Origin of the sequence: Synechococcus sp. CS-1333, assembly GCF_025128015.1 — a bacterium.
Taxonomy (GTDB): Bacteria; Cyanobacteriota; Cyanobacteriia; order PCC-6307; family Cyanobiaceae; genus MW101C3.
Genome location: NZ_JAHLYO010000014.1, coordinates 391,383 through 447,495 on the forward strand (window position 1 = coordinate 391,383; position 56,113 = coordinate 447,495).

Annotated in this window: 54 protein-coding genes and 5 pseudogenes; 29 read left to right on the forward strand and 30 right to left on the reverse strand. The window is 58.4% G+C overall.

Going from position 1 to position 56,113, the window contains the following annotated elements; all coding sequences use genetic code 11:
• Positions 1 to 58: 58 nt before the first annotated feature.
• Positions 59 to 442: pseudogene (locus tag KQ303_RS06395) on the forward strand (DUF6194 family protein); the annotation flags it as partial.
• A gap of 215 nt (positions 443 to 657) precedes the next feature.
• Here the strand turns inward: KQ303_RS06395 and KQ303_RS06400 are convergent.
• From KQ303_RS06400 to KQ303_RS06420, 7 genes are all read right to left on the reverse strand, one after another.
• Positions 658 to 1,491 (reverse strand): alpha/beta fold hydrolase, encoded by an 834-nt coding sequence (locus KQ303_RS06400; protein ID WP_259729627.1) that lies wholly within the window; start codon positions 1,489 to 1,491, stop codon positions 658 to 660.
• A gap of 644 nt (positions 1,492 to 2,135) precedes the next feature.
• Positions 2,136 to 2,876 carry a DevA family ABC transporter ATP-binding protein gene (locus tag KQ303_RS06405; protein ID WP_259729628.1) on the reverse strand — a complete coding sequence of 247 codons (741 nt, stop codon included), beginning with the start codon at positions 2,874 to 2,876 and terminating at the stop codon, positions 2,136 to 2,138.
• A 46-nt stretch (positions 2,877 to 2,922) separates the two neighbouring features.
• Complete coding sequence (locus KQ303_RS14755) at positions 2,923 to 3,573, reverse strand: GAP family protein (protein WP_399233066.1); 651 nt, start codon at positions 3,571 to 3,573, stop codon at positions 2,923 to 2,925.
• Positions 3,574 to 3,593: 20 nt separating this feature from the next.
• Positions 3,594 to 4,760, reverse strand: coding sequence for an ABC transporter permease DevC (devC, locus tag KQ303_RS06410; protein ID WP_399233114.1), 1,167 nt, complete (start codon positions 4,758 to 4,760; stop codon positions 3,594 to 3,596).
• Between the two features lie 55 nt (positions 4,761 to 4,815).
• On the reverse strand, positions 4,816 to 4,893 hold the full coding sequence (locus KQ303_RS14760) for a hypothetical protein (protein ID WP_399233117.1): 78 nt from the start codon (positions 4,891 to 4,893) through the stop codon (positions 4,816 to 4,818).
• A 42-nt stretch (positions 4,894 to 4,935) separates the two neighbouring features.
• On the reverse strand, positions 4,936 to 6,093 hold the full coding sequence (locus KQ303_RS06415) for an ABC exporter membrane fusion protein (protein WP_259729630.1): 1,158 nt from the start codon (positions 6,091 to 6,093) through the stop codon (positions 4,936 to 4,938).
• Between the two features lie 214 nt (positions 6,094 to 6,307).
• Entirely contained in the window at positions 6,308 to 6,493 is a 186-nt protein-coding gene (locus KQ303_RS06420) for a hypothetical protein (RefSeq protein ID WP_259729631.1), read from the reverse strand.
• 185 nt (positions 6,494 to 6,678) lie between these two features.
• Between KQ303_RS06420 and KQ303_RS06425 the strand changes: the two genes are divergently transcribed.
• Both KQ303_RS06425 and KQ303_RS06430 read left to right on the forward strand, forming a co-directional pair.
• Positions 6,679 to 7,848: a sensor histidine kinase gene (locus KQ303_RS06425; RefSeq protein ID WP_259729632.1), complete on the forward strand. Its 1,170-nt coding sequence runs from the start codon at positions 6,679 to 6,681 to the stop codon at positions 7,846 to 7,848.
• Positions 7,826 to 8,455 (forward strand): response regulator transcription factor, encoded by a 630-nt coding sequence (locus KQ303_RS06430; protein WP_259729633.1) that lies wholly within the window; start codon positions 7,826 to 7,828, stop codon positions 8,453 to 8,455. The genes KQ303_RS06425 and KQ303_RS06430 overlap by 23 nt, the downstream gene beginning before the upstream one ends.
• Before the next feature lie 78 nt (positions 8,456 to 8,533).
• Here the strand turns inward: KQ303_RS06430 and KQ303_RS06435 are convergent, their stop codons facing one another.
• Positions 8,534 to 8,764, reverse strand: a complete 231-nt coding sequence (locus tag KQ303_RS06435) for a hypothetical protein (RefSeq protein ID WP_259729634.1) — start codon at positions 8,762 to 8,764, stop codon at positions 8,534 to 8,536.
• A 130-nt stretch (positions 8,765 to 8,894) separates the two neighbouring features.
• On the opposite strand from KQ303_RS06435, the gene KQ303_RS06440 reads away from it, so the two are divergent.
• The 3 genes from KQ303_RS06440 (at position 8,895) to KQ303_RS06450 (ending at position 10,387) form a co-directional block, all read left to right on the forward strand.
• Positions 8,895 to 9,047, forward strand: a complete 153-nt coding sequence (locus KQ303_RS06440; RefSeq protein WP_259729635.1) for a hypothetical protein — start codon at positions 8,895 to 8,897, stop codon at positions 9,045 to 9,047.
• An 85-nt stretch (positions 9,048 to 9,132) separates the two neighbouring features.
• Entirely contained in the window at positions 9,133 to 9,435 is a 303-nt protein-coding gene (locus KQ303_RS06445) for a hypothetical protein (RefSeq protein WP_259729636.1), read from the forward strand.
• A 316-nt stretch (positions 9,436 to 9,751) separates the two neighbouring features.
• Entirely contained in the window at positions 9,752 to 10,387 is a 636-nt protein-coding gene (locus KQ303_RS06450; protein WP_259729697.1) for a cation:proton antiporter, read from the forward strand.
• Between the two features lie 172 nt (positions 10,388 to 10,559).
• Here the strand turns inward: KQ303_RS06450 and KQ303_RS06460 are convergent, their stop codons facing one another.
• From KQ303_RS06460 to KQ303_RS06495, 8 genes are all read right to left on the reverse strand, one after another.
• The gene (locus tag KQ303_RS06460) at positions 10,560 to 11,072 is read right to left on the reverse strand and encodes a hypothetical protein (protein WP_259729637.1); all 513 of its coding nucleotides are present in this window, start codon (positions 11,070 to 11,072) and stop codon (positions 10,560 to 10,562) included.
• The gene (locus KQ303_RS06465; protein ID WP_259729638.1) at positions 11,069 to 11,368 is read right to left on the reverse strand and encodes a galactose oxidase; all 300 of its coding nucleotides are present in this window, start codon (positions 11,366 to 11,368) and stop codon (positions 11,069 to 11,071) included. Before KQ303_RS06465 ends, KQ303_RS06460 begins: the two co-directional genes overlap by 4 nt.
• A gap of 716 nt (positions 11,369 to 12,084) precedes the next feature.
• Positions 12,085 to 12,933 (reverse strand): hypothetical protein, encoded by an 849-nt coding sequence (locus tag KQ303_RS06470; RefSeq protein ID WP_259729639.1) that lies wholly within the window; start codon positions 12,931 to 12,933, stop codon positions 12,085 to 12,087.
• Between the two features lie 90 nt (positions 12,934 to 13,023).
• Complete coding sequence (locus KQ303_RS06475; RefSeq protein ID WP_259729640.1) at positions 13,024 to 13,371, reverse strand: hypothetical protein; 348 nt, start codon at positions 13,369 to 13,371, stop codon at positions 13,024 to 13,026.
• Positions 13,372 to 13,482: 111 nt separating this feature from the next.
• Positions 13,483 to 13,833: a hypothetical protein gene (locus KQ303_RS06480; RefSeq protein ID WP_259729641.1), complete on the reverse strand. Its 351-nt coding sequence runs from the start codon at positions 13,831 to 13,833 to the stop codon at positions 13,483 to 13,485.
• Positions 13,834 to 13,886: 53 nt separating this feature from the next.
• A complete protein-coding gene (locus tag KQ303_RS06485; RefSeq protein ID WP_259729642.1) occupies positions 13,887 to 17,711 on the reverse strand; it encodes a tetratricopeptide repeat protein in 3,825 nt (1,274 codons plus the stop codon).
• Positions 17,704 to 18,717, reverse strand: coding sequence for a hypothetical protein (locus KQ303_RS06490; protein ID WP_259729643.1), 1,014 nt, complete (start codon positions 18,715 to 18,717; stop codon positions 17,704 to 17,706). Before KQ303_RS06490 ends, KQ303_RS06485 begins: the two co-directional genes overlap by 8 nt.
• A gap of 143 nt (positions 18,718 to 18,860) precedes the next feature.
• The gene (locus KQ303_RS06495) at positions 18,861 to 19,826 is read right to left on the reverse strand and encodes a hypothetical protein (protein WP_259729644.1); all 966 of its coding nucleotides are present in this window, start codon (positions 19,824 to 19,826) and stop codon (positions 18,861 to 18,863) included.
• Positions 19,827 to 20,336: 510 nt separating this feature from the next.
• On the opposite strand from KQ303_RS06495, the gene KQ303_RS06500 reads away from it, so the two are divergent.
• Both KQ303_RS06500 and KQ303_RS06505 read left to right on the forward strand, forming a co-directional pair.
• On the forward strand, positions 20,337 to 21,119 hold the full coding sequence (locus KQ303_RS06500; protein WP_259729645.1) for a hypothetical protein: 783 nt from the start codon (positions 20,337 to 20,339) through the stop codon (positions 21,117 to 21,119).
• Complete coding sequence (locus KQ303_RS06505; RefSeq protein WP_259729646.1) at positions 21,116 to 21,433, forward strand: hypothetical protein; 318 nt, start codon at positions 21,116 to 21,118, stop codon at positions 21,431 to 21,433. The genes KQ303_RS06500 and KQ303_RS06505 overlap by 4 nt, the downstream gene beginning before the upstream one ends.
• Positions 21,434 to 21,645: 212 nt before the next feature.
• Here KQ303_RS06505 and KQ303_RS06510 read toward each other — a convergent pair whose 3' ends face one another.
• Together KQ303_RS06510 and KQ303_RS06515 are read right to left on the reverse strand one after the other, a co-directional pair.
• Positions 21,646 to 22,470 carry a hypothetical protein gene (locus tag KQ303_RS06510; RefSeq protein ID WP_259729647.1) on the reverse strand — a complete coding sequence of 275 codons (825 nt, stop codon included), beginning with the start codon at positions 22,468 to 22,470 and terminating at the stop codon, positions 21,646 to 21,648.
• Between the two features lie 1,195 nt (positions 22,471 to 23,665).
• Positions 23,666 to 23,905, reverse strand: a pseudogene (locus tag KQ303_RS06515) (IS5/IS1182 family transposase); the annotation flags it as partial.
• 213 nt (positions 23,906 to 24,118) lie between these two features.
• Between KQ303_RS06515 and KQ303_RS06520 the strand changes: the two are divergent.
• Positions 24,119 to 25,828 (forward strand): mechanosensitive ion channel family protein, encoded by a 1,710-nt coding sequence (locus KQ303_RS06520; protein ID WP_259729648.1) that lies wholly within the window; start codon positions 24,119 to 24,121, stop codon positions 25,826 to 25,828.
• 4 nt (positions 25,829 to 25,832) lie between these two features.
• On the opposite strand, the gene KQ303_RS06525 is transcribed toward KQ303_RS06520, so the two are convergent.
• Positions 25,833 to 26,069: a hypothetical protein gene (locus KQ303_RS06525; protein WP_259729649.1), complete on the reverse strand. Its 237-nt coding sequence runs from the start codon at positions 26,067 to 26,069 to the stop codon at positions 25,833 to 25,835.
• Between the two features lie 237 nt (positions 26,070 to 26,306).
• On the opposite strand from KQ303_RS06525, the gene KQ303_RS06530 reads away from it, so the two are divergent.
• The 3 genes and pseudogenes from KQ303_RS06530 to KQ303_RS06540 all read left to right on the forward strand — a co-directional run.
• Positions 26,307 to 26,633: an AbrB family transcriptional regulator gene (locus KQ303_RS06530; RefSeq protein WP_259729650.1), complete on the forward strand. Its 327-nt coding sequence runs from the start codon at positions 26,307 to 26,309 to the stop codon at positions 26,631 to 26,633.
• Between the two features lie 450 nt (positions 26,634 to 27,083).
• Positions 27,084 to 29,375 (forward strand): diguanylate cyclase, encoded by a 2,292-nt coding sequence (locus KQ303_RS06535; protein ID WP_259729651.1) that lies wholly within the window; start codon positions 27,084 to 27,086, stop codon positions 29,373 to 29,375.
• 60 nt (positions 29,376 to 29,435) lie between these two features.
• A pseudogene (locus tag KQ303_RS06540) lies at positions 29,436 to 29,624 on the forward strand (AbrB-like transcriptional regulator); the annotation flags it as partial.
• Positions 29,625 to 29,806: 182 nt separating this feature from the next.
• Here the strand turns inward: KQ303_RS06540 and KQ303_RS06545 are convergent.
• Positions 29,807 to 30,190, reverse strand: a complete 384-nt coding sequence (locus tag KQ303_RS06545; protein WP_311134128.1) for a DUF4079 domain-containing protein — start codon at positions 30,188 to 30,190, stop codon at positions 29,807 to 29,809.
• A gap of 888 nt (positions 30,191 to 31,078) precedes the next feature.
• Here KQ303_RS06545 and KQ303_RS06550 point away from each other — a divergent pair.
• Entirely contained in the window at positions 31,079 to 31,276 is a 198-nt protein-coding gene (locus KQ303_RS06550; RefSeq protein WP_259729652.1) for a hypothetical protein, read from the forward strand.
• Between the two features lie 170 nt (positions 31,277 to 31,446).
• On the opposite strand, the gene KQ303_RS06555 is transcribed toward KQ303_RS06550, so the two are convergent.
• The gene (locus KQ303_RS06555; protein WP_259729653.1) at positions 31,447 to 32,763 is read right to left on the reverse strand and encodes a hypothetical protein; all 1,317 of its coding nucleotides are present in this window, start codon (positions 32,761 to 32,763) and stop codon (positions 31,447 to 31,449) included.
• A gap of 395 nt (positions 32,764 to 33,158) precedes the next feature.
• Between KQ303_RS06555 and KQ303_RS06560 the strand changes: the two genes are divergently transcribed.
• Positions 33,159 to 33,929 carry a sulfite exporter TauE/SafE family protein gene (locus KQ303_RS06560; protein WP_094510939.1) on the forward strand — a complete coding sequence of 257 codons (771 nt, stop codon included), beginning with the start codon at positions 33,159 to 33,161 and terminating at the stop codon, positions 33,927 to 33,929.
• Between the two features lie 267 nt (positions 33,930 to 34,196).
• Here KQ303_RS06560 and KQ303_RS06565 read toward each other — a convergent pair whose 3' ends face one another.
• The gene (locus KQ303_RS06565; RefSeq protein ID WP_259729654.1) at positions 34,197 to 34,850 is read right to left on the reverse strand and encodes a pyridoxamine 5'-phosphate oxidase family protein; all 654 of its coding nucleotides are present in this window, start codon (positions 34,848 to 34,850) and stop codon (positions 34,197 to 34,199) included.
• Positions 34,851 to 34,852: 2 nt separating this feature from the next.
• Positions 34,853 to 35,470: a glutathione S-transferase family protein gene (locus KQ303_RS06570; RefSeq protein ID WP_259729655.1), complete on the reverse strand. Its 618-nt coding sequence runs from the start codon at positions 35,468 to 35,470 to the stop codon at positions 34,853 to 34,855.
• Positions 35,471 to 35,637: 167 nt separating this feature from the next.
• Between KQ303_RS06570 and KQ303_RS06575 the strand changes: the two genes are divergently transcribed.
• Both KQ303_RS06575 and KQ303_RS06580 read left to right on the forward strand, forming a co-directional pair.
• Positions 35,638 to 36,249 carry a TetR/AcrR family transcriptional regulator gene (locus KQ303_RS06575; protein WP_259729656.1) on the forward strand — a complete coding sequence of 204 codons (612 nt, stop codon included), beginning with the start codon at positions 35,638 to 35,640 and terminating at the stop codon, positions 36,247 to 36,249.
• Positions 36,250 to 36,440: 191 nt separating this feature from the next.
• A complete protein-coding gene (locus KQ303_RS06580; protein WP_259729657.1) occupies positions 36,441 to 37,559 on the forward strand; it encodes an HAD family phosphatase in 1,119 nt (372 codons plus the stop codon).
• On the opposite strand, the pseudogene KQ303_RS14655 reads toward KQ303_RS06580, so the two are convergent.
• Positions 37,527 to 38,471: pseudogene (locus KQ303_RS14655) on the reverse strand (helix-turn-helix domain-containing protein); the annotation flags it as partial. The gene KQ303_RS06580 and the pseudogene KQ303_RS14655 overlap by 33 nt on opposite strands.
• Positions 38,472 to 38,537: 66 nt before the next feature.
• Between KQ303_RS14655 and KQ303_RS06590 the strand changes: the two are divergent.
• From KQ303_RS06590 to KQ303_RS06630, 9 genes are all read left to right on the forward strand, one after another.
• Positions 38,538 to 40,043 (forward strand): arylsulfatase, encoded by a 1,506-nt coding sequence (locus KQ303_RS06590; RefSeq protein WP_259729658.1) that lies wholly within the window; start codon positions 38,538 to 38,540, stop codon positions 40,041 to 40,043.
• Between the two features lie 86 nt (positions 40,044 to 40,129).
• Positions 40,130 to 41,053, forward strand: a complete 924-nt coding sequence (locus KQ303_RS06595; protein ID WP_259729659.1) for a formylglycine-generating enzyme family protein — start codon at positions 40,130 to 40,132, stop codon at positions 41,051 to 41,053.
• A gap of 77 nt (positions 41,054 to 41,130) precedes the next feature.
• A complete protein-coding gene (locus KQ303_RS06600; RefSeq protein WP_259729660.1) occupies positions 41,131 to 41,835 on the forward strand; it encodes a pentapeptide repeat-containing protein in 705 nt (234 codons plus the stop codon).
• 99 nt (positions 41,836 to 41,934) lie between these two features.
• Entirely contained in the window at positions 41,935 to 42,813 is an 879-nt protein-coding gene (locus KQ303_RS06605) for a bile acid:sodium symporter family protein (RefSeq protein WP_259729661.1), read from the forward strand.
• Positions 42,814 to 43,200: a DUF1622 domain-containing protein gene (locus KQ303_RS06610; RefSeq protein ID WP_259729662.1), complete on the forward strand. Its 387-nt coding sequence runs from the start codon at positions 42,814 to 42,816 to the stop codon at positions 43,198 to 43,200.
• A gap of 28 nt (positions 43,201 to 43,228) precedes the next feature.
• Positions 43,229 to 43,615 (forward strand): YidH family protein, encoded by a 387-nt coding sequence (locus tag KQ303_RS06615; RefSeq protein ID WP_259729663.1) that lies wholly within the window; start codon positions 43,229 to 43,231, stop codon positions 43,613 to 43,615.
• 452 nt (positions 43,616 to 44,067) lie between these two features.
• On the forward strand, positions 44,068 to 44,889 hold the full coding sequence (locus KQ303_RS06620) for a hypothetical protein (protein WP_259729664.1): 822 nt from the start codon (positions 44,068 to 44,070) through the stop codon (positions 44,887 to 44,889).
• Positions 44,890 to 45,244: 355 nt separating this feature from the next.
• Positions 45,245 to 45,481 (forward strand): hypothetical protein, encoded by a 237-nt coding sequence (locus KQ303_RS06625; protein WP_259729665.1) that lies wholly within the window; start codon positions 45,245 to 45,247, stop codon positions 45,479 to 45,481.
• A 440-nt stretch (positions 45,482 to 45,921) separates the two neighbouring features.
• A complete protein-coding gene (locus tag KQ303_RS06630; RefSeq protein ID WP_259729666.1) occupies positions 45,922 to 46,530 on the forward strand; it encodes a dihydrofolate reductase family protein in 609 nt (202 codons plus the stop codon).
• Between the two features lie 95 nt (positions 46,531 to 46,625).
• Here KQ303_RS06630 and KQ303_RS06635 read toward each other — a convergent pair.
• Together KQ303_RS06635 and KQ303_RS06640 are read right to left on the reverse strand one after the other, a co-directional pair.
• A pseudogene (locus tag KQ303_RS06635) lies at positions 46,626 to 46,859 on the reverse strand (DUF4079 family protein); the annotation flags it as partial.
• A 49-nt stretch (positions 46,860 to 46,908) separates the two neighbouring features.
• Positions 46,909 to 47,262 carry a DM13 domain-containing protein gene (locus tag KQ303_RS06640; RefSeq protein ID WP_259729667.1) on the reverse strand — a complete coding sequence of 118 codons (354 nt, stop codon included), beginning with the start codon at positions 47,260 to 47,262 and terminating at the stop codon, positions 46,909 to 46,911.
• Positions 47,263 to 47,339: 77 nt separating this feature from the next.
• Here KQ303_RS06640 and KQ303_RS06645 point away from each other — a divergent pair, with 77 nt between their 5' ends.
• The gene (locus tag KQ303_RS06645; RefSeq protein ID WP_259729668.1) at positions 47,340 to 47,519 is read left to right on the forward strand and encodes a hypothetical protein; all 180 of its coding nucleotides are present in this window, start codon (positions 47,340 to 47,342) and stop codon (positions 47,517 to 47,519) included.
• A gap of 17 nt (positions 47,520 to 47,536) precedes the next feature.
• Positions 47,537 to 47,740 carry a hypothetical protein gene (locus KQ303_RS06650; RefSeq protein WP_259729669.1) on the forward strand — a complete coding sequence of 68 codons (204 nt, stop codon included), beginning with the start codon at positions 47,537 to 47,539 and terminating at the stop codon, positions 47,738 to 47,740.
• Positions 47,741 to 48,024: 284 nt separating this feature from the next.
• On the opposite strand, the gene KQ303_RS06655 is transcribed toward KQ303_RS06650, so the two are convergent.
• From KQ303_RS06655 to KQ303_RS14765, 4 genes are all read right to left on the reverse strand, one after another.
• The gene (locus KQ303_RS06655) at positions 48,025 to 49,383 is read right to left on the reverse strand and encodes a DUF1254 domain-containing protein (protein WP_259729670.1); all 1,359 of its coding nucleotides are present in this window, start codon (positions 49,381 to 49,383) and stop codon (positions 48,025 to 48,027) included.
• A gap of 854 nt (positions 49,384 to 50,237) precedes the next feature.
• On the reverse strand, positions 50,238 to 50,546 hold the full coding sequence (locus KQ303_RS06660; protein ID WP_311134129.1) for an addiction module antidote protein: 309 nt from the start codon (positions 50,544 to 50,546) through the stop codon (positions 50,238 to 50,240).
• A gap of 148 nt (positions 50,547 to 50,694) precedes the next feature.
• Positions 50,695 to 51,801 carry an IS3 family transposase gene (locus KQ303_RS06665; RefSeq protein WP_311134131.1) on the reverse strand — a complete coding sequence of 369 codons (1,107 nt, stop codon included), beginning with the start codon at positions 51,799 to 51,801 and terminating at the stop codon, positions 50,695 to 50,697.
• 684 nt (positions 51,802 to 52,485) lie between these two features.
• The gene (locus KQ303_RS14765; protein ID WP_399233088.1) at positions 52,486 to 52,896 is read right to left on the reverse strand and encodes a GFA family protein; all 411 of its coding nucleotides are present in this window, start codon (positions 52,894 to 52,896) and stop codon (positions 52,486 to 52,488) included.
• Between the two features lie 385 nt (positions 52,897 to 53,281).
• Between KQ303_RS14765 and KQ303_RS06670 the strand changes: the two genes are divergently transcribed.
• Positions 53,282 to 54,688: a WD40 repeat domain-containing protein gene (locus tag KQ303_RS06670; RefSeq protein ID WP_259729671.1), complete on the forward strand. Its 1,407-nt coding sequence runs from the start codon at positions 53,282 to 53,284 to the stop codon at positions 54,686 to 54,688.
• 213 nt (positions 54,689 to 54,901) lie between these two features.
• Positions 54,902 to 55,513: a hypothetical protein gene (locus KQ303_RS06675; protein ID WP_259729672.1), complete on the forward strand. Its 612-nt coding sequence runs from the start codon at positions 54,902 to 54,904 to the stop codon at positions 55,511 to 55,513.
• Positions 55,514 to 56,113 lie beyond the last annotated feature (600 nt).

Consider the following 56,113-nt stretch of genomic DNA (forward strand, 5'->3'; position numbering starts at 1 on the left):
CAGTGGTCTCTCAGGAGTAGTCCCAAAAGCCAGTTGGGGCTAAACGTCCCTCTTTTACAATCCTGGCTACATGTTGCCCAATGGTGTTTACTTCTGCACAATCAAGCAGCACAATGGTGACAACGATAAATCTACTAGTCTCGATCGAGAAGATGTGTTTAGACTTGCTATTGGACTTAACCCAGAAAACTATGCTCGCATGTTTGGTGGAAAGCCAACACGCCCCGTAAAAGGTGGTGTTGTGGCAACGGAGTACGATTATACAGAATTGAATGAGCTTATGCCGCATCCAATTTACGCCTGGATTTCCTGGGTGCAAATCCTTTCACCTGGCCGAGATAAGTTTCGGGAGATTTTCCCTTTAATTCAGGAAGCTCATCAGGAGGCAGTGAAAAGGTTTAGGAGCAAAACAGCCTCAATTCATTTCGCTGCGGAACAATGAACTTGGTGGGTTGAGTGCTGTGCCGGTGGCTATAAAGCGGAAGTACCCGCGTAACCAACTCCCCTCATAGACTTTCGGCTTTGCCATAGCGACCACCTGAAAACCGCTCTTGTGATGCCTAACGACCCCAAGCTCAGCGACGCGAAGAGGATAGCGCTGGGGCCGTACGAAAGAACAGCCTGTGACAGCTTCGGAGCGTTCGTTGCAGCGCATGGTTAGGAGAAGGCTATTTCGATGAGATTATCAACTGCAAGTGCAACTTGCCCCGGTGCTTCGCGCGGAAGGAAATGCCCCACGCCCGTTAGCACTTGGCGCTCATAAGGCCCGGTAAAATATGCCTCCCGCCCTCTGGAAGCCGAGGGAAGTGTGCAGAAATCTTCCGCACCATGCAGGATTGTCGTAGGACAGAACACCGAGGAAGCCAAAGCAGCCCTCCTCTCAATTTCGTCGTCAGGTGCATGGCCTTTTACCTCCCCGGAGGAATGTCGATAAAAGTGCATGACCACCTCAATGAAGTCGGGATTGTCAAATGAGTTGGCAGTCAGGTCAAATTCCTCATCGGTGAAGCCCCAACCCGGTGACCAGGAGTGCCACAACCACCGACAGAATGCTCGTCGATCAGCAGCAAGCGTGGCGCGGCCTGCGGCAGTGCAAAAATACCACTGATACCAATAGGCTTGAGCTTGCTGGAGTTGTCGAGGAGGCAACCCGGGTGCGTCATAGAGGTCTGGGCTAAGGAGAACAAGCGCGCGGACACGGTCAGACAATAACGGGGTTGCAACTAATGCGGCTGATGCTCCGATGTCGTGACCGACGAGGACAAATTGCGTCAGACCAAGTGCGTCAACAAGATCGATAAGATCCGACGCCAATGAGCCGGTCTGTCCGCTGCGTGAATGGTGGGAATCCAGAAAGTGCGTTTCGCCGAAGCCGCGTAGATAGGGAGCAATCGTTCGATAACCCATTGACACTAGCTGCTTGGAGACAACATCCCAAGTTCGAAGGTCATCTGGAAATCCATGAAGCAGCACCACCGGAGTCGATTCCAAGGTTCCAGAATCCTCAAAACCAATATCAAGCCGGGAGGTCCGAATGCATCGCCGAATTCTTGAACGCTGATGACGCATCTGAGTCTGAGTTGCCTAACGCTATTTGGGCGAACCTGATGACCAAATCGAGTCTACTGCTCCGCTCAGCATAAAACCTCGCGCAAGGCACAGTAATCAACTTTGATCGACTGCGAAAACTGGGGCCTACTAGTTACAACCTAGAGAGCTGGGGTCTTATGCGGACCCATCTAGCACAGTTCTCTTCGTTATTCCAGGCTCGTCCCCGCCTCAGGCTCCACAAGCTCCACCGCCATCCTCGCCTTCCCAAGCGCATGAAACAACTTCCCCTGCGGCATCCGCAGCACTTGTGTACCGCTTGCCGGGACTAGACACCACGACCGACTTCGGCTTCGTTTACAGCAAGGCTGGTGCTGTGGCGGTGGAGAATCGGGGCGCGATTACTAACTAGTCCGAGATATAACGTAGGAAATGAAAGATACTGAGCTGAGTCGTATTGTTCTTGTCAAAAGCAATTGAACGATAGGCACGAGACCGAGACCATGAGTTCATTGAAGATTGCCTGAAGGGATTAAACTGTCCGAATTGGCTACATCAACTAATACAAGCTTTGGCCGGTTAGACACTTACTCCGAGATCACATTCTCCGGATTGGATGCCAAACGGCCATCTTCCATATAGACAATGCGATCGGCGATGTCCAATATGCGGTTGTCGTGTGTGACCATTAAGATGGTGCAGCCCTGTTCTTTAGCTAGTTTTTGCATAATCTCTACAGCATCGCGTCCTGACTTTTTATCAAGTGCTGCTGTCGGTTCATCGGCTAAAACGATCTTGGGTTGACTAACCAAGGCACGGGCGATCGCGACGCGCTGTTTTTGCCCGCCCGACAAGCTATCGGCAAAATAGTCTACCCGCTGCTTTAGCCCTACTGCTTCTAGCATGGCAACACTCGTGCCATCAACGTCGCGATCAAACATTTCCTCATGTAATTCCAGGGACATTCGCACATTTTGTTTTGCAGTAAGAAAGGTCAATAGATTATGTGCCTGAAAGATATAGCCAATATTGCGACGAAGTTGTGTCAAGTGATGCTTGCTTGCATCGTGTAGTTCTTGACCGAGAATCCTGAGGCTGCCTTCTTGTGCCGATCGCAATCCACCCATGAGCGTTAGAAGGGTAGTTTTACCTGAGCCAGAGGGCCCAGTCATGATAATAATCTCGCCTGCGTAAACATCTAGGTTTATGTCAAACAAAGCTTGTTTGCGGAGCTCACCACTTCCAAAATAGTGATTAAGCTTCCGGACAGAAATAACTGCTTCTGCTTCAGTTGAGTGAAATTGATCTGAATTCCGAGTTTGAGTCATTGTACTTGTCTGTGAATGTGGATAAGCGATCGACTCATTGGACGACCTAAGGTAAAAGTATGCAGTCTGCGACCAAGAGAATGCCTAATCCAACTAGCAGAAGTCGCAATATCCTGGGTCCCCACTTCTGAATCGAACGGTTAAGTCTATACATTAGATCGGTGCTACGTTCGCCTAGGTAAATGTAGAGTCCTAATAGTGCGATCAACGGTAGAACGAAGATAGTGTTGTAGATTGCCAGAATACTGACTGTGGACCAAAGGTCTAACTGTGATCGCTCTATTCCCTCGATAGCTGCCAGATAAGGCAATGCTGTCGGGAAGTCCCAAAGCGTTGCAGCGCTACCAAATAGAAAGGTTTTAGCGGTCGTTAACTGAGCAGGGCGTCTAACTTCTTGGGAATCACCAGTAAACTTGTTAAGGTTCAAACCCACTACAAGTAGAACGATGCCAATGATCATCTGCAACGTGTACAACAGTGAAGGTGGCAGACTTAGTGCATTGATTGTGATTCGACTTGCTCCAAATGCCACTGCCACTCCTGCTGTCCAATAAGTGATAAACACTCCCGCTATAAATGATGTTGAGCGAGGAATTGGCTTAGGAGTACTGAGCAGATAAATTTGAACTGCTGTAGTAGTGGGGTTTAGGCTGTCTAGTGCCGCGATCGCAACAAGATAAGCAGGCAAGGATGACATCTGATTACACCAGTTAAGAATTAGAAAATATCAGCAGGATCAGCAGACTGTAGCTTACGCATGGCTATTCCTCCTGAAGCGGTACACATCACAATCGTCAAGGACAACACAAGCGTCGCTCGGCTGACTGTCATACCAATCGGAAGATAAGTTGCAGTGGCGACAATGGAGTACAGCCCAGTCGATATGACAATTCCTGGAATGAATCCCAAGATGGCCATAATCAGCGCTTCCTGGATGAGTACTCCAACCAAGTAACCGTCGCTGTAACCCATTGCCTTCAGCGTGGCATATTCTGGCAAATGGTCTGATACGTCAGAATAGAGGATTTGATAGACGATAATGGTGCCGACGACAAACCCAATGATTGCGCCAAATCCGAACAAGATCCCGATAGGACTGTTGGTTTCCCAGTATTTCTTCTCATGTTGAATAAACTCATCACGAGTCAGGACTAACACGTTCTTAAACTCTGATTGCATCGCAGCTTGAACTTGCTTAACATCAGTGTCTGGTTTCAACTGAATGGTCCCAATATCAATTTCATCGGGCTTACGATCTGGGAAGAGACGTAGGAAAGTTGAATGACTGGTAATGGCATTGCCATTGGCAGAGAATGATGCTCCCATGACAAACGTTCCAACTACCTTGACTTGGAAGTTGTTAAATTGAATCGGCACTGAGCTGAACTGCTGAAGTTCTTTTACTACATTGCCATAAAACCCTTTTGCACCAGCGCGATCGTAGAGAATCCGATTCAGCAGTTTAAGTTCATTTTGGTGTGCTTGGACATCTGGCAGAGTGATCGCCGAGTTATGAGGATTAATTGCAAAGACCATGGTGGGCTGATTCGTTCGGGTTTGAGCATTCCGCCACTCGCCCTGCCCCACATATAGGTAGTTAATCGATTCAACCTCTTTAGCTCCTGCTGCCTGATAGAGCTGCTGTCTAGGAAAGCTTCTGACCACATTCAGACTTTCAAACAACGGGTTAATCAGAAATAGATCCCCTTGCAGCGAGGTGTAGGGTATTACGACAGACTCAAATAGCGCATCGAGCAATCCCAGTTGAAAAAACATCAAAATATCAGCGAATGCAATTCCCGCTAAAGCCACCGCAAGACGAGTTTTCTCCCGTTTTAGCTGAAACCATGCTAGGGGTGTTTTTCGAAATAGGTGACGAAACATAGGTGACTTCTTTCCACGCTTTAGGCCAAACCATGATGGCGAGCACAACAACCGCTTAAACGCAATAATCAAACCTGAGTTTGTTAAAGATGCTTTTGACATGTATTTTGATGGTAATTTGACTGAGATACAATCCGTTAGCAACTTCAGAATTGTCATAAAGAATATGAACGAACTATAGTCGAATGGCAACCTGTACTTGCAAGTTCGTTAAGCCTGCAACGCGATCGCTGTCTGCTGCATTCAACCGAATTGTGACTTTAACCGCCCGTTGATCTAGGTTTTCTCCCGGTTGATTATTGAAGGTCTCCTGCTGGCTCACTTGTAGTCCGATTTCATTGACTGTGCCTTGCAGTTCTCCAGAGAAAGGTTCACCTGTAATCACTACCTGTTGACCCATCCGAATCTTGCCGATGTCAGTTTGATACACTTCGGCAATCACTTGCATCTGGCGGGTTTGCCCCAGATCTGCAATGCCTTTATCACCCACAACTTCTCCCGGCTTGGCATAGATTTCTAGAATCTGTCCTGCTTGGGGCGATCGCACTTCTGCCTGTCTCAAATCCGCTTTCGATCGTTGAGCCACAGCGATGGCCTGATCCACTTTTGCTTGTGCTATGTGCAGATCCACTGGACGTACTTCAACAATTTGATCCAGGTTTGCCCTGGCGGACTCAATTTGTGCCCGTAGCGTTCTACCCGTCCGGCTTTGGTTTGCTTTGCCCTCACTTAACTGTGCTTGTGCTTTTTGGAAAGCCAATCTTTTCTGGTCAAACTGAGATGCAGAGAGGGCTCCTTCTTGATAGAGCGATTGAAAGCGTTTGTACTCGGAGCGGGCATAATTTACCTCAGCCTCTAAACTTGCTAAGGTTGCTTGTTGCCGCCAAGTTTCTCCGGCTAATTCTGCTTGCAAACGTGTGATCTCTGCTTGCTGGGCGTTGATTTCGCCTGACTTTGCTCCCGCTCTGACTTGAGCAAGTTCCGCCAAGGCAACGGTGACGTGTTGCTCCGCTTCAAAGAGCGCACCTTGCAACCGATCCCGGCTGTCTAGTATCGCAATCACTTGGTTAACCTGAACGCGATCGCCTCGTTTGACTAGGAGTTGGGCAACGCGATCGTTGCTGAGGGTGGCTGGAACTGACATCTTTATAACTTCATTTTCAGGTTCCAGCCGACCCAGTGCCACCACAGACTCAATGATGTGGGTAGTCTGATTATTCTCTGGTGACTGTTCAGCCGTAAGATATGAAATGCCTTTGTAAGAAATACCCGCTGTAATGACAGTTGAACCAATGATCATGAAAAGCACCCAACGATTGGGCAGTTTCGACAATGACTTTACACTCATGGTAGTTTGCATAAACGGAAGCGGGTGGTCCGAGATGACTAAGTTTTGGATGGCGAATCAATCATCAAGTTTGAGGTGATTGATCAATCACTAGAGTTGAAGCTGATACTGCTATATCTCAGAAGGTTGCACAAGAGCCTTAGTCACGAATGGGAAGAAGGATCTGATTATCAACCAGAGAAAATCTGTCAAACCTAGGCTAGCCAGTGCGATTGGAACAGACCGGAGTCAGAAACTTGTTGACTTCCAAACCTGACAGTGTTTGAACGATTTCTGGCAGTTGAAATCCCATGAAGGTGATTGCCAATGCCATGGCAAGTACACAATCGCTGGGCTTTCCTAGATGGTGAACTTCAGTTTGAGGATCTTGTTGCTCTTGCTGCATGGGTGGTTCAACGGCTGATCTACAAACCATCTAAACTCACCCACAGCTCTTTAGATACCCACAGCTATCATTGAAATGGATGACACTTGTCATGTCTAAGCCTGACAGGTGTCATAGCACGATTAACGGATGATCACACAGGCTATAATGGAGCAACATTCTTACTCTATTTGATGATTCTAGACGTGAGCTCCTCTCAATCACTTCGCTGGACGTTGCGCGTCGGCGAGTGGCTCCTATTACTAATGACTGTCTTGATCTATGCGCTTATCGAAGTCTCCACGCTTGAGCTAATTGTCAAATGTATAGCGTTTTGTATTCTCTTTTTCTGTCTCAGTTTCGTCTTGCCGCTCGATCGCCCGCTTTGGCAACGTCGTGCTTACATTGCCCTTGAGATGGGATTAGCGGGCATTGCGATTGCGTCTGGAGTTGAACTCAGCTTTATTCTATATCTGCTGCTTATCAAGGCTTGTTTCTTATTGCCTCGCCGCGAAGTCGTTTTAACCAATCTAGTTGCTGCAACCGTCTGGCTGGCTAGTATTGGTTCGCTATATCCTTATCTGCGGCAACAGCGAATCCCAGAGTTTGACGGTGTAACTGTGCAGTCCAGTCTTTCTATGACCCTCCTGCACGCTTTGCTGATCTATGCCAGTGCAAGCATTTTTGTCGTGCTCCTAGGCTTTGTGATTGTTGCAGAACGCGAAAGTCGCCAACAGGCAGAAGAATTGTCGCAAGAAGTGGAAGTGTTGAGTGCCAAACTAGAACGGCTGCGAATTGCACGTGATATTCATGATTCCCTGGGACACTCCCTCACATCCTTGGGAGTGCAACTGGAAGTCGCTCAGAAACTGCGCGATCGCGATTTAGCCAAGTCCTTTCTCTCGGTAGACAATGCCGCCTTGTTGGCAAGTCAGTGCTTGCAAGATGTGCGGCATATTGTTCAAACCATGCGACAGCAGTCCTACTTTAATCCTAGCGACGCGCTGCAGGAACGAGTTGCACAGATGCGCCAACAGGGGATTTCCATTCAAGTCAGTTTAAAATGGCCCGCCCTCTCGCTGCAGTCGAGCTATCATCTTTACTGCATTTTGAAAGAAGGCTTGATTAATGTGCAGAAGCACGCGAAGGCGACTCAGGTGACGCTGCAAGGAATGGTTGTCTCAGACACGATCGTTGTTACGCTGCAAGACGATGGTCAAGGATTTGACTTGGAGCAGCCGTTATCAGGTTGCGGCTTACCAGGAATGCAGGAACGGGTAGAACTCCTGGGTGGAACCCTTAAGATCAGTACAGGTTCCGAACCAGGAACGCAGATCAAAATCGTTATTCCCTATGATTCGAGTGCTCGTCGTTGATGATCAATCCTTCTTTCGAGAAGGTTTATCCGCGTTGTTGTCGCTAGAGTCAGACATCGATGTAGTCGGACAGGCAGCGGATGGGAGAGTGGCTATCGACCTAACCGGTACGATTCAGCCGGATGTGATTCTGATGGATATTCGCATGCCCAACTGTGACGGAGTCACGGCAACGCGAGAAATTCTCCGCAGCTACCCGTGGATACGTATCCTGGTGCTGACAACCTTTGACCAGGATGATTATGTTTGGGAATCGTTAAAAGCAGGAGCAACTGGATACCTAATCAAGAATACTCCCTCTGGGCAGGTGGCTGACGCTATCAGAACAATACATAAAGGACACAGCCAGCTTGGGCCAACGATTGCACCCAAAGTCTTTGCCCAGATTCAACAACCTGTTCGTGCTACCCCAGCCAACTTAGCCTTCAGCGAGCGAGAGTTACTGGTTCTCAAGCTACTCGGGCAGGGAAAGACAAACCGTGAAATAGCTACAACCTTGCATATCACCGAAGGAACTGTCAGAAATTACGTCAGTCGGATTCTAAGCGAGTTAGGCCTAAACGATCGTACTCAAGCTGCACTCTGGGCACATGGAAACTTAGATTAGCGATTGCCAACTCAAACCCAAGACGCTGAAACGCTTTCAAGACCCGCTGCCGGGGCGCACCCACCGGAAACTTCGGCATTAACCAGCCAGAACGGTTTCGGCCAGAAACACCTCCTCAGCAGGATCCTCCTGGGTGATGGAATCAAGCCCGAACGTCTCGCCATGAAACGCAAGGGCAGAACGCACATCTGCAAGTGCAGCTTCATAGCTATCGCCTTGTCCAACAGCCACACCTGTGATCCCGAGGGGATAAGCCACATAACCATCCGCATGGCGCTCTACCACTACTTTCAGCCGCCGGGATGCCATCGGAGGCCGTCTCTGCTCAGTTGCCTCCACATTAAGACTGATGGCCCAGCTGAGGGGCCTCGGCCTCTAGCACGTTCCCCAGCCCGAGACCCTCGTCCGGCTCTTTGCTGCCTCAGCCCTCCGCGCCGAGGTGTCCGCAGCCCACTGCTACGCAGAAGCCTTTGGCTTCGATGAAGCCACCCGCTACAAGGATGACGCGATCTCCCCGCTGGAGTTCCACTGGGAGAGCCAGCGCCTCACCGAGGCATCCTCCGCCACCGGGCAGCGCTACATTGTCCGGTGACGATTAGATTGGCGGGACTGCGCAATTACATAGGCGGGTCTTAAGACGCGACAACAGGGCTCCGATTCCAGTCTTGAGCGTTGTCATGCCCGCCCCTTTGTCGTTGCGGATCAAGGAGCGGTACATGGCCAAACGGGCCCAGGGCCTCAGCCAGCAGATCGACGCTCATGGAGCCGGTATCTCGGTGCGTAGCGCCCAGCGCATCGATCGAGGAGACCATCAGCCCCAGAACCAGCCGCAGCGCGGCCGGAGTTGGCGCACCCGAGCTGATCCACTCGCCGCCGTATGGGAGAGCGTGTTGGTGCCGATACTTGAGCAGCTGCCGCAGCTTGAACCTCAGACCCTGCTGCTCCATCTCGAGCAAAGCTTCCCTGGCCAGGAGTGGTAACGCCGCAAACGCACCCTTCAGCGGCGGGTGGAGCAATGGCGGGCGCTGCAGGGTGCGGCCCAGGAGGTGCTGTTCCTGCAGGACCACCGCGCCGGGGTGCTGGGCATCTCACATTTCACCCTGCTCAAGGGCGAACCCATCACCGTGGCCGGCGAGGCGGTGGAGTACCGGCTCTTTCATTTCTGCGTGCCTTTCTCGGGCTGGTGCCATGTGGAGGTGATCCACGGCGGGGAGAGCTTTGTCGCCCTCTCAGAAGCGCTGCAGAACGCGCTGGCGGCCTGCGGCGGGACCGGCGGGATCGGGCGGCGGTTTGTTGGTGGGGGTTCTGATGGCTGCAGCAAGCTTTCCCCTCGCCGGTTGGTGGGTTCGCCGCCATGGCGCCCTGGAGCCCGGCCGCCTGGAGGTGATGCTGCTGCTGATCGGTTGCAGCTGGCTGGGGGAATTCTTTGGGCTCACCAGTCTTCTGGGGACCCTCCTCGGCGGCACCCTGTTCACCCGCCTGGCACCGATGGAGGAGGGCAGCCTCAAGGGACAGGAGCTGCTCAGGGTGCTGGGGCTGCTCTCCGAAGTGTTCCTGCCGCTTTATTCCCTCAGTGTCGGCATGCGGATTGATGCCGGCACCCTGCTGCAGTCCACCGCCTGGAGCATGGCCTCCCTGCTAATCGTCCTGGGGATCGCCTGCAATTTGATCTGTGCCCTGGGTATCGGCCGGGGGGACCGGGCCGCAGGGGTGGATCGCTGGGTGGTGGTGTTCGGCCTGATTCCCCGGGGGCTACCGGGGTTGGTGTTCGCCTCCACCGCCCTGGGGGCGGGGGTGATCAGGAAGGCCCAGTTCTCCTCCCTGGTGCTGACGGTTGCCGTGACCACTGTGCTTGGGCTGCTGTTGCTGGCCCGGCGCCTGCGTTGGTTGGAGATGCAAGCGGATGCAACGCGTATGGCCACCGTCCGGTAGCACCTGCGTGATTTCAGCAACGGGATCTCCTGATCGGGAAGCAACTCGCCGCTGGTGATCTCCAGCCGCTGCACCTGGCGCTCCCAGCGGGTCGGGCGAAAGCGCAGCACCTGACGGCCGTCGCTCAGCCAGCCCTCCTTTGGCGTCAGGGGGACACGAGGTGATGGCCGACTCATGCCCCTGTAAGTCTGGCCTCGATCAACCGGCAGCACTCCTGCACATCGCTCGCGCTCTCTACCCCCTTGCCGAGCGAGCAGAAGAACTCACGCCACAGCGGCGGCACCGCCAGCAGGATCAACGGCCTGCCCGCATTGAGCGCATGGGCGGCTTCTGAGGCTGTGCCGGGGCCTCCGCCCCCGCAGATCACCACCACATCGGCGCTGAGCACGTTGATCACGTTGCGGGCCTTGCCCATGCCGGTGAACAGGGCCAGATCCAGCTCCGCCGTGCATTGCCGGTCGTCACCCTTCCCTTCATCGGGCAACACCCCCACCACCAAGTGCCCCTCCACCCGCACTGCGCCGCGGCTGGCCGCCGCCATCACCCCCGCCGGGCGGCCACCGGTGAGCAGCACCCATCCCCTGGTGCTGATGCACTCCCCCAGCTCCTCGGCCAGGACCACCGCCTCAGCGGAAGCGCCCTCTCCAGCACCCATCACACCCACCACCGCACGCCGGCTGCTCATGCCACCTCCTGGCACCAGCCCCGCTGGCGCGTCATGTCCTCGGTCCAACCCTGGCACCGGCAGGTGAGGTGCTCCCCTTGGGTCAGCAGGCCCTGGTGCAGCTGGCAGGTGAGCAGGGGGATGCAGCTCACCCCCGCGTAATGCCGGAAGAAGTGGCAGGTGAGGCAAACCGTGTGGCTGCGGCTGGCCACCAGCACCTCCTCATCGAGGTAAGGCCAATGCTCGTAGCCGCCATCGTCTGCCGCTGAGCTGGGCGCCCTCCGGGTGCCGCGGGAGCGGGGTGGGGAAGCAGCCACGGCGACTTCATCGCAGAGAACACCTGTACTATCAGAGGTCATCTGGTTCTGGCCAGCTAGGGCGCGACCTCAGCTGGATCCCCAGGTGACAACGACGCGCTGTAAGCGGGCTGATCGATCCGGCGCCCACACCAGGACCCAATTCCTTGAGGACCCCCGGCCAGGACTACACGTGATCTTGGCCAAGCAAGCACCCCACCTCAGACACCGACCGCAGGTGGACGGTCACCGTCGCAACGGATCGACGACAGCCGTGGACGAACGCGGATGAGTCACTGCCGCTGGGGCCAGCTAGCGCTGCGATTGGCTTAATGGCGAGGGACCCCTCGCTGGTGGACAGACGTAGAGGCGGTGGCAGGGGCAGCGCTGCCGCCAAGAGGCATGCCGCCTGCGCAACGCTTGCCACTGCGAGCAGGTGGCCACGGGGGGGGGTCGCCAACCCCATCAGTTCACCGGCTTGACTTTGCACAATCCCCAGCCAGGTAAAGCACTGGGAGAACACCGAAGACGTCATTCCATAGCCTTTGTTAGTCCCTTGGCGTTCGCTCCAAAATGCAGTGAGACTACCCACTGGGAGCTGAGAAGCCCGCCCAGGCCACCTTGCTGGTAGGTCTTGCTGATGAATTGTGTGCACCTCCTACGCTCTTGCATGGCTGTTGGTATCTGCTGCAATCGGCGGATGCCGCCTTAGTTGAGAATCGACGAATACCCGGGCTTCAGATCATTATCCGTGGCCTACCTTGTGCCGTGCCAACCAGCGGTTGAGCGATAGCGGCCACCGTCCGAAGCGAGGGAGGCATGAAGATCCTGTAGTCGGCATGGGCGCCACGCTTCCAGGGTTGGTGCTTGGCGGAGTCCACAAGGGTCTCGATGGCGTGAGCGTTGTGAAGCGTTTGCATTGCTAAGCGCTGCAGATCCTCACGACGTCGGGTAACGGCACCGATGCGATGGCGCATCTGCACTTCCTGTGGCGTTTCCGCCTCGTCGTTTCGAACGCTCAGCAGCACGGCACAGCCCGGGAGCATGGAGAGTGAACCCCCGAACGTGAAGGGAGCCAGCAGGATGCCGAGCCCGCCGAGGGCAACACCGGAGACGTTCATCAGGTTGATCTGCTGCTGGCGCACCTGGCGGGTGTGCACTAGGGCCCGATCCAGTTCGTGGCACTGACTGCTTTCCAGTTGCAGCGCTTCCATACCCGCAAGGAGCCTCCGGGCACTGACGTCGATGGTCAGCATGTGATTATGCAAGGCTTGAGCCGAGCTGGCGTCAAACTCCAGCAGATCCCAGATCTTCCAGCACCTGTAGTTGGGATGGGGGTAGAAATAGACCTGGCAGAGGATGATGTCATTCTCCTCGTAGCCATCCAGCTGACGTACCAGGGCGTTGTCGGGCCAATAGGCGGTGTCGTAGATCTCACCATTAGCAATTCTGATCAGCAGACGGGTGTGGGAGGGGTACTGGCGTCGCCTGATGATGGTCCCGCAGATCATCTGCACGCTCTGGCGGGCGCGCTCAAGGGCTTCGCTGGGGCAGGTTTTTGTGAGTGAGGTGGAGGAAAGGGTCATGGGAGCGGAGGGTGGGGACGAGTTCTCTTTGTTGCGGGATGACTGGTCTGATGCAGCATCCCTACAGCAAAGGAGAGGTGGTGGATCGACTCAGCTCCTCTGCATCTCGGCCAGTCGTGTCAGAACGACCCGGCCGGGATAGGGACCATCCGCGCCAAAGAACCCGATCACGTAACGGAGGAGTTCATCGGGATCCGTGAGCAACGCGCGCAGGGCCTGCCGCTCCCGTTCAGCAGCATTGATCCATGTCTGAGCCTCTTTGATCCAGAGGGAGTTCTCCCGCAGTTTCGCTGCCTGTCGCATCTGATGCTCAAGGGATTCAAGCAACATGTCCTCGATTGCACAGGCATAGGTGTTGAGCTTGCGGGGAGCCTCAGGCCCTAAGCGTGACAACACTTCAAGAGATTGCGGGGAGAGGCAGGGGAGATCGTTGGTCATGGTGATGGCTAGGTCTGAGGGCATCAGCTGGGGGGTGTCGGGTGCCAGGAAGGGGAGAGAAGCCCGCTTGCCTGTCCTGTCTCCCTCTTGTTTGGCAGACTGTGGGCTGATTCAGCTCCTGCGGAGCGACCAGTTCCACTTGCAGGTCGTGAGCAAGACGGAACCATCCTCAGCTGCTGTACTTCCCACCAGCTGAAGACCATTGAGCTCTCGCTCGTAGCGGGCATAGGGGGAACGACGTAACTGCCGGCTCATGAGCGTCCATCGCTGCATGCCGTAGTGATGGTCCTGGTCGCCGTAAGCCACGGCGATGCGTATGCTGGAGGCCGAAATGGCGCGTTGCTGGCAACGGCGCTGGGCATGGCCTACGTCGCGATTGGTACCGATCAAATGGATCGCTGGTAGAGCAATCAGGTTGGGATCGACAGCGGCAATGGCATCAAGTTGGCGGTGGTGGCCCATGACCGAAGGGGGAATCGAACACCAGCCAGTAGTTCCCGGTAAGGACCAACGATTCAGACCGCCTGGGTCGGAAGCGCTTGGAGCCCTTTGATCGGCCGCCAGTCGCCCACAAGCTGCCATGCCGCCCAGTAATAGGGGTGGCGCCATACGAAGTTGATGTGGTTGCGAAATTCCCTCTGCACCTGACGGAGCGCGTCTGAGCGGCCAAGACTTTGTTTCAGCAGGGAGTAAAAACGCACCATGAACTCGCCTGTAGCGTCATCAGGCACATGCCAAAGGCTCAGCAGCGTAGAGCGTGCTCCGGCCACGATCAGGGCCCGCTGCAGGCCGTACACACCTTCGCCGGTGTAGATGTCCCCGCGGCCAGTATCACAGGCTGAGAGGGTGACCAGTTCGGTTCCTTGCAGGTTGAGAAGCGTTGCTTCCAGGGCGGTGAGATACCCATCGTCGTCTGGATCGGCGTCGGGATGGTTGGCACCGGCGAGCACGAGGCCGCTGCGCACCATCGGATCCTCTCCGCGGAAGTTGGTCAGCAGATGGCCACCTAGTGAGGTAGCGCTTAGCTGCCCAGGAGGTTCCTCCAGCTTCTCATCGGGAAGAAAGTACCCGTGGGTCGCCACATGCAGAACGAGCGGATGGGAAGCACGCTGAAGAGTCTTGGTGCTGGCATCAGCCTCAGTGAAGAGATCGGCATCCAGCAGGCAGGCCACCTGGCGTCCCTCCTGATCGGACCCCAGCAGGGGTTGCCATCTCCGGGACGTTCCGAGCTCACTGGAACGCCTTCTCACCGACGCACCACCATCCTCCCGATGATCCTTATTGCTCCCCGGCTCAAGGTCATACCGAGGATTAGCCATCACAAGGGAACGCTGCAGGGTGGTGGCCGCATGCTCAGGTGTTAGCAGATCGCGGCCCGTGGACAGGATGCTGATATCAATCCAATCGCTAAACAGATGATCAGGCTGCCCTGGCATCGGCAGCGCATGGAAGGGAAGGCGATGAAGCTCACCATCCATTGAAAGGAAGCAGCGGGTCGCGGTGCCAAGTGCACTCAGGAGTGGTGGCAGGAGGGCCTTGCTGAGCTCCATCCAGCACTCCGCGGCATCGGCGAGGCCTTCAGTGGTGGCCTCCAGCGCCTGAGTAATCAGCGCTTCCAGCAGGCGAGCTCGCCCCAGGTCCACCTGCGCCACGGTGCCGGTACTAGCCAGAACTAGTGCCAGATAACGTGGTTCGCCCCATGATGCTTCACCCCTGGGCCAGAATCGCTGAAACTCGACCAGAAGAGTCTCGGCCGGCAATGCGTCGGCGACCTCCGCAATCTCAACCGACTTAAGATTCGCTATCGGAGCTACCCGGAAGAGTTGACGTTCCAGATCAGCACTCACAAGCTGCAGTTTTCGGCGTTGGTCTGGAGGAACCGTGGTTGAGCTCATCCTCTGCACTAGGGAAGTGAGACGTGCTGCAATTTCTTGATGGGGACCAGGCAACAGGTGAAGACGCATCTGTCGTTGCTCAATCTCCTGAATCAGGCCCTGGAAGTTCAACCGGGTCCATAGAGCCAACTCTGTGGATGGTGGATGGAGTACACCAAGGGCAAAGGCCAGCCATTTATTGGAATCCTGCAGCTCCAGCAGTGCGATCCGTTGGGCAGATGGAAGTACCAGTAGCTCTCGTCTCAGCCAGGTTGTCTGGATGCGCAACCCCCTCCTGAGGTAGCCTTCAGCCGCTAAGAACTTCTCCTCCAAAACGTAGAGTATTGCCTGATCTATTAGGCTCGAGGCAGTCTTTGGGTGTTCAGCGCCCAAGGCCTGCTCAGTGATAGCGAGTGCTCTTCGATATAATGGTTCCGCCGCGTCGTACTGCCCTAGATGTTGATACAGACCGGCGAGCATATTGAGGCTCAAGGCAGTCTTTGGGTGCTCAGCGCCCAAGGCCTGCTCAGTGATAGCGAGTGCTCTTCGAAATAATGGTTCCGCCGCGCTGTACTGCCCTAGATCTTGGTACAGCCAGGCAAGACTGCTGAGGCTCGAGGCAGTCTCTGGGTGCTCAGCGCCCAAGGCCTGCTCAGTGATAGCGAGTGCTCTTCGATAGAATGGTTCAGCCGCGTCGTACCGCCCTCGACATTGGTACAGCCGGGCAAGACTGTTGAGGTAGATGGCAATCTGTGGGTGCTCAGAGCCTAAGGCCTGCTCTGAGATAGCAAGTGCTTTCTGATATAATCGTTCCGCCGCGTCGTACTGCCCTAGATCTTGGTACAGCCAGGCAAGACTGCTGAGGCTCGAGGCAGTCTCTGGGTGCTCAGCGCCCAAGGCCTGCTCAGTGATAGCGAGTGCTCTTCGATGTAATGTTTCCGCCGCGCTGTACTGCCCTAGATCTTGGTACAGCCAGGCAAGACTGCTGAGGCTCGAGGCAGTCTCTGGGTGCTCAGCGCCCAAGGCCTGCTCAGTGATCGCGAGTGCTCTTCGAAATAATGGTTCCGCCGCGCTGTACTGCCCTAGATCTTGGTACAGCCGGGCAAGACTGCTGAGGCTCGAGGCAGTCTCTGGGTGCTCAGCGCCCAAGGCCTGCTCAGTGATAGCGAGCGCTCGTTGATACAGCGGCTCAGACGTGCTGTACTGTCCTTGAGCCCGGTAGATGTCGGCAAGATAATTTAGGCTCCTAGCAGTAGAGGGGTGCTCAGAGCCTAAGGCCTGCTCTGAGATAGCGAGCGCTTTTCGATATAATTGTTCCGCCGCGTCGTACTGCCGTTGATATTGGTACACCCCTGCAAGTTGAATGAGCTTGATGATAGTGCTCGGGTGCTCAGGGCCCAAAGCCTGCTCAGTGATCGCGAGTGCTCTTCGATGTAATGATTCCGCCGCGCTGTACTGCCCTAGATCTTGGTACAGACCGGCGAGCATATTGAGGCTCGCGGCAGTCTCTGGGTGCTCAGCGCCCAAGGTCTGCTCAGTGATCGCGAGTGCTCTTCGATATAATGGTTCCGCTGCGTCATATTGCCCTTGACGTCGGTACAGGCCGGCAAGAATGTGTAGGCTCGAGACATTCTCTGGGTGCTCATGGCCTAAGGCCTGCTCAGTGATCGCTAGTGCTCTTCGGCATAATGTTTCCGCCGCGCCGTACTGCCCTTGATCTTGCTTCAGCAGGGTAAGAAGGTTTAGACTGAGAGCAGTCTCTGGATGTTCAGGGCCCAAGGCCTGCTCATTGATTGCGAGTACTCTTCGATACAATGTTTCCGCCGTGCCGTACTGCCCTAGATCTTGGTACAGCCGGGCAAGATTGTTGAGGCAGATGGCAATCTGTGGATGCTCAGGGCCTAAGGCCTCTTCCTTGATCGCCAGTGCTCTGTGATACAGCGGTTCAGCTAGGACGAATTGCCCTAGATCTTGGTAAAGCCGGGCAAGATTGTTGAGGCAGGTGGCAATCTGTGGGTGCTTAGGGCCTAAGGCCTCTTCCTTGATCGCCAGCGCTCTGTGATAGAGCGGCTTAGCTACGCTGAATCGCCCTTGAGCCGTGTAGAGCCCAGCCAGATTATTGAGACTCGAGGCAGTCTCTGGATGCTCAGGTCCCAAGGCCTGCTCAGTGATCGCCAAAACTCGGTAGTGCTCCCTTTCAGCTTCCTCGTAACGACCATTCTCGCAATAGAATTCAGCAAGATGGTGTATGGCTATAGCTGTATGCGGATGAAAGTCTCCATTCACGCGCTCACTCAAGGCGACCAGCCTGATCATTTCCTCAAGAGAAGGGCTCTCATTGAGATTCTTGATCGAATACAGCTTAGACCAGAGTTCTTCAAGCTCCTGAGAATTCTCAGCTACATCCTGTTCGCTAGAGTTGTCAAGTGCTCCTCCATCTGATTGTGCTGCTGGATTGTCAACCATGCTTTAGCCGTAGGCGAGCCGCAATCTCCTCAGCAAGGCGAATAGTGGCATCGCGTCCTATCCCAATGTCTTCTGTAGTGAACAACTCTTGCACACTATCCCCACGACAGAGCCATGCTTCGCATTGATCAATAACTTCTGATTCAGTCACCACGAGACTTACTTTTGCGTAGGCTCCTCCCGAGGTTCCGTAGGGCCGCAGCTTTAAGGTGCAGCTTTCGCCAGCGTTCAAGGGCTCCAGCGACCAGCCAATCGCGCCTTCAATCGGCTTCTTGCTTGTAGCCAGTTGCTGCCACACCGGCACCCCATCCCGTTCGATCAGGATCTCCGCCAGGGGGCGATCGGCCCAGATCGTAGGGGTGCGGCTCACTACTAGGGATACATGGTTGCCTTCCTCATCCAGATCCACCCGTGGATTGACCAGGAACACCTCCGCCTGATCCGCGGCCCGTGCACCAGCGACTAGCAGAGGGATCAGGGCGGGAGCCTCCTGCAGTTGGTGCTTCAGCCATTCTTGAATCTGAGCCTGCAGTTCCTGCAGTGCTGGTCCGATCGCTAGGGGGGAAGCTTCACTCGCTGCCGGGACTGCCACCCGTGGCAATGCACTGGTGGGAAGCATCGTTGTCCAGCGCAGGAATTGCTCGAACCCTCCCCTAAAGGCCGCGATTGGAATCTCAACCGTGGCTGCGCTCAGGGCCTGGCCCCCACTCGAGATGTGCGCCACGAGCGCCGGGCCGTCCATTACACCCGCTACCCGAACAACGCCGTTGTCTTCCTCTATCTGCACCACCAGCAGGATCTGAGGTGCGGTGGCTTCCTGCCGCCAGGGGCTGAGATCCACCGCGATCGTTTCGGCCATTTCTGTGCTGCAGAGCAGCTGTGTGGCCAGTCCGTTCACAGCCAGCAGCCTTCCCGGTGTCTCCGGCTCCAGCTCCGGGCCGATGGTGATTGCAATCTTGCGGCGCAGGATTTCTCCCTTGAGGCCCTCCAAGGCCAGGGCCCGCAAGTATCGATCCCAAGCGGCCGCGTCGCTGTCGGCAGGATCCACACAGTTGGCGGCACGGGTGATCTGCGCTTCGCTGAGCACCACCTCATCGACCAACAGCGGTCTGCCGCTCCAGTGCATCTCAGTCGGATTCAACCTGATGGTCATGGCATCCCTCCCGATTCCTCTCGAGCAGTGCTGGTGGTGCCGGTATGGATGTTGTGCATGGCGATGCGGAGCCAGCGGCGCAGGGGGGGATCCTCTCCTTGTTGTTCCGAAATCAGCAGGTGATTCACCAGCCGATCAGCCGCGGCATCAAGCTTCTCGGGACTGCCGAAGGCCATCGTGAAGGCTGGTAGCGGTGCGAGGCGTTGCAGAGCTCTGGTGGCGATCTCCCTGGCCCGAATCTGCACACTGAGTCGGCGGCTCACCCGCGCTTGGGCGGCTCCGCAGCAGGCAGCGATCTCCCTCGTACTTTGTCCTTCCAGCCAGCCTCGCCAGAAACACCACTGTTCAGCCTCCACGGCAAGGCCCGCCAGCATCAGCTGCACATAGGCCAATCCCTCGGCTTCCAATGCCTCCGCAGCTAGGACCCCAATAGCGGAGTCATGTTCCTGATCCACCAGACGCTCCAGATGGGTGGCTCCTGGGTCGGCCAGCTGCTCCTCAGCGCGATCGCTGCCCTGCATGGAAAGAAGATTTCGCTCATGGCTCTGCCAGCGGCCTGTTTGGAGCCTGCGCACCGCCTGCTCCATCGTGTGCAAATCATCTTCCGTGTCTGCCCAGTGCCGCTGAGGGTCCACCTCCTGAAAGAAAGCCGCATCCGGCTCCCAGCCCCGCTGTCGTCCCGTTCGCTGCCGGTAGGTCAGCTTCGCTTTCCTGTAAGCCAGTAGGTAGCGACGATGCAGCGCCTCCGCTGTCTCAGGTGTGAGGGAGGTGGTCTGACCAGGCAACACCATGGCTTCATGCACCTGCCTATGGCTGCAGTCGCCCAGCAGGGCCCACTTCCCGATCAGCAGCACCCCCATCTCCAGGAGATAGGCCTTGTAGTCGTTACGGCCAATCAGGCGTTGCCTGGCCCAGTGGGGCAAGCCGGCCCGCTCAGGATCAAAGCTGCGGATGACCTCCACTGTGAACGGAACTCTGAACTCGGCAGGTGGCGGGACGTGACAGAAAGGGACGCTCCCACCCCGGTCATCCAGGGCGAAGGCAGCCAGCGCCGCAAGCTCCACGCCATAGGTGTGGTGAAAATCACGATAATGAGTACGGACGCACTGCTCCAGCGACCTGCTGACCCGACAACGCAGGCAGAGCAACGCTCCTGGAGTTTCCTTGCGTGCCTCCGCCAGCAGTTGGCGATCGCCGGAAGCCGTGGCTTCCTCGAGATCCTCAAGCCCGCATCGCCTTAAGGCCAGCTCGGATGCTTCCTGCTTTAGGGAGATGATCTCGCCGCTACCGGCCAAGCTGCGCAGAACTGTGTAGTGCTCAGCAGGCAAGTGAAGTCTTGGATGCTTTGGCCAGCATTCTGACAGCTCTCCCGAGAAACGGGCTTATGGACTGAATCAGGCTGGCGGCTCTGGAACCAGAAGAGGGAGCAGGGGGCCTTCCACTCCCCTACCACCTGATTTAGTCACCCAACCATGGCCCGCATTCTCACGAACTCACCATTCGCGACCACCGGTATCCCCATCTCCATCACCGGCCAGTGCAAGCAGCAGCCCAACGGCAGTTACGACATCCAGAAGAACTCAGCCATTCAGCTCTCGAGCGGTCTTTGCCTGATTACTGAGACCAACTGGACGGGTATCCGCCTGAACCTGCCCTGCCTCTTCCTGGCTGAAAAACTCAACTCCGGTGCCCACAGGCTCGGTGAGTCTGTGATAGGTACCCATTACGCCAAGCTTTCCAAAACCATCATCCTCAACAACAATGAGGGAACCAGCTATGACATTGATACGACGCTCAATAACTACATGAACAGCTGGAAGCTACTCAACGATGCAGAAAAGGCCGCCTTTCTCAGCGGTGCCCAGGCTGCTGTCAGTGGTGCTGTGTGTGGATGGCAATCCACCGCCTTTTTCCTCGATTGCATCACGCCCGGTGGGCCATTGCTCCCCGTGTTCTCAGGTCTGCTGGCACTGACGTCCGGTGCAGTGTGCGTGAACGGATTGCAGAACATGAGCGAAGCCGCCAAGATCGCAGCCAAGGAGGCCGTAAGGATGCAGCGCTATTCAGACGATCTCAATCGGCTGGTTTTTCAGATTGGTGGCGACAGCAACACCATTCTCTTTACTCCTCAGATCCACACCTATTGCACATGGATGGCAGGAACCTGTGCCGGCATCGAACACATTGCCCGGCAAACGGTAGGCAACATTGGGATTCTGTTTAACAACACCCCAGGTCTCCAGCTGGCGTCATGAACTCTCCCTGGCAGGACACCTTTTCCTACCTCTCAGACAGGGGTGCCGACTATGGCATCACGGCGGATGAGCTGATCGCCAGCACACCCACGTTCATCCAACACGATCCCCACGCTGTGATGTCCTTCTGGCAGCAGAAGGACATCAGCCACATCCTGCCCACCAGCAGACATCCAGAACTGGCGGGTGACTTCAACAACTGGATTCCAGAGGACCCAGGGCCAAATCACGCCCGGCAGGATCAGATCATGAGCTGGTACGACCATGCTCAAGCCCAGCTGGACAACTTCCTGGATGCCTACTGGCTATCCTGAAGATCCACGCTGGTCGTTGGCCATGGAACCGCCACGGGTGAAAAGCTCGATGCGGGTCACCCTGTGTCTGGCTCATCCCCGTGAACCAGCCGCTTGGCAGGGTGTGGAAGTAGGTGCCAGCTGGGTTTTTCCCCAGCGCCTGCAGGAAGCGAAAGGGCTTGGTGGGTGCTGGCTCATTCGGGCATCCCTATCAACGTAAAAAAGCCGGGGAACTAGGCTTCATTAGCCCTTTTTCGTTGCTGAAACTTCCAGCCACACCGTCTGCCACCATCACTGTTGCCGCGCCTTACCACGTACCAACCCTCGAGTCCCTTCAGTGGTTGTGGTCCAGCTCCTTCCTTCCAGCTCTCAATAGCTTTACGACGGATCGTTGCTTCGTCATAACAACCCAGGTGATCTTTCAACTCCCTTGAGGTGTATATTTTCGGCTCGAGATCATGCGGTTTCACCTGATGCTGGTTGTTCGGCGAGGGGATGATTCGAGCGCTGCTGATTTTCTGGAGAATGTCTCCCGTTGTCGGCAGTCCGAGCTGAGCCCGCAGAAAGGCATGCTCCATCAGATTGGCTTGAATTTCATCCGGCCTGAGCCGGGACTCGTAGAACTTCAAACAAGCTTGAATTCCGTTCAACTTATCACGCGCATCGGCACTGACTTGAGAGACACTCCTCAGTATCTCTTTGCTGACTTCTACAACACGCTGCTGTGCACTGGTGTGTACCCGCATGGTTTCCATCAACCACTGGGTTGGAATGACAAGCTCGCCAAGACGTGCCAATGCCTTCTGCTCAGTTTCTGCAAAGGATTGCAGCGGAAGCGATCCACTGAACTGTGCTCCTAGCTCCTTGATACGCACGCACTCAGCAGAGATAGTCCTCCAGATCTCGGCTTCTGTGGCGATGGTCTCACCGATCCCTGCATGGCACTGTGAAGCCGGTGAGCGCTCAATGTGAATCCTAGCCTTACCGCCGAAAGCAACTTCCGATTGGGAATTCCTGTCAGCCTGCGGGCTGGCTTGACTGGAACTCCTGGCTTTCACGGGCTGGCCTGGAGGAACCACGACGGTTCTGGGATCGACGGGCTCTGGGGGCAGTCCCTTTGTCACGTGCTTCATTGCCGGCTTGAACTCGCTGTGCCGTAGCGAGGCTCATTTGAGACGGATGATAGCAAGATTCTGCCCGTCTGGGCCCTGGTATGTCCACCAGGGGTAGTAGTACTGATCAAATCCGACCTCTTCCATCCGCTACTGGTGGAGTGCGAGGGGGATAGACGGGTTCGTGCTCTCCGGATCTTGGTGTACAAATGGGCCCGCGAGCCACCGCCAGTAGGCACTTTGTAGGCATGACATCGCCAAAACCCACTGCCCGGCAACGCCCTCCAGCGGACTTAAAATCCGCAGGCCGCAAGGCTGTGGGGGTTCAAGTCCCCCTGCCCCCATTGGTGAGAGAGGCCCGAAGGGAGGGCTTCCGGTGGGACACCGGCCTCTGAGATTTTGGCAAGGGCTGTCATGGGTGTCACTTCGCTAGGCATTGAGATGTGCTGAAACGGCTTCAATCAGCGTTGAGCAAACTCCCAGCGGCTCTGACAACTGGAGCAAGTGGCTCACTACAACTTATTAGCCGGTTGTTTTAAGGGATGGAATGCGATAGGCGCTAGAACCACTTGATTGGGATCTCGACGCGCGTGCAACTGCTGAGTTCGCCCTGAAGCAGCAAAATCAGATGACAAGGTTGCGGCATGCAATGGAACGCCCCGCGACAAGCAAGCTTTTGCGAAGTCTTACCACCAGAGACAATCGTGAGTAGAGAACCGACATCAAGACATAATCCGATTGAGAACGATAAATCAACCGAAGACTTTGGGGCTGAACCGGGAAACACACACGCAGTATGACATAATCACAGAAACCCACTGCTTTATATACATACAGCCATGGGAAATCCGATCCGCTCAGAAGTAGTCGCCGGTGGATTTGCTCTTGCTGGGGCTCTTCTCGGAGGATTAATCAGCTATGCAACAACCAGGGCTGAGCAGCGATAGGCACGCGCAGAGCGCAACATCGCCAAGCTCTGCGACCAAGTCTCAGCCTATTACCAGTTTGAGCAACTTTACAAGGAAGAATTGGCTCGTCCCGATCCAGAGGGGCGAAGCGCAAAAACGATTATGGAGGACATGCGCACTAGAGTTACTCAATCTGGTGATTTCGAGCGACCAAACATCACTTCACTCGCCGCTAGAACGATTCGACGCGAGTGGACATAGATGGCCTGCAGCAACAAGGCCAGCAGGAGTTGCTCCGGCGGACTTGAGGGGGGTCCTGCCTCGGGATAGAGCTTGCTGAAGGTGGGAGTGAGGCGATCCAGCGCCTGATCCCCCAGTCGCCGCACCTGCCGCAGATGATGGGCGTTGGGGATCCGCTCCTCCGTGGAGACATAGGAGAACAGAGGGCCGGTCCTCTCCTGGTGGCCGCGCATCCGCTCAATGTCGTTGGGCCATTCTCCCGCGGCTGGATGGGATTTTCAGCAGCCTCCTCGTGCGGCAGCGGGGATCGGCCTGCGGGGAGAGAGCCTGCTACGCAGGTGCGAAACCAGGACAACGGCGCAGACTTGCCAGGGCGGGGCTTCAAGCGATGGGAATTCAATCAGGAAGGGGTTGATAAGGTCCGTTGACGTTCTGGACGAAGCATCGTGGGACAGTCCGAGCCCTGGGTCCTTCGCTCCCGCTGGTTCCGTTTTCTTCTGCCCCTGCTGGCCGCTCTGCTCGCGATGCAGCTGCTGGTGGCGGCCCCCCTGGCCCGCGCGGTTGACGCCCCGACTCCTGTCTCCGTTTCCGCCCAGAAGAGCACTCCCCCGCCGGCCTACATCGAACTGGATGGCCGCCGGGTGCTGGAGATCCGGGCCGGTGTCGGCGCCCAGAGCCCTGCGCAGATGGCGCGGCGTGGCAGCCAACGGCTGGCCGAGCTGGCCGCCAACTACTCGATCGAGCCCACCCAGATCGTCGTACAGGAGGACCCGCCTTACACCACCATCGGTCTGATGAAGGGCGGCGTGTTTGAGCCCAGGATCTCGGTGGATGACCGCAACGCGGCCCGCTTTCAGCTCAGTCGTCAGCAGCTGGCCCAGCGCTACCTGGAGCAGATTCGCGCGGCGATCGTGCGCTACCGCCAGACCCACCGGCGTTCGGACTGGCTGCGGGGCACCGCCCTGGCTCTGCTGGCCCTGGGCATGTACATCCTCTGGCTGAGGGGCCAGATGGCCTTGAACCGCCGCCTGGGGCGCTGGATCAATGACCCCGCCAACCACCGGATCCGGGGACTGCAGGTGGGCGGCAACCAGTGGCTCACCGCGGATCAGGAGCGCAGCCTCCTCGATCCCTTGCGCCGGATCGTGCACGGGGCCGTTCTGCTGCTGGTCAGTTATCTCTCCATCCCCCTGTTTCTCGGGCTGTTCCCCCCTACCCAGGCCCTCTCCGAAACCCTGCGGGGCCAGATCACCGGGCTGGTGGTGGGCGGTGCACAGGCCGTGACCAAGGCCATCCCCGACCTGGTCTCCGTGGTGGTGATCCTCGGCCTCTCGGTATTGCTGATGCGGGCCAGCAATGCCTGGTTCCGGGCGGTGGAGCTGGGCAAGCTGCGTCTGCGCTGGTTCTATCCCGAATGGGCCCGGCCCACAGCCCGGCTGGTGGGGATTGGCATCCTGTTGCTCGGTGTGGTGCTGGCCTACCCCTACATCCCAGGAGCCAACAGCAAGGCCTTCCAGGGGGCTGGCCTGTTCGTGGGGGTGCTGGCGGCCCTGGGCTCGAGTGCCGTGGCCGCCAACCTGATCGGCGGGCTGATGCTCACCTACACCCGGGCCTACCAGGAAGGCGACCGGGTCAACATCAACGGCACCGTCGGCATCGTTCACGACTCCGCCCTGTTGGTGACGCGCCTGCGCACCCCCCACAATGAGGTGGTGAGCATCCCCAACGCCACCGTGCTGGGGGCCTCGATCGTCAATTACAGCCTGGCCCGCCGGGAAATCGCTGAGCCGGTGGTGATCGCCACCACCGTCACCATTGGCTACGACGTGCCCTGGCGGCAGGTTCACCGGCTGATGCTGGAGGCGGCCAGCGCCACCGCAGGCATCAGCCGGGAGATGCCCCCATTCGTGCTCCAGACCTCACTGAACGACTTCCACATCAGCTATGAACTCAACGCCTACGTAGAAGATGTGGACACCTACCGCAGGACCCTTTCGGATCTGCTGGGGGCCATCCAGGATCAGTTCGCCGAGGCCGGGGTCGAGATCCTTTCGCCGGGCTACCACGCCATGCGCGATGGCAACGCCCTCACTGTGCCCCCCTGGCCGCCTGGGAGCTTCGGCACACCGACCCGCACTCCGCCTGCCGCCGGTTGACGGCTCAAACCTGCTGCAGCTGGCCTCTGCGCCAGCGCAGGAAGAGAATCAAAAGCAGCACGGTGACCAGCAGGTAGGCCAGAACGGCGAGCTTCAGGCCGGCCATCCCGGCGCCGTAGGTGGAGGCGGACAGCTGGGCCAGGCCTTTGTGTATCGCGAGTACCTCGAAGGCTGTGATGCTGCGGCCTATCTGGATCGAGAGAAGCCAGCAGACCTTCCCGCCTTGGAGACTGGAAACCATCTGGTGGAATTCAGCGGCCATGGGATTGGCGAGCTGCTCTGAGGGGAGGCACCAAAAGCACCGGAGCACCACAGCGACGACCCGCGGGCCTGACGATCATTAACCTGACCCGGGGTCAGGAGCTCCCTCATGGTCAGGACGTCGTTGGAGGTATGCGGAGGTTGGTTCGTGGAAGCGCGCCAAGCAACTTCTGCGGGACGGCCACACCTACCTCGACGGTGATGGGGATGGCGAGGCTTGCGAACCTCGAAGTCGGATCTGGTGCGAGCCGCCGGCTATGTGAGCACCAAGAAGGACGGCAATGAACGGCTGAACTTCACGGCCGTTTATGAGGCGCTGCCGGAGGCAAAGGGGGTCAGTCTCGGGGAGGGGACTGGCACCAGCAAAGGCAAGGCCGGCCGCTCCTTGAGCTATGTGGCCACTGTGCAGGGCAACGGCAACCTGCTGATCGGCAAGGCCTACACCGCCATGCTCGATCTGCAGCCCGGCGACGAATTCGAGATCAAGTTGGGTCGTAAGCAGATCCGCCTCGTGCCTGTGGGTGGGGCTGACGAAGAGGAGTGAGCGCGGCCTTGCGGAGTGTTGTCTGGCCGACCTGCAGACCCCACCCTGATCCTGCAGGAGGAGTGGGTCAATTTCGGTTTTAGCGCCTCAGAGAAATGGGGAACGGCAGCGGCCTGGAGCGACCAGTTCCTCCGGGAAGGGATGACTGAGCCGGGGCCTCAGCCAATGACCGGCTGCAGCGTTGCGCAACCATCAGATGAGGTAGGGACGAAACAGCCCGGAACGGAGCTCAATGCATCTGCGCTGCCGCGTAACAAATTCCATCCACCTCACAGTGCAGGGGATCGGGGATCCCCTGTCACTGTGCGTTGATTGGTCCAAGTTGAGTCCAGTCTCTTGATGAGCGTGGGGCAGGGAAGGAATCAACCATCCCCAGCGTCTCCGGGGAACCGTCGCAGGATCCTCCTCCTGCATCTGGCAATGGTCGGGTTGTTCCTTCTCGATCTCACCTTGCCGCGTAACGTTCCGCTGCTGCCCTACTACTTCCTTGTGGTGGTGCTCTCAGCGAGCTTGGCGACGCCACGCCAGATGGTCCCTTTGGTCGTTCAGGCCTATGGGCTGGCGATCATCTCCGGCCTCTACTGGGGCTTCCTCCCCTCGATCGACTACGCCACCCGGCTGCTGGCGCTCACCGGCGTGGCGACTGTGGCCCTGCAGCTCTCGGCCCAGCGCTGCCGGGAAACGGCCCTGCGGCGCCAGAGCGAGCAGACCCTCAATCTCACGTTTGACAACTCCGCCGCCGGCGTGGCTCTGGCGGATGCAAGCGGCCGGTTGCTGCGCGTTAATCCCGCCCTCTGCGACATGCTCGGCCGTGACACCCAGACCCTGCTGACGCTTTCCTGGCCTGATATCACTCATCCCGACGACATTGCCCTGGAGCAGCCGCTGGTGGAGGCGATGCTGGCGAACCGGCGCGATGGCTACCGGCTCAAGAAGCAGTTTCTGCGCGGCGATGGCAGCAGCATCTGGGTGGACCTGAGCCGCTCGTGTGTGCGTGGGCCCGGCGGGCACTTGGAGTTCTTCATCGGCCAGGGAGTCGACATCTCCGCCGAGATGGCGGCCCAGGATGCCCTTGCCAGATCCGAGGAGACGCTGCGCCACACCCTGGATCAATGCAGCATGGGCCTGGCGATTTGCGCGCCGGGCACGGGGGCCATCCTGCAGGCCAATTCGAAACTCTGCTCCGAACTCAACCTGACCCCAGCGGTCCTGAAGGGCAGCAGCCTGTTTGAGGTTTTCGGTGCCCTGGAGCAGGTGTCGGCGGAGGACGCACAATCGCTCACACCGGTGGATCAGGCCCCGCTGGAGTCCCTGCTGCGTGGCGAGATTGATTGTTATGGGGTGCGTGTGAGGCTGCAGTGGGCAGGCTTCCTGAGGGGCTGGGGTGAGCTGCAGCTCAGCAACATCCGCGATGCCAGCGGTGCTGTGAGACATGTGCTGCTGGAGCTCGATGACATCACCGAGATCGTGGCCCAGACGGAGTACCTTCAAGTCGCTGCCGCCTCGGGGGTGGTGGGGATCTGGGACTGGGACCCGGTGCACGACGAGTTGACCTGGGATTCGGTCATGTACCAGCTCTACGGCGTGCAGCCTGAGCGTTTTTCCGGTGCGGTGGAAGCCTGGGCGCAGACGGTGCATCCCGAAGACCGCCACTTCGCGGAGAGGGAACTGCAGGCGGCCGTGCGCGGTGAGCGGGATTACGCCATCCGTTTCCGGGTGGTGTGGCCTGATGGATCGGTGCGATTCATCCAGGCCGCGTCGCGCCGGTTCTTCGATGGGGAAGGCCGGGTTGTGCGGATCCTCGGGGTGAATTACGACGTGACGGAGTTGGTGCAGACCCAGGAGCGACTGCAGACCGAACAGCACCGGCTAGGCGCCACCCTCGATGCCCTGCTTGATCCGCACTTGATGCTTGGGCCGGTCCACGATGACGCGGGTTCCATCGTGGATCTGCGCATCCTGCGGGCCAACCCCGCCGCCGCCGCCTACAACCACATGGCGCTGGAAGATTTTGTGGGGGCCAGGGTGCGGCAGTTCTGGCCCGAACATGTGGTGGATGGACTGTACGATCGCTACCTGGCGGTTCTCAGCAACGGCAAGCCGCTGGTGCTCGACAACTTCCCCCTGCACCATTCCCAGCAGGGCGGGCTCCGCCACTTTGACATCCGCGCCGTCAAGGTGTCCGAGGAGGTGAGCGTCGTCTGGCGCGATGTGAGTGAGCGGATCGCTATGGAAGAGGCCCTTGAGCGCCGGGCCACCATCGACAGCCTGACCACCCTGATGAACCGCGAGGAGGTCTTCACGCAGATGAATCGGATCCTGGCCGACGACCAGCGCCGGGGTGGGGAACTGGGCGTGCTTTTCTGCGACCTCGATCATTTCAAGGATGTGAACGACAGATACGGCCACCATGCCGGCGATGCGGTGCTCCAGGCCATGGCCCAACGGATCCGCTCCTGCCTGAGGGAATCGGATCTGGCCGCGCGCATCGGTGGGGATGAGCTGTTGGTGGTGCTGCCTGGTTTGCACGGTCTCCCGGATGCGCTGACCATCGCAGAGAAGTTGCGCCGTCTGGCCAGCGAAGCGGTACCGCTCCCTCAGGGGCTGGTGCAGATCAGCATCAGCGTCGGCGTGGCCCTGGCCAGTGCCGGTGAATCGCCAGACGAGCTGATCGCCCGGGCCGACACGGCGATGTACACCGCCAAGCAACAGGGCCGTGATCAGGTTGTGGCGATCAACTGAAGCGGCTTCTCGATGTCGGTGTACTGCCCTCTCAGTTGCCAGGGCCTCAGCGCGTAGGGCGGCAGTGGCAGAAGCAAGAGCGGCCGCAAGATCAGCCACTCCGCCTAGGTGCAGTTCAACGGCAACCTGCTGGTGGGCAAGGCCTTCACCACCATGCTTGAACTCCAGCCCGGCAATGAATTCGAGATCAAGCTGGGTCGCAAGCAGATCAGCCTGGTGCCTGTCGGTGGGTCTGACGACGAGGAGTGAACGCGTTGAACCCGTTGGTTGCAGCACGCTCGCCGCTCGGGCAGCACCTGTTGTTGCATGGATGCAGGGTCCATCCCCTGGCCGTGACTCTCAGCTCGATCGCTCTGCTTACCCCTTGCGCTCATGCTTCTCCTGGTTTCCCTTCCTGAGGATGCCGGCCACAAGGAATCTGCAACGATCCCTCAGGGAGGTGACACCCCCGAAGGAGGTGGCGAACAGGTTCTCGCCTGGTAGTCGCAGGCGTAGATCGTCGGCTTTTGCCAGCTGAGCGGGATCTCCAACAGATCCCGGGGTCCACTGATCCCTTGGGCCAGAAAGATCAGCGTGGCCAGCACGTTGGCACTGACATGCAACCGACGCCGACGCAGGTGCTTGTGGATCTCAGGACGGCAGGACACAGAGACCAGCATCAGACCCGTGAGCCCGATGCCGCCCCAGAAGTGCGACTGCCAGAAGACCAGGCCGAACGGATTGTCGCTGAGACCGCGTTTGCCACTGCCCAACCCCACTGCCTGCTGGGGGAGCGCGAAGATCTGATCCGGGTGCTCAGTGAGGACCTTGACCACTTCAGCGTGGCTGGGGGCTGCTGATGACGACCAGCGTTACGAGTGAAACGTCTTGGCCTGAAGCGCGCTTCCTATCCAGTTCCAGCAGCTTCCACAGTGGCCAATGAAATCCTTTCTTGATAGTGGACTCTTGCATTCCATTCCAGTCGTGAATAGTGTGGCTTTCGCAAAAGCGAAGCATGTTGGCCAAGAGACTTCTTTGGACTTTGGCGACGCCTTCAGAGCTGCTTCGGTGCATGCATGACTGATGAGAACGCGCTGATTGCAAGGGCATTGCAAATCTGGGCATCAATATACCGCCACTCTTGGACGTGTTCGCACGATCGGAGACTGCGAACTGTATTAGGATTGCAAAGACTTAAGACCAGCGCAATGAGCCTAGCCAAGATGTCAGCGAAAACGCCAATGAACCGCTTACACTTTGACGAAAAGCTTAGACATTGGCTAACAGAGAAAGAGGATCGAATCGGTGACACCAGATACGGAGGTACGGCTTGGCTCTGGGTTGTATCCCGGTCAGGCGAACTCTGTCACTTGAATGCTGGAACGAAGCAATCTGGAGTCAAGCAGTACATCGGTTTGCTTGATGTGATGGGTGAGACATTGGAGTGGATGCCTGTACTAAGCGCAAAAGGTTCCCTCAAGAAGTTGGCCTTTGGCCCCGACTTGGAAGTTATTCCCGGGTTCTACCTTTACCTCAAGAAACCTCGGGTAGCCGATGCTGTTATGCCCTAAGGGCGCGTTTATCTGGCTCCTACACGACCACCGAACCCCACCCCGATGGTCCACCGGCACCCCATCGACCCATCGCTGCAGTCAGGGGATGGGTGCAGCAACCGGCAAGGGCTGACGCGAGGGTCTGCGCCCCTTTGACGAACCCGGCCCCGGGTGGCGGAAGCGGTGTTCTTTGGCGCCTCAGCCATGAAAAACCATTCGTTCAAGATCACCTGCTGGGGGTGGCTCTATCGCCACACGCGTCACCTGCACTGGTTGGTGGCATTGACCTGGCCCGTGCAGTCCTTTCCTCACAAACTCGCAATCGAACTGGAACTGCGCCGCTGCGAACGCATCTGGAAGCTGCCCTAGCGACCTCTGGCGGAACCCCTTGATGAGGGGGTCTGCTGGAGACCCGCGCCTGGGGGTCCACTTGCGCCAATCTTCGCTTGACAATAACAATTCTTGAGAGCTTACATGTCCATTGCCAAAATGAGCCTGACCAATACAGAGACGGTGACAGAATTAACGTGGAAAGATGATTAGTAACTGCAATTGGCAACTGAGTATTTATTATTGCTGACATTCGCCCTACCTGCTTCATAGTCACATTTCATGATGGCGTTCTTCCTTCGCGGGATGTTGATTGCGCTAGGATTGTTTCGAAATATCTGAGCCATGAGATCCGCGAACGTACCAGTTTCCAACGAAATGAAGCTCTTCCCACCTCTACTTTCCACCATCATTTCTTTCGAGTTAAATCGGACAAAGCCAATCGTTCCCTTGCTGGGATCAATCTGGACTGCCCAAAAGATGCCGTACAGCAGCGCATTGACATCAATGATGGGTACATTAACTCTGTTGCGATTGTAGATATCCTGTTTCCAGTCTCTAAGGTCATCCCATGTGTTACTGGCGTCACAGTGCCCGTTGAGCTTCTTGGGTGAGCTGCGGTTGTCACATCCGTAGTGTCCATGGATAACAGCAGCGATGTTCATGTCTGCTGCAGCTTGCTCAAACTCTGGAGACATTGTGCCATCTAACCTGTGGGAAAAGAGGATTACCGGTAGGTCAAGGCGTCCTTCACTGGATAGCTTATCTCGAATTCTTTTGAGGTACCTCGTAGAGGTCGTCGAGTAAAGCTCGTTGTGCAGCTGGACCAAGAGAACACCCGGTTTCGGATTTGGTGTACTCCAGAAATTCAAGTTGAATGAGAAGTTATTGGTTGGTTTATTGAGCTCAATCGCGTAGTAATAGGCATCCTTATTCATGCAGTACCAAGCATCACCGTATCCGAAGGAGCCGCAGCTTGTCAGCATATTATTATACCTACTATCTTCGATGGAAGTAGCGACTCTCCAGTTAATGTCTTTCTGAGAAGCTTTTTCCTCATTGTCAATCTGACTAAGGAATAGATCGTAGACACGCCAGCCTAAAAATCTAGGGGCAACAAAGTTATGCCCCTCAATCTCCTGCAAGCTCATTGGCTTGGCCCGGTCGTCGGAAGCAAGGGAGCCCATATGGTACAAACCTCGTGGACTGTCGAAACTCACCCAGTCATCGGCAAAGTCATTGTTATCGTGATTGCCAAGGCCATCAAATACCTTGACACCGAGTTTCTCGATCGGGAGATGGAATACTTCGCCGTATTTTCGGGCTTTGTCAGGTTTGTCGTGGGACAGATCACCAGCAACAACGAGAACCTTGCTACAGTCCGTGCAACGATTCAAGATACGGGCTGCGCCCAAGCCGGTTTCAGTGGCTAGGGCATCATCACCAAAACTGTACTGTGGATCTGCACCGACGAAGAAGGTGATCGGTTCGGCCTTGGCGGTTGCATGAAGCAGGCCGAGGGCCATGGCGAGGAGAACAACGGACTTCCTCAGTTCCAAACCTTCTCCTTGTTAATTCTTTCTAATCTTAGCAGATTATTGACTCTGTACTCTCAGCTACATGTTCCCTTGATTCTTGCTGGAGCAAGTCGAGGAACTGCCGGGCTTTGACTCCTACGAGCTCAACTGAGGATCAAGCCAACGCGTTGGTTACAGCTACGGTTCCATGGCCGCTGCGCCCGATATCGCAGGCCGTCACGCGGTAGGCAGGGTGTTCGTTGGCTGCACCTCTGGATCTGCAGCCAGGTCCGCCAAGGGCTTTGCAAGGACAAGCGGCTCCCTTGACGGACCCGGCCACGGGATGCGAGAGCCTCTCAGCCAACAGGAGCCAGACTCCATGCAGCGATTGCTGACCTCGGCGAATGACCGGTTGGATGGACTACAGCCTCGTCAGCCTGGCCGGGGCCGTCTGCGCCTTTCTGAACACCCTGGCCTCCAGCGGGTCTGCGGTGAGCCTGCCGATGCTGATCTCCCTGGGCATGGATCCAGAGATGGCCAACGCCACCAACCGCCTGCCGGTGATCGTGGGCTGCACCACGGCCGTTGCCACCTTCGCGCAAGCCGGTGCCCTGCCCTGGCGGATGGCCCTGCGGGTGGCCGGCCCGGCGACGCTCGGCAGTGTGGCTGGTGCCTTGCTAGCCGATGCGATACCGGCGCGGAATCTGGGGCTGGCGATCACGGCTGCCGTACTCGTGGCCCTGATCCTCCTGTTCACCAAACTGAAGGCCGCCCTGAACCAGCCGCCCCAGGAATCGGCCCGGTTCAGTCTCAAGGAAGCGCTGATCTTCTTCGGCATCGGCACCTGGGTGGGGTTCATCGTGCTCGACGGCGCCACTTACCTTCTCCTGGCTCTCGTGCTGGTGGTGCGCCTCCCCCTCACGGCGGCTAATGCCGTCAAGAACCTGGTACTGATTCCAACCACCCTGGTGTCCCTGCTGGTGTTTGCCCGCGATGGCCATGTGGCCTGGCTGCCCGGCGGCGCCATGGCATTCGGCAGCATCGGCGGCGGCATGCTGGCCGCACGCCTCGCCCTGTTGCCGGCCGCCAGGGTCTGGGTTTTTCGCCTGTTGGTGGTGGTGATCGCAGGGGAACTGATCCAGATCAGCCAGCACTTCCTGCACCGCCCTGCCTGAAGCCTGGTCGTCTAGCTCTGCAGCGCGCCCAGGTTGATGCTCCCGCCCGTGGCGCGGGTTGGTATCTAGCAGCTCAAGGGGCAAGCCATGCTGGGCTGCTCCAAGTGGGTGTTTAGCTTCTGAGCAACCGGCACAACGCAAGGACGATTGAGGTGAAGTGGCACTGCAGAGGCCATCGTCCGTGACGTTGTCGAGTGAGCGAGAAGCACCGCTTACCGATGGGCCAGTGGCTGGACGGCCATGTTGCCGGCAGTCATCGTGGCGCCATCAGCCATCCCGGAGTTCCTCTCCTTGTTGGCCTTGATCCCTTGCGGGGCGTTGACGTTCAAGCAGTTGCTGCTCAAGGGTGGCGATGTGCTCGCGCAGAGCCCGTTCCCGCTCCTCCACGTCTGTTGCCGTGAACCGGGGCGTGATGAATTGGGGGCAGTTCCAGTCGAAGGCCACCACCTTGAGGCGAAACAGGCGCTCCACTGCACCGGCCTCAGCATCCTGCGGGCGCAGCCACGTCGCCTGGTTCGGCGCTGGATTCACGTGAAGCGGAACCACTTCAGCCTCAGCATCGATTTTGAGCCGTCGCCTGGCGCGGTAATCCATCAGGAACAGGGCCACCCGTGGATCGGCCCGCACATGACCGGTGGTGAGCAGTTGCCTGTTGCCGGCGTAATCGGCAAATCCCAGGGTGCGCTCATCAATCACCCGCAGGAAGCCCACCGGCCCACCTCGGTGCTGGATATAGGGGGCGCCTGATTCGGTGAGGCTGGCGAGATAGAAACTGTCGCGGGCGCTGATGAAGGCGACCTCCCGTGCCCCCAGCCGATCCGGTTGCGGTGCCATAGGGCCAGCCTGGCTCTGCCCGTAGGCCTGAAGCTGGGCCGCTGCCACCGCTGGCGTGAGATGGCGATGCAGGTAGTGCTCGGTCATGGCTACAGGCTCAGCTCTGCATCAAGGCCCGCGATCGGGGCGTAGCCCGGCAACGCCTGAATCCGCCGGATCCAGGCCAGGACATTGGGATAGGGCGTGAGATCGATCCCCCCCTCTCCTGCCAAAGCGATGTAGGGGAACACAGCGATGTCCGCGATCGTCGGACGTTCCAGCTCCAGCCACTGGCGATCGCTCAGGTGCCGGTCGAGTTGTCCGAGGATGAAGCTGGACTTCTCCTGGGCGCGCTCGATCGAAAGGCTTTTCACCCCGAAGCGGTGAAACAGGCGGGCGTTTTCGGGGCCCTGCCGTACCTCACCGGCGGCTGTGGAGAGCCAGCGCACCACCTTGGCCTGCTCGTAAGGGTCGACGGGAAGCCACTGACCATCCCCTTGTCGGGCTGCCAGGTAGTACAGGATCGCCTGGGCGTCGGAAAGGGTGCTGGCCCCCTCTTCCAGAACGGGTACCTGGCCGAAGGGGTTGAGCGCCAGGAAGGGGGGTTGCTTGTGTTCTCCCTTCATCAGATCGACACGCACCCACTCGTAGGGCACGCCAAGAAGGTCGAGCAGGAGGCGCACCTTGGCGCTGTTGCCGGAGAGTTCATGGCCGTGGAGACGAAGCATGGTGAAGCGAGCAGTGGGGTGGAGGCGCGCGCAGAAGCAGGGGAGAGGCAAGGCCCCGAAACAGAACCGAAACCCGGCCCAGCAGAAGTAGACCGACCTGTCTGAACACCAGAAAGTTAGCAGACTGTTCTGTCTATCGCCTAGGGTTGGTCCAGATCGTTACCGCCATGGCTGAGAAGGCCACCAGCACCAAGCCAGCACCAGACAGAACCCGTACGGCCAGGGCCTCGGCCAAGCGCGAAGACTTGTTGAACGCGGCACAGGAGCTGTTTGCCCGCCAGGGCTACCGGGCCGTGGGGATCGACACGCTGCTCGCTGAAGCTGGCGTGGCCAAGATGACCCTGTACAAGCAGTTCGGCTCAAAGGAAGAGCTGATCGCCGCCGTGCTCGAGCGCCTGGCCGGCCAGATCACCAGCAGCCTCACCACCCGCCTCGCGCAGGCAAAGGGACGAAGCCATGGCCGGGTCCTGGCGGTGTTCGACTGGCTGGCCGATTGGGTGCGTTCCCCCACCTTCCACGGCTGCCTGTTCATCAAAGCGGCCAGCGAATACCCCGACGCAGGTGATCGTCCACGTCAAGCCGCGGAAGCCTTCAAGGCCGGCTGCCGGGAGCTGCTGACAGGGCAATGCCGCGACCTGGGCGTCGCTGATCCAGAGCGCCTCGCCTCACAACTTCACCTCTTACTGGAGGGTGCCCTGGTGCTGTGCTTCCTAGAGCGCGATTCCAGAGCTGCCATCCACGCCAGGGAAGCGGCCGCGGTTCTCCTCAACGCCGCTTGAGAGCAAGCCTGCCCCTTCAAGCCTGGAACACCTGGGTGGTGGATCCGACCAGCCCGTACGCCCCCAGCAACACCCCAGAGTGGTTGGCAGGGAAGGAGTTTCGGGGAGCGATGCTGGTGGCAAAAGAAGTCCTGACCACGGCGGCGGCAAGCCTGCTCGCTGTGGCGATGATGGCCCCTTTGGCGCCCGCCATGGCGAACCAGGCCAGCCCTGCAGGGTCCACGCAGCCGCTCCCGTCCTGGCGGGACGGTGCCACCCGATCGCGGATCCTGTCTTTCGTCGCCAGCGTCAGCCAGCCGGGGGGGGAGAGCTATCTGCCACCCGAGGAGCGCATCGCCGTCTTCGACAACGACGGCACGCTTTGGCCTGAGCAGCCGATGTACGTGCAGCTGGCCTTCGCGATCGAGCGGGCCCGCGCCCTGGTGGCCCGTCACCCCGAACTCGACGCCAACCCGGTCATCGCCGCCGCAACCGCTACCGGCAACGGGGAGGCCGTGCTCCCCATGGGCATCAAGGGCCTTCTGGAACTCGTGGGGATCACCCATGCCGGCATGAGCACGGAGGCGTTCCGCAATCAGGTGCGCGCGTGGCTGGACAGCGCCTGCCACCCGACCATGCAGCGGCCTTACACCGACCTCACCTACCAGCCGATGCAGGAGCTGCTGCAGCACCTGCGTGCCAATGGATTCCGCACCTACATCGTGTCGGCCGGCGGCGTGGAGTTCATGCGGGTGTTCGCCGAGCAGGTCTACGGCATCCCTCCGGAGCAGGTGATCGGCTCCAGCGTCGTCACCACCTATGCCCGCGAGGGCGGTTTGCCGGTGATCCAGCGCCAGAGCAAGATGCAGACCATCGCCGATCGGGCCATGAAGCCGGTCCTGATCGAGCAGCTGATCGGCCGCAGGCCGGTCGCCGCTTTCGGCAACTCCGACGGCGATCTGGAGATGCTCGAGTGGGTCACCAGCCAGCCGGGGCAACGGCTGGGAGTGATCGTTCACCACGACGACGCCGAGCGGGAGGTGGCCTACGACCGGGAGTCGGCCTTCGGCCGTCTCGATCGGGCCTTGAGCGAGGCGCCCCTGCGGGGCTGGACGGTGGTGAGCATGCGCAACGACTGGGCCAGCGTGTTCGCGGCCCCACCAGCGGCAACGGGGTCAGGAGAGGGAGTGGTCGAGCGCTGTGCCGTGCTCCCCGCGAGCCAACCCGCGGCGGCTGGAGAGCGTGGCACTGGGAAGCTCCCCGAACAGCCGGCGGTAATCCCGGGCGAAATGCCCCGCATTGAGGAAGCCCCAGGAGGCCGCCAGCCCTGAGATCGTTGCGCTGCCCGGCTGGGCCTCCAGCAGCCCGCGGCGCACACCATGCAGCCGCTGCAGCTTGAAGTAAGCCATCGGGCCCATGCCCAGGTGCTCCCGGAACCCCTGGATCAGGGTGCGTCGCCCCACATACATCTCACGGCAGAGCGCCTCCAGGCTGATCGGCTCCAGCGGATGCTCCTCCGTCCAGCGCTGCACCTGCTTGACAAGTTCGATCCGCGCCGGCGGTCGGTCGGGCCAGCCCTGTTGCCGGAGGCCCTGCTCCAGCGCGTCAACGAGCAGTGGGAGGAGACCCTCTGCACTTCCTTCAGGTTCTGACGGTGCTGGAGCAGAGGGTGTCTTCGAATGGAGGGGCAGCAGATTGAGCAACCAGCGCTGGAGCGGCGTTCGGCTGGCGGCGTCAATGGGCAGCACATTGAAGCGAAAGGGCGCCGATCCCAGATCGAGGCTCCCCTTGCCGCTGCTCCAACGCGTCAGCATGCCGGGGTTGACCATCACCACGGCCAGGTCCATCCGCTCAGGCGTGGAGAGATGGACGTCCGCCAGGGGATCCAGTCCGAACAACGCATCCGAACCGATGGCCGTGCCGTGGGCCCGCAGGGGTGGCGCGTTGCGGTCGGACACCAGGTTCAGCGCCATCAGTCGTTGGTCGCGTGGCTTGCCGCCAGCCACGTGCAGACAACGGTTGACCTGAAGCCGCAGCAACCGCAGCGGCCCGAGCTGGCGGGTGACCAGGTGGCCGCTGAGGTTGCCGTTGGAGAGCTGAAGCAGGCGCAGATCCAGGCCCGCCGCTCGCAGCTGGGTTTCGAGCTCTTCAACAGCCTCGAACCTGTGGAGCGGAGCCATCGAAGCCTGCACTTTTTGAGTGGCCCCACCCTGCCATGGGCGGCAGGTTGTAGCTGAGTTCATCAGCGTGCCGGGGCGGCGTCCCTCTCCAGCCCCGGCCCGCCTTCTCACCCCCAGCCTCCACCTCCCATGCCCAACGGACAACCCAACATCCTGATCCTCTGGGGCGATGACATCGGCCAGAGCAACCTCAGTTGCTACAGCGATGGACTGATGGGCTATCAGACCCCCAACATCGACCGTGTCGCCAAGGAGGGCGGGCGCTTCATCCACTACTACGCCGAGCAGAGCTGCACCGCCGGGCGGGCCGCCTTCATCTCCGGCCAGAGCGTGTTCCGCACCGGCCTGAGCAAGGTGGGCCTGCCGGGCGCCGAACAGGGCTATCGCGCCGAGGACCCCACCATCGCCGAACTGCTCCAGCCCCTGGGCTACCGCACCGGCCAGTTCGGCAAGAACCACTTCGGCGACCGGGATGAACATCTGCCGACGATGCACGGCTTTGATGAGTTCTTCGGCAACCTTTACCACCTCAATGCTGAGGAGGAACCGGAGCTGCGCGATTACCCCAAGCCGGAAGACTTCCCCGATTTCCAGAAGAACTTCGGCCCCCGCGGAGTATTGCACTGCTGGGCCAACGGTGATGGCACCCAGCGGATCGAGAACACCGGGCCGCTCACCAAGAAGCGGATGGAGAACTGCGACGAGGAGTTCATGGCCGAGGCCAAGCGTTTCATCCGGGAGACGGTGGCCTCCGGTGAACCGTTCTTCGTGTGGTTCAACACCACCCACATGCACTTCCGCACCCATGCCCGGCCCCAGGATCTGGGCCAGTCAGGGCGGTGGCAGTCGGAATACCACGACGTGATGATCTATCACGACAACTGCATCGGCGAGATGCTCGACCTGCTCGATGAGCTGGGCATCGCTGATGACACGATCGTGATGTACAGCACCGACAACGGGCCGCACATGAACAGCTGGCCCGATGCCGGCATGACCCCCTTCCGCAACGAGAAGAATTCCAACTGGGAGGGTGCGTACCGGGTGCCCGCGCTGGTGCGCTGGCCTGGGAAGATCGCGCCCGGCACGCTCTACACCGGCATCGTCAGCCACCTCGACTGGCTGCCTACGTTGCTGGCAGCGGCAGGGGAACCGGAGATCAAGGACAAGCTGCTCTCGGGCCACCAGGTGGGAGACAAGACCTTCAAGATCCATCTGGACGGCTACAACATGCTCGACTACTGGACCGGCCAGAGCGACAAGAGCCCCCGGGTTGAATTCTTCTATTTCTCCGACGACGGCGATCTCACCGGCCTGCGCTACGACAACTGGAAGTTTGTGTTCATGGAGCAGCGTCAGGCCGGCACCTGCCAGATCTGGGCCGAACCCTTCGTGACCCTGCGGCTGCCGAAGATCTTCAACCTGCTCACCGATCCCTACGAGCGGGCCGACATCACCTCCAACACCTACTGGGACTGGATGCTGGACCATGCCTTTGCGCTGGTGCCCGCCCAGGTGATCGTTGGGCGGTTCCTGGCCACCTTCCAGGCCTATCCGCCCCGCCAGAAGGCGGCGAGCTTCTCCCTGGAGGAGGTGATGGCGAAGATGACCTCCGCAGCCAGCGGCGGCCACTGAACAACGCAGCGTTCCGCGGAGTCGCCATGGTCTCGAACCGTTCCCCTGCCCCGGCTCTCCGGCCGGGGCGACCGCCGGCGCGGGACATGGCCTGGATCCCTGCGGGCACGTTCCTGATGGGCTCCAACCACCACTACCCGGAGGAGGCTCCGGCCCACCGGGTGGCGCTGGAGGGCTTCTGGATCGACCGTGCCCCGGTCACCAACGCCCAGTTCCTCAAGTTCGTGAAGGCCACAGGCCACCGCACCCTGGCCGAGCGGCCGGCCGATCCGGCCCTCTACCCCGAGGCGCCACCAGAGCGGCTGGCGCCCGCCTCGATCGTGTTCGTGCCCCCGCCCGGGCCGGTGGGAACGGGCGATCCCTACCGCTGGTGGCAGTACATCCCCGGCGCCGACTGGCGCCACCCGGAGGGCCCCGGCAGCTCGATCAGGAACCGCCCGCAGCATCCGGTGGTGCATGTGGCCCATGAGGATGCGGCCGCCTACGCCGCCTGGTGCGGCAAGCAGCTACCGAGCGAAGCCGAATGGGAGCGGGCCGCCTGGGGCGGCCGTGAAGGCTGCGAGTTCGCCTGGGGGGATGCGCTGCACCCGGTGGGCCGGCCGGTGGCCAACACCTTCCAGGGCGACTTCCCCCACCACAACAACCTGCTGGACGGCTATGCCGGCACATCGCCGGTGGGCGCCTTTCCTGCCAACGGCTTCGGGCTGCTCGATTGCATCGGCAACGTGTGGGAGTGGACCGATAGCTGGTACGGCCTCCACCCGCACCAAGCCGATGGGGCGTTACCGGCTGAGGGGAGCAGCGGCTGCTGCGCCGAAGCGGCTGCCGCCCGGGAGGCCAGCATCGATGCCACCAGCCAGCACGGAACGATGCCCCGCAAGGTGGTGAAGGGCGGTTCGTTTCTGTGTGCCCCCAGCTATTGCCGTCGCTACCGGCCGGCGGCGCGCATGGCCCAGGGCATCGACACCTCCACCGGCCACATGGGCTTTCGCTGCATCGTGCGGCCCTGACGCCATGGCGCCATCCGATTCAGTCCGCTGCTTTCCACCCCTTGGCTGACGCCTGCCGCAAGGTGATCCCTGCTCCGATGACACTGCCCAAACGATCCACCTGGCTGACCCGTCAGCAGCGCCGCCGCGAGTCACCGTTCTTCCTGTTGCTGGATCGCTCCTTCAGATTCAGGCTGTTGATGGCAGCAACCCTGTCCTTTGTGTTGCTGTCTCTCGTCAATCGTTTCGACAACTGCCATGGAGCCGAACCCAGCGAGCACTGCCTGACCAGCAATTTCCTGGACGTCATCAGCATTGACAATGTGGAGTCGTTCAGCATCGTCACAGCGGGTCTCGTTTACATCCTGGAGGCGGGTCGTCGCAAGGAGAGAGAACATCACGAGCAACTCTCGCTGTTGTTGGCGCAGCAGGAGGCTGGCATCAGATTCAGCCTGGCACGCATCCGCGCCCTTGAAGATCTGTGCTCTGATGGCATCTGGCAGGACGATTTCGATTTGCAGGCCACGAACCTGGAGGGCATCAAGATTCCGTTCAGCCGTTGGCGAGGCGGCAACTTCAGCAAGACGGTGCTGCGGAAAGCGAATCTGCAAGGTTCGGATCTGCAAGGGGCCAACTTCACGGAGGCCGATCTCAGCGAAGCCAATCTGGCCGGCGCGGACCTCAGCCAGGCCGATTTCACCCGCGCCATCCTCACCAAGGCCGATCTCCGCGGCGCCATCCTTACCGGCGCTGTGTTCCAGGAGGCTGATCTCACTGGAACCAGCTTGGATCCGAGCGGTTGAACATCAGTCACTTGCCTCTGAACCGCCCAGTTTCCATCCAGCTAGCTCGATGTCTTTCCATCCAGCCAGCTCCATCTATGTCTCCTGCCATCTGATGCCATGGGCCAGCCCTCCCTGTTGATCGTCAGCGCCGCCCTGTTCACGATCATGTTCGCTCTGGGAGTGGGTCTGACCGGAGAGGCGATCGTTCGCCTGAGCCGAAGACCCGCCCTGGTGATCCGGGTATTGATCGGCTCCTGTGTGCTGGTGCCCCTTGTCGCCCTGCTGCTGATGAAGCTGCCGCTGAGCTTGGCCCTGACCCAACCGGCCCGCATCGGCATCGCCCTGATGGCGGCCTCCCCAAGCGCTCCTCTCACCCTGCGCAAGGCGGGCAAGGTCGGCGGCGACCGTGAGCTGGCCGCTGTGCTCCAGGCCTGTGTGGCCGTGGCGGCAATCGTGTCGATTCCGCTGATCGCCGATCTGTACCAGTCCTCCTTCGGGGTATCCGGCTGGGACATCACGGCGAAGACGGTAGCCCTGCAGGTGGGCAAGAGCCAGGTGCTGCCCCTGCTGGCGGGCCTGACGCTGAGGCGCTGGCGGCCTGGCTTGGCAGAGCGGCTGTCCGGTCCTCTCGACAAGCTGGCCAATGGCCTGTTGCTGCTGCTGATTGTGCTGGTGCTGGTCAAGTCGTTGCCCCTGCTGGTCGCGTTCGTGGGCGCCAACCTGCTGGCTCTGCCCTTCATGGCGGTGATGGTGCTGGCGTCCCTGACCATCGGCTACGGGATCGCTGGCCCTGAGCCCCGGGAACGCGTCACGATCGCACTGGTCACCTCCATGCGGAACCCGGGCCTGGCCCTGCTGTTCGCGACGACCTACGGCAGCGACATTCCCGGCCTGAAACTCGCGGTGCTGGCCTACCTCGTGGTCACCGTGCTGCTGTCGATTCCCTTTCTGCGCTGGCAACGCCAGAGGCAGTCGGTGCCCTTCGCCGCCCCATAGATGCCCTGGCTTGAATCCTCCGAGGCCCTGCTGCAGGGTCTGGCGACTGTCGTTCGCCTCAGCCTGGAAGCACTGTCAGTGCTCTGCGTGGTGGCCGGCATGATCGCCACCTTTCGCCTGGCCCTGCCGTTCCTGCCCGTGCTGGCCCATCGCGGGCGCCGCCCCCCCAACGCGATTCGCCTCAGCTTCGGCAGCTGGCTGTCGATGGCGCTGGAGTTTCAGCTTGGTGCCGACATTGTGGCCACCACCACAGCTCCCACGGACAGCAACCTGATCCAACTGGCAACGGTGGCCGTGATCCGCACCTTCCTCAATGTGTTCCTCGCCAGGGAACTGGAGGCTGAACGGCGGCTGCAGCCAGGCCTGCCGCTCCAGCCGAAATCCTGATCAGCCCGTCCTCGCTACCTACCACCCCATGAACCTCACCAACGAACTGGCCAAGGAGCGCAACCGGGAGGCGGCGGAGCGCACGCTGATGGCCTGGATCCGCACCTGCCTCTCGCTGATCAGCTTCGGCTTCGGTCTCGACAAGATCATCGGAGCGATTGAGGCCAGCCGCTTCGAGGGCAGCTCCCATGTGCAGATCAGCGTGCGCCTGATCTCGATCGGGTTTGTGGTCACGGGGATCGTGGCCATGGCGGCGGCCACGCGTCAGCACCGCAGGGTGGTGCGGCGCTTGAAGCATGACAATTTCATCTACATCGAAAAGGCCTCGATCGCCACGGCGACGGCCCTGGCCCTCACCCTGATCGGCCTGGTGGCCCTGGTGCTGCTGATCGCCGGCGGAATGGGTGGCCGATGAGCTCTACCCGCCGGAACGGCCACAGCCGCCGCCCCTTCGAATCGCGCATCCCGTCGATGCCGTCCCGCCCCGTTGTGGGATGCTCTGGCTGTTCAAAGCCTTCTCACACCGGCCTCAAGCAGGTGATGTCACTCCCTTCCCTTCCGCCAATGGTCTGGTGCCTGCTTCGCGCTTTAGCTGTTCGTTCAGCGCTTCCGCTGCAGCGGATCAGCGCTGTGTGGCTGATCGCTGCTCTGGGTGGCGTCCTCGAGGCCTCTGTGGCGAAAGCTGCTGAGCCGGCTACGGCGGCGTCCAGCTTGATGGGGCCGATCCTGAGGGCATCCGTTCAGGCCGACCCAGCTCAAGGTGAAGAACCTCAGGGTGATACGGGTCTGAGTGAGACGGCCCAGCTTGAACCAGGCTCCGTTGACCCGGCGGCCAGCGAAGGCGCACCATCGCCGTGGGCCGGCAGCGTGGAGCTCTATGGATTCGCGCCGCTGCGCACCACCGGCTCCACCACCGTCAAAGGCTTCGACACCGAACTGGATCTCAACCTCGGCCAGGTGCTGAAGGCGCTCACCGGCGTGGCCTCCATCCGCGGCAGTGTGGAGTACGGCCGCATCGGCCTCCTCACCGATATCAGCTACGTCTCCGTGGCCGGGGAAGAAGGCAGGCTGCAGGACATCACAACACGCTCGATCGAAGGCCCGCTCGGCCGCCGCAGCCTCACCCTCACCCCTGACAGCCAACGCAGCGTCGCTGCAAGCATCAGCAACATTCAAGGCATCTACGACCTGGCCCTGCGCTATCGCTTCGGCGATCGGGAATCGGCCGTGGCCCGCGCCGGCAGCTTCGCTGTCATCCCCTACGCGGGCGTGCGGTTCGTGAACATGCAGTACAACCTGGCCGTGCAAAGCAGCGGGCCCGGCCGAACCCTCACCTTCCGAGGGCCGCGCCTGGAGGGATCCAGAACCCTTGAGGGCTTGAACCTTCAACCACAACAGTCGTTCGGGAGCACTGTGGCTCAGCCCCTGCTGGGCACCCAGGCCATGCTGTTTCTCTCCCCGCGCCTCAGGCTGTTCGCCCGCGCCGACGTCGGCGGCTTCGGGGTCAACAACGCCGATGATTACTCCTGGAACACGCAGCTGGGGGTGGGCTATGCCATCGGCAACTCCACCCAGCTCAACATCTCCTGGCGCTATCTGCACCTGGGGGGAAGCAATGGAGAGGATCCTGAAAACGCTTTCAACATCAACCAGAATGGCGTCGAAGCCGGTGTGAAGTTCTTCTTCTGATCGAGCAGCTACTGGGGGAGGAGGCCACCCTGCAGCTGCCTGCTCAGCTGCAGGCATGAACAACCTGGTAGGGAAACACAGCTAGGGGCGTACGCCCCTGGAGATCCTCCAGCAGTGGAGAGCGGCCTGCCTACCCACCAGCTCTCAGAAAACTGGAGGCGGGCATGGTCTGACTGTGCTGAGCCAGTACGCGCAGCTGAGTCACTGGGCATCACACCCCTTGCTACCACTGATGGTCAGGAAAGCTGCAAGGTCAGCCGACCGCCGTAGCTGCTCGTCCAAAACCTCACCACATCACGTGATGCATCCCAGAGTCAACGTTCCTAGGATGGGATTACTTCGAGATAGGGGCCCAATGGCCACCTGCGACCTACTGAACACCACTGCCACTGCTTCGAACGAAGACGCCCTGCATCAACTCAAGACGCTATTGCAACAAGATCAAAGCTTTGCCAATGCGCTGTCTGGGACGACCACCACAGAGGAAGCGGCCCATCTAGCCTTTGAGCACGGGATTTCTGTCACTCCTGAGGCCATCTGGCGTCAGCGTGGCACCCTGTTAGAGGGAGGAATTCCGACTTGGCGTGGCTGATTGAGCCCCCCTAACTCTTTCGACACAAGCTGGGGGCACCTTCGATCGAATCGATCTCTATCGCCAGAGTTATATCAGCGTGGGCGAGCCCGTCGGGCTGGTGGGTGTAAGTGATAGCTTCCACATAATCCCAGCCCGTGAGTACACTTAGGGAATCTTTGATCTCATCTAGTGTGAGGCTGGCAGCAACATCCCCGGCAGGACTATCGACCTTATCGGGCAATGCCAGAATCAGCCAACTTGGCCAGAGACTCTGATACTCTAGAGATGGTGAGGGCGACAGAAGGCTTTTCCTTGGTTGCTCAAGTTGGTTGCTCAAGACGCAATCAAGACTCTGACCTAGAGCAGATGTGGCCCTCAGAGCAATACGCTCAGCCTTCTAGAACCAGCATGCTGCAACGGAAGGCAACCGATGTGATCAAGCTCGCTTGTCCTCCGCTATGAGTTTGATCATCAACATCGTCAACCCGCCAGTGAAAACTCAGTACTATTCCGCCTCCAGCCTGGATGGCTTCATTGCCACCAAGGACAACTCCCTGGACTGGCTGCTTCAGTTCGGAGAAGCCGAAGGTACAGGCTACGAAGATTTTCTTGCTGAGGTTGGTGCGATCGTCATGGGCTCATCCACCTATGCGTGGCTGTTGGATCATCACATCAAAGCGGGAACACCAGAAGAAAAGCCCTGGCTCTATCAACAGCCCACGTGGGTCTTCTCGAGCCGCAAGCTGCCCACCGTGCGGAATGCCGATCTGCGCTTCGTGTCAGGCACTGTCACTCACGTGCACGAACAGATGGTGGCCACAGCGGCGGGGAAGAACATCTGGGTTGCCGGAGGCGGCGAGTTGGCTGCGCAGTTCTTCGATGCTGGCCTGCTTGATGAACTGATCATTCAGGTGGCCTCAGTGACCCTGGGGCAGGGCTCGCCGCTCCTACCGCGGCAGATCGCCTTCCCACCCCTGAGGCTCACCTCGGCGCGTGCCTTGGGCGAGGCCTTTGCTGAGCTCCACTATGAGGTGCCGCGGCAATTCCAGGTGTCCAGTCCCGCCTAGATGATGAAAGTGCGACGATATCTCGTGACATTGCAAAGGCGAATGGCTTTGTGATTGAGGTCACGAGAAGGAGCCCTTGGGAAGGGGGCTTTGCCTCAACCTACGGCGCACATTGTCCAGAGTGGAGAGGTGGGCTGTTCCCAGCTGAGCGGGATCTCCAGCAGATCCCAGGGTCCACTGATCCCTTGGGCCAGAAAGATCAGGGTGGCCAGCACGTTGGCACTGACATGCAACCGGCGCCAGCGCAGGTGGTTGTGGATCTCAGCACGGCAGGCCACAGAGAACAGCATCAGGCCCGCGAGCCCAATGCCGCCCCAGACGTGCGACTGACAACAGGGCCGATTGAAGCAGCCAGAGGCAGTCGACGGCCTGCATGGCTCAGGGCTTCAGGGGTGCCCAGGCCATTGTGGCGTTGAAGGCCTCGCACCAGATCAGCACCGACCCCGGCTGGCTGAGGTCAATGGAGGAGGGGATCACATTGCTCTGGGCGCCGGAGGCGGATTTAAGCGGGGCGAGGATTGTGTAGCTGCCGGCTTTGAGCGGAAAGCTGGGGGCCTTGGTGCTTGCCAATGGGGCTGCTGATGGGCTGAAGACCACTTTCAGGTCGGGGGCTGTCTCCTTGGTCTTGAAGTCGCTGATTATCACAAGCAACTGCTTGCCGGCTTTCTTGATGATGGTGAAGCGGCCATTAACAGGCGCTTCGGCCATGCGGAAGCTCCTGTGAATGGCCATGGGAGTTGCCTGGGCGATCACCATGGAGGCAGGGCCCTGCATGGTTTCGGCTTGCCCAGGAGCCGCGGAGCTGCGGATTGGAACTGAAGGATCTGGATTGGCGGCACGTTCTGTCGCTCAGCCTGTACGTGCTGCTCGAAGGGCGGGATGCCACAGTTCTCAAAGCCCTGCAGACCTATGGCACCACCCACCCGGTGCATGGGGAAAACCCGATCAGCTTCTGCAACGCCTTTTTCGTGGCTCAGCTGGTGAACTGAACGCGACGGACCGGTGGTTGCTGATCATCGATGCTGGCCTGGGTCTGTTCATCGGCCCTATCGCTTACTACTTCACCCTCGAATCCCTGTCGGTGATCAGCCTGACCCTGTTGTTCGCGCTCGTGTTGCCAGTCTCAACCCTTCTGGCTCAGTCTGAGCCTGATCGCCATCGGCCTGATGCTGCCAGGGGCGGCCATGCTGAAGGCGGCGGAACAGGGTGATCAACTGAAGCGCGTCTGTGCTGTTGGGAGAACCAGTCGGCTTGGCCACAGTGTCAGGAATGGTAGTTATGGTGGCCGGGATCATCACCAACCACCGTTCCATTCGATCCGATCAGGTCGTTCAACAGTAGCTGTCCATTCATTCCGAGCCTGTGGCCTGCATGAAGGGCAGACACGACACATTCCACAGCAGTGTCGTTCGGGAGGATTCACACTCCCTAACTGCCATTCAGGCAGCCCGAGCCAATGGTGATCACGACGAGTCGATGACGTTGATCGCTGAATCACTTCTGCAATTCGATTGGACCTGGCCGCCAGGTTTTGTTGAACCAGGGCTCCAACGGACCATAGAGGCGCAGAAGCGTGAACCAGCCCTTGCCAGGAATGGTCTGTACCCAGTTCTTCTCGAATCCAACAGGGGGCTTTGGGCCAAACCAGACATCGACAGAACCGTCGGCATTGGTTTTGATGCCCTTGTCCTGGCTGCTGACGCTCGGTGCTTTCTGGTCTGTCTGCAGCATGGAACGGGTCTGCGTGTCGTACACGATCACAGACCAGAAATCGGCCACGGGAACGTTGCGCGGCAGGCGCAACCGATAGGTTTTGCCGCCATCGAAGCGATCGCCCTTGGAATCCAACGCGGCCCAGGGATACTGGGAGCCCTTGCCGACAATCTTTTCTTCCATGGCCGGCGTCACACCGGTGGCGAAGTAGTAATAGAAAATCGCACCATCAAGGTTGGCCACACCTGGGGAAACTTCGAACCTGTATCCACCGAAGAAGGGCAACCGCCAGGAACTGTTGGGATAGAAATAGGCTTCCGGCTCGCGAATCTTGAGAGCCAGGGTTCGTGCCGTCACGGCACCGATGTTGGCAGCGTCGATGAGGATGGCTTTCCAGCGCTCGTTGGGGTTGAAGGGCTTGCCTTTGACAATGCCGATCGAGGCGAACAGTCCCAACGTGGTGGGGTCAGCGCCGGTGGGAGGTTCCTCCTGAATCACCTGGTTGAGCAGCGACCAGAAGGAGTAGTCGCCAGGGGCGACGAAATTGGCTGGCACGCCTGAGGCATTGGCAAACTTGACCGCCGGAGGGTTGGCAGCCTCGGAGAGTTGGTAGATCTTCAGGTTCGCTTTCACCGACTCCACCCCTGGCTTGGTGGAACCATCCACCAGGAAGGAGCGGAAGAACAGCCAGTTGCCGAAGGTTTTGGGTTTGACCACGACATAGCCTTGCGGGATGGCGCCCTGATACCCCGGTGGCAGGAACAGGTACTTGCCGCCCGCGCCCTTGTCGGCCCCCGTGATGCCGATGTCGGCCACCCAGCGATACCAGAAGTCATTGACAGCACCCAGCACCTTGGGTGGAACCTCGACCACCAGGGGACCCTGCTTGGTGTCGAGCCAGATAAAGCTGTATACCGTGTTGTCGTTGGCCGTGAGTTCTATTGTTCTGGGATCCACCAGGTTCTCCCAGATCACGTTGGTGGTGTTCTCGGGGCCAAATTTGCGCAACGATTCACGCATACCGGCCTGATTCACAATCGGAATGGCCAGCAGGTAGGCCTGTAACGCGCGGGAGCGATCCAGGTTGTCGTAGATCTTCTCGATGGTATCTGGCTGTGGGAAACCATCGATGAGGTTCAACGGGCCGATCGACGTCTCTAACCGGTCAGGAGTGGCCACTCCGGGTGGTATTGGCGTGGTCATCTGGAAGGTCTGAGCCGATGCAGTGGTGGCCGCATTCGCAACAAGAGCGGCAACGGCCAGTCCCAGACAATGTTGGCTTGACGACCTCATCTCGACGACTCCGTGTACTGGGAAAGAGAATGTCAGAAGCCTATCTCAAAATCACCTGGCAAACGATGCGGCCAAACGGCGGCCATCACCAAACCGCAAGAACTTTGCGGATCCAGGCAGCAACCCTGCTACAGCTTGGATGAATGGTCTTGCCATACCGTTTCATACTGGCATAGCTTCGTAAACTCAGATTTCATGCCATCAAAAGAGTCGTAGAGGGCTCGATGCCTGGGAAGACCGTACTCATCAGAACGCTTCTCATAGGAACGAACCCATTGGATCAGGTTGTCCAAGTTCTCATCTTGCTCCTTTCGGGAACGAAACTTCTCCGGCTCCCAAGGTCTCGAGCGGCAGTTGGCCACGCATACATCTACCCCAGGGTTCAGGAAGATCAGTTCATCGCAGTAGACCAATACAGGCTCAATAATGTCCGCGTAGCAGCCTTCGATGATCCAGCTGGAATGCCGTAAGATCCAACACCTTACATCTTCGATACTATCTTGAAGTGGCCGTCTTTCAGCGCCGCCAAGGAACGCCACCTCATCCAGCGATAGTCGAGCGGCTGGTCGCTTCGCAAGCAACAGCCTCGACAAGGTACTCTTCCCTGCTCCAGCGTTTCCCAGAAGGATCACTTTCATGGCGCTACTGCTCCGTCGTTAGAACGATTGCCTTCACCTGGCCGCTGTGATCTCGAGCGTCGGTCAAGAGTCATGTGGAGGCGGGCCGGGTGAGTGGCATTGTTTAACAGCCGTCTCTGCTTCAACAGCAGGACTGGCATGCAGTTGAAGCCCGAGTGCCGAACCAACCTTCAAGACAGTTCCACGTTCGGGATTACCGCTAGAGGAGAGTGCCGTATAGAGACTTTCGCGACCCAGTCCAGCTTCCCTTGCAATCTGTGTCAGGCCTTTGGCACGAGCAGTATCACCTAGAGATGCTTTGCAATAGGCAGCCATGTCTTCACGAATGCTGAAATGAATGGCCAGATTCCAGGCAGTGGCTGCGGTCTTCATCTGGGGCAAAACCTCCCAGGGGCAGCATGGCCTCCAGGCCAAGGGCCCGGTGCTCCGCGCGGCTGAAAGCGGTGTTCATGTTAAGCCGGAGCTTGGTGAGCAACGCGGCGCCGGTGACTGCCAGGAAAGATGACGCCCATGCTGCTGTTCAGGCAGCCATCGACAACGTAGCTGGCTTGAGTTCGATTTCGGCTGGCGGCGGATTGATCCAGACCAGCTCTGGCTGACGCCAGCACCGAGACGATCGTGACCACCGCCTTGGATTGCGCTGGCGGGCCTGTTCGTAGACGACAGCGCGTTGACGGCAGATGTCCACGGCATCTCCACAGTGGCGCTGGTGGGGAGTCACGAACTTGATCCCGCTGTGCCGGTGCCGTTGGTTGTACCAGTCCACAAACGCCACCACCCATTGGCTGGCCGCCTCCACACTGGCGAACGGCCGGCTCGGGTAGTCAGGACGGTATGTGGCCGTCCTGAACAGGGATTCGGAGTACGGATTGTCGTTGCTGACACGTGGCCGCGAGAACGATCGCAGCACCCCTAACTCCTCCAGCCGGCTCTCCAACGTGGCCGCACGCATGGCATTGCCGTTGTCAGCGTGGAGAATCAGCGGTTGCTTGCGCCGTTTACTGATCCGCTCTCTGAGGCAGGCCCGGCTTATCAGATCGGCTGCAATGGCTGGGTCTTCTCGCTCGGCGACATCCCAGGCCACCACCTTGCGGCTCCAGATGTCGATCACCAGGTAGAGGTACAGCCATATTCCACGAACGTTGGTAGGCAGGTAGGTGATGTCCCAGCTCCACACTTGATTGGGGCCAGTGGCCCGTAGGCGTGGCACTGGCGTTGGTTCCTGTGGAGGCCGGGCACGTCCCCGCCGGTGGGCTTGACCGTGAGCGTGGAGTACCCGATAGAAGCTGCGTTCTGAGCCGATAGACAAGTCGCGATCCGCCAGGGCCGGCACGATCTGCCCCGGTGGCAACGCGGCGAATTCGGGCTCGTTGCAGGTGAGCAGGATGCGCCGTCGCTCCTCCTCACTGAGGCGGTGAGCCACATGGCGGTGGCTGCCCTTGCGCCGGTCTACACCGTCGTCATCAGCGACGAACTGGCGTCGCCAACGCTGCAACGTGGTGAGGCCAACGCCCAGGAGCAGAGCCAGCTCACTGGCACGGGCACCATCGGCAACACCCTCGTCGAGAATCTGTAGAGCCTTCAGGCGGTCGCCCGGGCACGTCAGTCGTCCCCGTCCTCTCCCCAGAAGGCCTGAATCTTTATTGAGGCGATCAGCGGCGGGAAGAAGCTCTGTCTACTTCTCGAGCATTTCTAAGCCCGACAACTGGATCTTGATGTTAGGGCGCACATGGTGTTGCCTCCAATGAATCAAGTTGCGCTTCCCACCAAGCAATTGCCGCTGCTATCAGTTCCCGCTGGTCCCTTCCAGCAAAGACCACTCCATTCATTGTGTAGTGGTGCTCTAACTCTCCCAAGCGAGTGACTCTTTGCTCTCCAGTTTAAAAGCTTACCTCAATCTGTACACCAGGGACAGTAACACCCTGGCCAGCGAGAGATTGATACTCCTTCAAGAGCAGATTCCTCTCACTAACAATAAATTCCCAATAGATTTCGGGAGCGGGTTTCGATGCAAAGAGTTTTGAATCCCAAGTCTCAAACTTGATTCGGAATGCGGGATCGATAGCAGCGTCTTTGCTCTTGAGCACGTGGTAATCAGCACGCAGAAGTGCCACATATGCCATGTAAGCGATGCGCCACTGTCTGCCTTGGAGCCCCGGCGTGAATAGGGGGGCTGCTTGCCTACAGTCTTCAAGAACGGTTCGAGCGGCGAGAGGCATAGGTTTTGCGGCCTAACGTGAAGCTGAGCTGACTGCGCTGTTTTTTGCGCATGTTGCCACAAACGCAATGTTAGGCCAACTACCGTTAACACTCATAGCGTATAACCTAAAGATGGCGGCCCTTCTGGATATTCAGGCAGGTTATCTGTGATTTCCAGCCACGGTTGTTTTGAGGATACCCAAAAGTGCATGTCAGGTTTGAACAGTGATGGCTCGTCGAGGCTGCCGGCCGTTAGGCCCATAACTCCAGCAGAAACACGGCGTGAGAAAATGCTTGAACCGCAATGTGAGCAGAAACCCCGCTCTAGAGTTTCTGAAGAGTGAAATGTGCTGACTGGGCCAGAGATGGCAACGTGATCAATGCGCATGAGTACGCGAGCATTGAAAGCAGCGCCAATAACTTTTTGACAAGCTCTACAGTGACAGACCCTCTGGTTCAAAGGATCAGAGGTCGTTTCATAACGCACGGCGCCACATAGACAGCCGCCACGGAACATCGTCATTCAGATAACCCTTTCTGCAACAGCCTAACGTTGCCCATCAACCGCCGCAGATAACCCTTGAATTCCAACAGATACTTCTTGGCGGTCGGTGTGCATGGGCATTATTATACTGCGATCGTTTGCTTCAAGAAATGCGTGAGCAAGGTGCGTTCCCGGCAATCTACCGATAGAGTAGCAAGGGTCGCATTAAGGAACGCACCCTACAAGATCAGCGATCACACTGGCGTGCCAGGTAATCTGGCGGCGACGGCAGCGCGATAAAGACAACCTTCAGCCCAGGTACTGGGTAATCTTTGCCGCGAGGTTTGGCTCGTTTATTGTAAGAGACGAGACAGTGTCATACAATTCGTAGCCTCTTGTCATCAACATTCTATTCTGACCAATCATGTACTTCAATCCCGATTTCATTGTTGACATTTTGTTGCCGAAACTCCTGCGGATGACGATTATTAGTTTTGTCATTGCCAGTGTTGTCGGTGGGTTGCTAGGCTTGATAGCCAGACCAAAAGTACCGCCCCGAAACGCAGCGATTACATCTGCGATCTATGGAGCATTTATTGGCACAATGTTGATTGGGCTGTTGCCCATTGAAGCATTTGCCGTCAACTTGCAGGGGATTGCTTGGGGTGGTCTGCTGCTTTTGCTTTCCTTTGCAGCGTTATTGCTGGTTGGGCCGATTGTGGGCAGCATTTTGGGATTGAAAAATCAACAGATTCTCCAGTCAGGAATGAAGATAAAAGCTTCGGGCATTCTCCTGACGTATCTCCTGGTCATACTTACGATATATGTCTTTCTGGTTCCTTCCGAGCTTGTCATTGACAAACCTGAGGCTAATGCTGATGATCAATTGCCGATGGTGGCACGAATTAGGGGATACCAAAACTCCATAAGTGATATAGCCTTGAGCCTGGATGGCCAACAATTAGCCGTAGCCACTTTCGATCGAGGTACCCAAGTCTGGAACCTCACCCAATTAAGATTACGGCAAGCCTTCAAACCCATTCCTGACAACCAGGAAAATGGCAAGGATGTCATATTAAACGTTAGCTTTAGTGATGACAGCCAGCAACTCGTCACAGCTGCAGCTACAGAGGTGCAAATTCGGAAGATTCCGACGGGAAAGATTGTGCGTCAATTTGCAGGAGCTGAACTTGGGTTAGTTGCGGCAGATCAAAAACTGGTGACGCTGACGCTCAGTTCGCCCCGTGGTCTCAAGATTTGGGACATGCAATCCGGCAAGTTGTTACAAACCATTCCCGGCGAGTTTGAGGAATATACCTACGGTGGACTTGAGCGTTCTTTGTCCATCAGTTCTGACCGCCGGTTTCTGGCGTTCTCGCCTAAAACTTTTCGAGAATTTGGGCAACAGGAAGATAATGGTGTGATTCAGATTTGGGATATGCAATCGGGTAAACGAATTGCTCAGTTGATTGGAGATCGGAATCGTGAAATTCAAACCCTCTCCTTCACCCCCGATGCTCAGCAACTCATCGTCGCGGCAGGCGACCAACTCCAGATCTGGAACTGGCAACAGGCGAAGCGGGTCAAAACAATTGAACATACAGGGAAAATCGAGGATATGGTCTGGACGAGGAAAGGCTTGCTGACTCGTGTATCCACAATTCCTCCCCTTAGTGAGCAACAGGTTGCTCTCTGGGATCTGGACTCAGGCAAGCCCACCACAAGCTTTTTCAAGGATAGTGCTTGGGCGGGGCGACCCAGCCTCAGTAGCAATGGTAAGTTTCTGGCGACTTTCACCTCCGATGGAATCGTTGTCTGGCAACTCCCTTAACCCTGGTTTTTAAGAGGCACGCTGGGTAGTACGCGCAAGTCACTCAACATCTCCTCATCTAAAGGACTTAATGTTTCCTGACTGATCCCGCAGGTTACGACAATTTTCACTTAAGCAAGATTGCCTCCCGGCTTAACTAAAAAATCAACTGAGTTAATCTCGTCTGGATTAGCACAGGGCATCTACCGATACTGGAAAATGTCAAATCGATTCATGCTGACATTCCGCAAACGTCCCTTCCTCAAAAATCCTTTTTTCAAAGCAGCCTTGCACACCTTTCTGCTGCCGGGAATCCGGTGCATCATCACGGGTCCTTTTCTGATCTTGGGAAGAAGGGCAGAAGGGACTGTAATTGCCATGAAATACCACCCCAGCAGCCGGTTCAACCACAAAACATCAATCTCGGCTTACTGGACTCGGGTTGTTCAATACCCAACTGAGAATGGTCAGATCTTCGAAACCGATGCTCAGGATGACAGTGTATTTGTGGGGGATCGCGTGGGGATTTACTATCTGCCCGGAACGTCTCGGGCACGATTGGCAACCTTTACTGGACTCTGGTCGCTACTGGCCTTTACCCTTTGTCTGCAAGTTGTTCCGCTCACCTTGTTTAGCGTGCTGGGATTTTGGTTTAGTCAAATCCCCAGGCTGAATCGCCTTGCCCCTTTTGGCTTCCCGATACTGTTTGTGTTCATCGGTGTATTGAGTGCCTATCCAGGCTATCAAAGAGCGCAGTTTCTCAGCCAAGGCGTATACACAACTGGAGTGATTGCCCTGGAACCGGTATATACTCCGAAAGACAAGCATTATCCCGTTGTGCAATAAGCACCGAAAGATGGTCAGACCTACAAGACTGAGAGTCCGAGCTACGACAAAGGCGCAAAGGTCAAAGTTATCTATCTACCCCAACACCCCTCCCAATAAGCACTGGTTTTATCTAACGGAGAAGTGCTAGATACTGAGTAGAGGTGGTCTTTAGCGCCTACGCTTATGGGATTGTCAACCCTCTGTAGTCTGGGTGTAATTATCGGGCTTTGGCCTAAGGAATTGGCAGCATAGCTTTCTCGACCTAAACATCCTTCCCCAGAGGAGCAGTCCCAGAGGGAACCATAAAGAACGCCACAGTCACGCTGAACATCTTGTGCGGCGGCAAGCCGCGCAGCAGAACCGCTCCGTCAACTGTCTCCTACCTTTTCTAAGATATCGGAAATGTCCATGAATGTGGCAAATCGCCTTCAAATACCATCGCCTTCAGAAAGTTAAAGCTGCCGAACGCTCACGATCACTGAGATGGTCTGGCTTTTCTGGACAGGGTCCATCGTTAACCTCTGAGGCGGGGCACCGCCCCTGAGAGGGGGCTCCCACCCATGAGCAAACGCCGCACCCATAGCCCCGAGTTCAAGGCCAAGGTCGCCATGGAGGCGA

Excerpts from the sequence above, each read along its gene's own strand:
- KQ303_RS06405 (WP_259729628.1), bottom strand. The coding sequence starts at position 2,876 with ATGACTCAAACTCGGAATTCAGATCAATTTCACTCAACTGAAGCAGAA.
- KQ303_RS14755 (WP_399233066.1), bottom strand. The coding sequence starts at position 3,573 with ATGTCATCCTTGCCTGCTTATCTTGTTGCGATCGCGGCACTAGACAGC.
- devC (WP_399233114.1), bottom strand. The coding sequence starts at position 4,760 with ATGTTTCGTCACCTATTTCGAAAAACACCCCTAGCATGGTTTCAGCTA.
- KQ303_RS06420 (WP_259729631.1), bottom strand. The coding sequence starts at position 6,493 with ATGCAGCAAGAGCAACAAGATCCTCAAACTGAAGTTCACCATCTAGGA.
- KQ303_RS06430 (WP_259729633.1), top strand. The coding sequence starts at position 7,826 with ATGATTCGAGTGCTCGTCGTTGATGATCAATCCTTCTTTCGAGAAGGT.
- KQ303_RS06435 (WP_259729634.1), bottom strand. The coding sequence starts at position 8,764 with ATGGCATCCCGGCGGCTGAAAGTAGTGGTAGAGCGCCATGCGGATGGT.
- KQ303_RS06445 (WP_259729636.1), top strand. The coding sequence starts at position 9,133 with ATGCCCGCCCCTTTGTCGTTGCGGATCAAGGAGCGGTACATGGCCAAA.
- KQ303_RS06460 (WP_259729637.1), bottom strand. The coding sequence starts at position 11,072 with ATGAGCAGCCGGCGTGCGGTGGTGGGTGTGATGGGTGCTGGAGAGGGC.
- KQ303_RS06470 (WP_259729639.1), bottom strand. The coding sequence starts at position 12,933 with ATGACCCTTTCCTCCACCTCACTCACAAAAACCTGCCCCAGCGAAGCC.
- KQ303_RS06475 (WP_259729640.1), bottom strand. The coding sequence starts at position 13,371 with ATGACCAACGATCTCCCCTGCCTCTCCCCGCAATCTCTTGAAGTGTTG.
- KQ303_RS06480 (WP_259729641.1), bottom strand. The coding sequence starts at position 13,833 with ATGGGCCACCACCGCCAACTTGATGCCATTGCCGCTGTCGATCCCAAC.
- KQ303_RS06485 (WP_259729642.1), bottom strand. The coding sequence starts at position 17,711 with ATGGTTGACAATCCAGCAGCACAATCAGATGGAGGAGCACTTGACAAC.
- KQ303_RS06500 (WP_259729645.1), top strand. The coding sequence starts at position 20,337 with ATGGCCCGCATTCTCACGAACTCACCATTCGCGACCACCGGTATCCCC.
- KQ303_RS06505 (WP_259729646.1), top strand. The coding sequence starts at position 21,116 with ATGAACTCTCCCTGGCAGGACACCTTTTCCTACCTCTCAGACAGGGGT.
- KQ303_RS06525 (WP_259729649.1), bottom strand. The coding sequence starts at position 26,069 with ATGGTTTCCAGTCTCCAAGGCGGGAAGGTCTGCTGGCTTCTCTCGATC.
- KQ303_RS06555 (WP_259729653.1), bottom strand. The coding sequence starts at position 32,763 with ATGGCCCTCGGCCTGCTTCATGCAACCGCCAAGGCCGAACCGATCACC.
- KQ303_RS06560 (WP_094510939.1), top strand. The coding sequence starts at position 33,159 with ATGACCGGTTGGATGGACTACAGCCTCGTCAGCCTGGCCGGGGCCGTC.
- KQ303_RS06565 (WP_259729654.1), bottom strand. The coding sequence starts at position 34,850 with ATGACCGAGCACTACCTGCATCGCCATCTCACGCCAGCGGTGGCAGCG.
- KQ303_RS06570 (WP_259729655.1), bottom strand. The coding sequence starts at position 35,470 with ATGCTTCGTCTCCACGGCCATGAACTCTCCGGCAACAGCGCCAAGGTG.
- KQ303_RS06575 (WP_259729656.1), top strand. The coding sequence starts at position 35,638 with ATGGCTGAGAAGGCCACCAGCACCAAGCCAGCACCAGACAGAACCCGT.
- KQ303_RS06580 (WP_259729657.1), top strand. The coding sequence starts at position 36,441 with ATGGCGAACCAGGCCAGCCCTGCAGGGTCCACGCAGCCGCTCCCGTCC.
- KQ303_RS06590 (WP_259729658.1), top strand. The coding sequence starts at position 38,538 with ATGCCCAACGGACAACCCAACATCCTGATCCTCTGGGGCGATGACATC.
- KQ303_RS06595 (WP_259729659.1), top strand. The coding sequence starts at position 40,130 with ATGGCCTGGATCCCTGCGGGCACGTTCCTGATGGGCTCCAACCACCAC.
- KQ303_RS06600 (WP_259729660.1), top strand. The coding sequence starts at position 41,131 with ATGACACTGCCCAAACGATCCACCTGGCTGACCCGTCAGCAGCGCCGC.
- KQ303_RS06605 (WP_259729661.1), top strand. The coding sequence starts at position 41,935 with ATGGGCCAGCCCTCCCTGTTGATCGTCAGCGCCGCCCTGTTCACGATC.
- KQ303_RS06610 (WP_259729662.1), top strand. The coding sequence starts at position 42,814 with ATGCCCTGGCTTGAATCCTCCGAGGCCCTGCTGCAGGGTCTGGCGACT.
- KQ303_RS06615 (WP_259729663.1), top strand. The coding sequence starts at position 43,229 with ATGAACCTCACCAACGAACTGGCCAAGGAGCGCAACCGGGAGGCGGCG.
- KQ303_RS06625 (WP_259729665.1), top strand. The coding sequence starts at position 45,245 with ATGGCCACCTGCGACCTACTGAACACCACTGCCACTGCTTCGAACGAA.
- KQ303_RS06630 (WP_259729666.1), top strand. The coding sequence starts at position 45,922 with ATGAGTTTGATCATCAACATCGTCAACCCGCCAGTGAAAACTCAGTAC.
- KQ303_RS06640 (WP_259729667.1), bottom strand. The coding sequence starts at position 47,262 with ATGGCCATTCACAGGAGCTTCCGCATGGCCGAAGCGCCTGTTAATGGC.
- KQ303_RS06660 (WP_311134129.1), bottom strand. The coding sequence starts at position 50,546 with ATGAAGACCGCAGCCACTGCCTGGAATCTGGCCATTCATTTCAGCATT.
- KQ303_RS14765 (WP_399233088.1), bottom strand. The coding sequence starts at position 52,896 with ATGACGATGTTCCGTGGCGGCTGTCTATGTGGCGCCGTGCGTTATGAA.
- KQ303_RS06670 (WP_259729671.1), top strand. The coding sequence starts at position 53,282 with ATGTACTTCAATCCCGATTTCATTGTTGACATTTTGTTGCCGAAACTC.
- KQ303_RS06675 (WP_259729672.1), top strand. The coding sequence starts at position 54,902 with ATGCTGACATTCCGCAAACGTCCCTTCCTCAAAAATCCTTTTTTCAAA.